This is a genomic window from Gordonia jinghuaiqii, assembly GCF_014041935.1.
GTDB lineage: Bacteria > Actinomycetota > Actinomycetes > Mycobacteriales > Mycobacteriaceae > Gordonia > Gordonia jinghuaiqii.
This window is the reverse complement of sequence record NZ_CP059491.1, coordinates 2,246,979-2,304,258: the sequence shown is the minus strand read 5'-3', so window position 1 is coordinate 2,304,258 and position 57,280 is coordinate 2,246,979. Positions and strand designations below refer to the sequence as shown.

The following is a 57,280-nucleotide window of genomic DNA, read 5'->3' as shown; positions in this document are numbered from 1 at the left end:
TCGCGGGTCACCGTGCTGGATTTCGGCATCGCGCGGCTCATCGACGGCGCCAAGCTCACCGCCACCAACCTCTTCGTCGGCACCCTGGCCTATGCCGCACCCGAACTCCTCACCGGTGAGGCCGCGGTCCCCGCGTCCGACCAGTACGCACTCGCGTGCACCACGTTCCAATTGCTCACCGGACGGCAGCCGTTCCCGGGTTCGACGCCGATGGCGCTGATCTCCGGCCACATCAACTCTCCGGTGCCACGCATCTCCGACCACGTCCCCGGCCTCGCCGCGCTGGACCCCGTCTTCGTGCGCGCCATGGCGAAGAACCCGGCCGACCGGTTCGCGTCCTGCTCGGCGTTCGCGGCCGCACTGACCCGCGCCGCCGTGCACACTCCCGCCGTCCGCACTCCCGCGGTCACCCCCGCCCCCGCCCTGGCGCCGACCTACCAGAACCACACCCCGCCACCACCGTTCCGCGGGCACCAGGCGCCACCGGTCCCCTCGACCGTCCACCGGGCCGGCCCCTTCGTCCCGCCCGGGCATCAACTGCCCGGATATCAACCACCCGGACCGCCATATCCCGTGCACCCGATGGGTCCGGGCGGACGGCCTCCGGGCTCGGGTTCGGGCAGACGCACGGCGTGGATCGTCGCGTCGGTGCTGGGAGTGGTCCTCCTCGTCGCCGGGATCGTCGGCACCGCGGTGGCTCTCAGCGGCTCCGATTCCGGCCCCGCGACGCCACCGGTGGCAGGCTCGACGCCCCCGGGCACCGGCGGTTCGACGCCCGCACCGGGCGCCGACGGCGGCTTCGCGTCGATCGCCTCCAGCGGGGAGACCACCTGCGCGGTGCGCGGCGGTGAGCTGTTCTGCTGGGGCGGCAACGAGCGCGGCACCATCGGTGACGGCACCACCACCGATCAGACCCGACCCGTCCGGATCAACGGCATCGACGACGTCTCGGCGGTCAGCATGGGCGGACTCGGGACGACGTGCGCGATCGGTTCCGGCGACCTCTACTGCTGGGGATACGGGATCGGCGAGCCCGGCAGAGAAGTGACCACGCCGACCAGGGTTCCCGGCCTCTCCGACGTCACCGCCGTCTCGGTGGGTCTGTCGATCTGTGCGATCAGCGACGGCGACGCCTACTGCTGGCGGAACAACACGCGCGGCCAGGTCGGCAACGGCAGCACCGGCTCGGTCGACGTACCGACTCGTGTCGCCGGCCTCTCGAACGTCACCGCGGTCTCCACGTCGCACACGACGTCGTGCGCCATCGCCTCCGGCTCCGCCTACTGCTGGGGAAACAACGCCGACGGGCAGATCGGCGACGGCACCACCACCGATCGGCTGACGCCGACCAGGGTCAGCGGCGTCGGGACCCCGACCTCGATCAGCACCAGCCTCTACTCCACATGCGCAGTGGGCGACGGCGCCGTCTACTGCTGGGGCCAGAACGACGCCGGCCAGCTCGGCGACGGCACCGAACAGAGCCGGACCACCCCACGGCGGATCGATGTGCGTGGGGCGACCGAGGTCTCCACCGCCCCCTACGGCGGTTGCGCGGCCGCCGGCGGCTCGGCCTACTGCTGGGGATCGCGCAGCACCCTGCCGGACCGGAGTCCCGACCGCGTGAACGGGCTGTCCGGTGTCAGCACGGTGACGACCGGATCGGCCAACGTGTGCGCGGTCGCCGCATCGAAGATGTACTGCTGGGGCCTCAACGGCGACGGGCAGCTCGGCAACGGGACCACGACGACCAGCAGCGAACCCCAGCCCGTCCGGTTTCCCGCCTGATCACTCGTCTGGAACTGTGAGGACCTCGGCGCCGTCGTCGGTGACGACCAGGGTGTGCTCGAACTGGGCGGTCCAGCGACGGTCGGCGGTGACCACCGTCCAGCCGTCGTCCCACAGCTCCCAGGGCAGGCCACCGAGATTGATCATCGGCTCGATGGTGAACACCATGCCCGGTTCGAGGACGGTGTCGACGTTCGGCTCGTCGTAGTGCAGCACGACGAGTCCGTTGTGGAAGGTCTCGCCGATGCCGTGCCCGGTGAAGTCGCGGACGACGGTGTATCCGAACCGGTTGGCGTAGGACTCGATGACCCGCCCGACGACGTTGAGCTCGCGGCCCGGCTTGACGGCCTTGATGGCCCGCTCGGTCGCGATGCGGGTGCGCTCCACGAGGTCGACGACCTCCTGCTCGACATCGCCGGCGAGGAAGGTCGCATTGGTGTCGCCGTGCACGCCGTGGATGTAGGCGGTCACGTCGATGTTCACGATGTCGCCGTCGGCGATCACCGTCGAATCCGGGATGCCGTGGCAGATCACCTCGTTGAGCGAGGTGCAGCACGACTTCGGGAAGTCCTTGTAGCCCAGCGTCGACGGGTACGCGCCGTGATCGATCATGTACTCGTGGGCGATCGCGTCGAGCTCATCGGTGGTGACGCCCGGGGCGACGGCCTTGCCCGCCTCGGCGAGCGCGTTGGCCGCGATCTTCCCTGCGATCCGCATCTTCTCGATGGTCTCGGGGGTCTGCACCCACGGCTCGTGTCCCTCGTTGACCGTCGGCTTCCACACGTACTCGGGACGTTCGATGGAGTCGGGTACGGAACGGATGGGCGAGACGATCCCGGGAGTGAGGGCACTACGAACTGGCATGCGACCACAATATCGCTGCCCGCGGGCGACGGGCCGGTGGGCGGATCACGCGATCGGCACAACTAAGCTCGCCGGTGGGCGGCGCGGACCGATCGAAGGAGGTGGCAGGTGGGCAGCAGACCGTTACGCGCGTTGTCGGTGGTGCTGCTGACCGTGCTGACCGTCTCAGGGTGCTTCGTCACCCCCATCGAGCAGGACCGCCACTCCCCCGGCGCGCACCTACGATCCGGCCCGCAGACCGCGACCCTGTCGCAGACGGACGTCATCCCGGTCGCCGACAACCCGCAACCCCGCCTGCCCGCGACCGTCGAGTCGGTGCGTTACGGCCGGGTCACCGTCACCGACGCCAGCCGCATCGTCGCCGTCGACATCAACGGCACCCTGGGCAACACGGTCTTCGCGCTCGGACTCGGGTCGCGCGTCGTCGGGCGCGACACGTCGACCGCGTTCCCCTCGGCGGTCTCACGTCCGGTGGTGACCAACCGCGGGCACAGCCTCGATGCGGAGGCGGTACTCGCCCTCGCACCGACTGTCGTGCTGGTCAGCGAGTCGACGGTGCCGACGACGGCGGTCGACCAGATCCGGGCCTCCGGGATCGCGGTCGTGGTGTTCCCGGCCATCCGCGATCTCGCCTCCAACGATGCCCTGATGCGTCGGGTCGCCGCGGCGCTCGGGGTCCGCGACGAGGGGGAGAAACTCATCGCCCGCACCGACTCCCAGGTCGAGGCCGCACGTGAGCTGGTCCCCGACCTCTCCGGCGATCCGACGATGGCGTTCCTCTACATCCGGGGCCGCAACCTCCTGCTGCTCGCCGGCCCCGGATCGGGCGCCGACGACCTCATCGAGTCACTCGGCGGCGACGACGCCGGTGCGGCCGCGGACCTCACCGGGGCGTTCACCGCGATCAGTGCGGAGGCCATGATCACCGCCGACCCCGATGTGATCATCGTCATGACACAGGGCGCGGACACCGTCGGGGGCCCCGAAGGTGTGATGACGCTCCCGGGGGTCGAGGACACCGAGGCCGGCCGTCACGGGCGGATCGTGCAGATGGACGAGAGCAAGATCCTGGCCTTCGGCCCAGACGTCGGGCTCGTCCTCGCCGCACTCGCGAAGTCGATCTACACGTGAGGACCCCCGCCCCGTCGACCACGTCCGGGATCGCCCCGACATCTGGTCCCGCCCCCGGTGCAAGTGAAGACACGCATCGCGTGCGCAACACCGCGGTGGTCGTCAGCATGCTCGTCGCCACCGTCGTCCTGGTGATCATCTCGGCGGGCACCGGCAAGGTCGGGGTGCCGCCGCTGGAGGTCCTCGGGAGCCTCGCCCACCACTTCCACCTCGACGTCGGCCCGTTGCCCTCGCATCCGAACGGCGAAGGCGCACTCTGGAATGTGCGGTTCCCGCGTATCGTGCTCGGCCTGTTCGTCGGCGCGGCACTCGGCGCGGCGGGCTGCCTGCTGCAGGGCGTGCTGGCCAATCCCCTGGCCGAGCCGGGCATCATCGGGGTCTCCTCGGGCGCCGCGGTCGGCGCCTGCCTGATGATCGTGCTCGCCGGCGGAACCGCGGCCGGCGGCGGTGCGGCGGGCAACTGGGCGCTGGCCGGGGCGGCCTTCCTCTTCGGCCTGATCACCGCGGCCGCGGTCTACGTGCTGTCGCTGCGGGACGGCTCGTCGTCGGCGATCATGCTGGTGCTCACCGGGATCGCGGTCAACGCCTTCGCCGCGGGCATCATCGCCTACCTCACGTTCGTCGCGACCACGGCCGCCCGTGAGCAGATCATCTTCTGGCAACTCGGGTCGCTCGCCGGACGCACCTGGGGTGAGATCTGGGTGGTGGCGCCCCTCGTGGTCGCCGGCGTCGGCGCCTGCCTGTTCCTGGTGCACAAACTCGACCTACTGGCCCTGGGTGACATCCAGGCGGCGTCGCTGGGTGTCAACGTCGAATCCGTTCGCCGACAGGCGATCGTGCTGGTCGCGATCCTCACCGCGGCCGCGGTCGCCTTCGCCGGGATCATTGCGTTCGTCGGGCTGGTGGTACCGCACGTGATGCGCCTCATCGTCGGTCCGCGGCACGCCATCCTGTTGCCCACGAGCGTGATCGGTGGCGCACTGGTCATCACCGCCGCCGACCTCGCCGCCCGTACGATGCTCGGCGACGCCGACCTCCCGCTGGGCATGTTCACCTCCCTGATCGGCGGGCCGGTCTTCTTCATCCTGCTGCGGCGCAGCCGACATGCCGGAGCCGGCTGGTGAGCGCCACGGCCGATACACCCGGAATCCGTCCGGCCGGAATCCGGGCCGAGGACATCCACGTCGTCCTCGGCGGTCGCGAGGTGGTGCGCGGGGTGTCCCTCGAGGTCCATCCGGGCGAGCTGGTCGCCTTGGTCGGCCCCAACGGTTGCGGCAAATCGACACTGCTGTCGGTGTTGTCAGGGACCCGCGCCCCGCGCAGCGGGCGCGTCCACATCGACGGCCGCGACGCCGCCACGACGCCGATGCGCGAGCTCGCCAGGCATCGGTCGCTGGTCACCCAGCAGAATCGCGTGGACACGCCGTTCACCGTGGCCGAGGTGGTTGCGATGGGCCGCTACCCGTGGCTGCGTACGCCGCGTGCCGTCGACTCCCCCGCCGCGATCGCCGACGCGATGAAGATCTGCGAACTGCGCGACATCGCCGACCGCCCGTTCGCCCAGCTCTCCGGTGGTCAACAGGCCCGGGTGTCGCTGGCTCGTGCGCTCGCCCAGGACACCCCGGTGATGATGCTTGACGAGCCGACCGCCGCCCTCGACATCCATCACCAGGAGCAGGTCCTCGACGTCCTGCGGCTGCATCGCGATGCGGGCAACGCGGTACTCCTCGTCGTGCACGACCTGACACTGGCCGCGGCCTACGCCGACCGCGTCGCGGTGATGAAGGACGGCGAGCTGCTCGCGATCGGACCCACGTCCGAGGTGATGACCGTCGACCTGCTGACCCGGACCTACGATCACCCCGTCGAGGTCATCGACCACAGCGGCCGCAAGGTGATCCTGCCCGTCCGGGTGTCCTAGCCGCCCTGTTCTAGCGCACCGCGTATCCCGGTCCCAGTCCGCCGAAGAAGTCGCGGGTGACGGCCACCGCGTTGTTGGAGTCGCCGCCTCTCACCACCAGGGTGGCGAACGCGAGGTCGCCGCGATAGCCGGCGAACCACGCGTGCGAACCGCCCGCGAACTCGGCCTCACCGGTCTTGCCGAACACCGCGCCCTGACCGTCGATCACCGAGGCGGTACCGCTGGTGATCACGGCGCGCATCATCGGCCGCAGCTGCTCGTACACCTCCGGCGCCATCGTGGGCGTCGGCCCCTCGACCTTCGTCGGTTTTCCCAGGATGAGCTGCGGCACCGGGGCTTTGGAGCCGTTCGCGACCGTCGCCGCGACCAGCGCGAGCCCCAGCGGCGACACCAGCACCTTGCCCTGCCCGAAGCCGTCCTCACTGCGGGCGACCAGCTCGTTCTCGATCGGCACCGAGCCGGACACGGCGTCGAGGCCGGCGATCTCGTACTGCTGGCCCACACCCATCGCCGCGGCGGCATGTGCCAGGTCCGACGGGCCCATCTCGCTGGCGAGTTTGGCGAAGGTGGTGTTGCAGGACTGCGCGAAGGCCCGCAGCATCGACACGGTGCCCAGCGCGAAGCCGTCGTAGTTGGGGATCAGGCGCGGCCCGATCTGGATCTCGCCGGGGCAGCCCACGGCTGTGTCCGGGGTGGCCATCTTGCGGTTGATCGCCGCGGCCGCGGTGACCATCTTGAAGGTCGATCCGGGCGGATACAGGCCGGTGGTCGCGATCGGACCCTGCCGATCGGCGGTGGGGTTCTGGGCCACCGCGAGGATGCGCCCGGTGGACGGTTGCACGACGACCATCGCGACCTGGAAGCGGTTGGCGCCGTTGACCGCTCGCTGGGCGGCGTTCTGGACCGTGCGCGACAGGCTCAGGGAGACCGCGGGCGAGGGATCGGCATCGTGGTCGGCGAGCACGTCGGCGGCGAGACCGTTCGGGTTGATCGTCGCCACGCGCCACCCGGCGCGCCCCGCGACCTCGGTGTCGACGACCTTCTTGACCTCGGTCAGCAGCGCCGGCGCGAAATCCGGATCCTTGGAGACCAGCTCCGCCTGCTCGTTGTTCACGACCCCGGGGATCGCCAATCGGTCGCGGAGACGATCGAACTGCGCATGCGTCAGACGCGCCAGCGGATACTGCTGCCCGCTGGCGGTGACCTCCTCGGTGATCGCCTGTTCGTCCAGCGACGGGTTGAACCGACGTAGCACCGCCACCGCACCGGTGACCGATTCGGCGATCGACGCGCCCTGCTCGGCGGCCGCCGTCGGATCGAAGTTGACTCCGACGACAGTGCCGTTGACCATCACCTCCGAGCCGTCGGACTCGTTGACCGTGGCGCGCGGCGCCTCCACGATCTGCAATGAGAGTCGTTGATCCGCACCGAGTTTCGGATGGATGTTGGTCGACGCCCAACGCACGGCCCAGCCCTCGTCCGAGCGACCCATGCGCAGGGTGGCGTCGTAGTCCCAGTGCCTGCCCCGCGGCAGCGCCCAGGTGTAGGCGACCTCGACCTCGGCGGTGTCCCCGGTCACGCGGACACGGCCCGCGCGCGTGTCGAGTGCCTCGGCGGCCAGACCCGACCAGGCGGCGTCCATGGACGTCTCGGCGACGGTGGGATCGTCGGTCTGCGCGGCCGCCTCACCGACCTCACGTTCGGCATAGGCGGCCAGGAAGCGCTCGGCGGCACTGCGCGGACCGTCGTCCTCACCGCTCGAGCAGCCGACGCCTGCCACGGTCACGACAGCACACATCGCGACGATCACCGCCGGGGTCCATCGAGTTCGCATGCGCCACATCGCGGCCGAGTCTATGGCCGATGCGGTGCGTTCCCGGGGAGGCACGCGGAAGCCGGACGGTGTGGGTGATCTCAATCCACGAGGACGGTGGCGAAGACGCCCACCTCGGTGAATCCGATGCGCTCGTACACCGCCCGGGCGGTCACATTGAAGCTGTTGACGTACAGGCTGGGGATCCGGCCGTGCGCGGAGACCGCCTCGGCGACCGCGGCGGTGCCGCCGAGCCCGAGACCCTCACCTCGCCGCTCGGGCGAGACCCACACACCCTGGATCTGACCGACGCGTCGCGACAGCGACCCGATCTCGGCCTTGAACACGACGTCGGGCCCGTCGAAGCGGGCGAACACCCGCTGTGCGGAGATCAGCGACGCCAGACGCCGCCGGTAGGAGCGGCCGCCGTCGCCGGTGGTCGGATCGACACCCACCTCGCCGATGAACATGTCGATAGCGGCGGGCATGTAGGCGTCGAGGTCGTCGAGGGTGACCAGGCGCACCAGCGGATCTGTCGGGACGGCCGAGCACGTCATGAGCGCGAGCAGCGGCTGCGCGGGCCGCACCTCCCGGGCCGGGCCCCAGACGGGTTCGATCTGCTCCCACATCGGCAGCACCAGGTCGGCGCGGCCGACGATCGACGAGCAGGCCCGGGGGCCCGCCACGGCGCGGTCGGAGAAGTAGTCGAGGTCCTCGGGTGCGCCGGTGAGCGGGATCAGGTTGGCGCCGGAGAAACACAGCGACGACAACGGATTGTGCGCGGTCCACAGCTCGCCGCCGAGGAGGCGCGGATTGATCCCGTGGGTCTCGAAGCGGGCCGCGACCATGCACATGGCGACCGGGTCAGAGGTGAGGACACGTTCGACGGCGGGCGCGTCTCGCGCGCCGAGCGGCTTGTCGCCCAGCAACTTCAGCAACGCCGCTCCTCCCTCGACAGGTTCCTGCGGGACCTACGAGACGGTCACCACGGGCGGGCCCACGTGTGTGTCGCCTTCAGTTTCTCCCGACTCCTCGGCAATTCGCAGCGCTTCTTCGATCAATGTCTCCACGATCTGCGCCTCGGGAACGGTCTTGATGACCTCGCCCTTGACGAAGATCTGCCCCTTGCCGTTGCCGGAGGCAACGCCCAGGTCGGCCTCGCGGGCCTCGCCCGGACCGTTCACGACACACCCCATGACCGCCACACGCAGCGGGACCTCCATGCCCTCGAGGCCTGCGGTCACCTCGTCGGCGAGCTTGTAGACGTCGACCTGCGCGCGACCGCACGACGGGCACGAGACGATCTCGAGCTTGCGCGGACGCAGGTTGAGCGACTGCAGGATCCGGTCGCCGACCTTGATCTCCTCGGCGGGCGGCGCCGACAGGGACACGCGGATGGTGTCGCCGATGCCCTCCGACAGCAGCGCGCCGAAGGCCACGGCCGACTTGATGGTGCCCTGGAACGCCGGCCCGGCCTCGGTGACGCCGAGGTGCAACGGGTAGTCGCACTGGGCCGCGAGCTGCCGGTAGGCCTCGACCATGATGACCGGGTCGTTGTGCTTGACCGAGATCTTGATGTCGCCGAAGCCGTGCTCCTCGAACAGCCCCGCCTCCCACAGCGCCGATTCGACCAGCGCCTCGGGGGTGGCCTTGCCGTACTTCTGCAGGATGCGCTTGTCGAGCGATCCGGCGTTGACGCCGATCCGGATGGGGATGCCCGCGTCGCCCGCCGCCTTCGCGACCTCTTTGACGCGGCCGTCGAACTCCTTGATGTTGCCCGGGTTCACGCGCACCGCGGCGCATCCCGCGTCGATCGCGGCGAAGATGTACTTGGGCTGGAAGTGGATGTCGGCGATCACCGGGATCTTCGACTTGCGGGCGATGATCGGCAGGGCCTCGGCGTCCTCGGGACGCGGGCAGGCCACGCGCACGATGTCGCAACCGGACGCGGTCAGTTCCGCGATCTGCTGGAGGGTGGCGTTGATGTCGTGGGTCTTGGTGGTGGTCATCGACTGCACCGAGATCGGATGATCGCTGCCGATGCCGACCGAGCCTACGAATAACTGCCGGGTCTTGCGACGCGGGGCGAGCACCGGCGGCGGTCCGGCGGGCATGCCGAGTCCGATCGGCACGGCGTTCGCGGAAGTCGGGGCGTTCATCTCTTCACCTCTGTGGGTAGCGGTTGGCGTAGCTGGTATTCGGCACCGGGTGCCTGTCCGGACCGGGTCACCACGGGTTGATCGGGTTGACGATGTCGGCGGTCAGTGTGAGCACCATGAAGCCGGCCATCACGACCACCGCGGCGTAGGTGATCGGCAGCAGCTTGTAGTAGTCGACCGCTGCTCCGGGCGCCCGGCCGAACCAGCGGCGGACGGTGTCGCGACCCTTCTCGTAGCCGACGATGGCCATGTGACCGCCGTCGAGCGGGAGCAGCGGGACCAGGTTGAACAGGCCGAGGAAGAAGTTGATGCTGATCAGCAGCATCCAGAACATGTCCCACAGGCCGCGTTCGACGGCCTGGCCGCCGAGCACCGAGGCGCCGTACACGCTGACCGGGGTGTCGAGGGCGCGCTCACCACCGGTGACCGCGGTCCACAGCGCACCGATCTTCGAGGGCAGCGACAGCAGCGCGTTCCACGTCTCGACGAACAGGTCGCCGGTGAAGCCGATCGCCCCCGGGATGATGTCGAGGCCGCTGTAGGAGACGATCCCCGGCGGAACGTCGTAGGCGATGCCGACCATGTTGTAGGTCTGGCTCTCGGTGGTGCCGTCGGCCTTCTTCGCGGTGACGGTGACCGGCTCCGGTGTCATCGTCAGTTCGAGGCGCTGCCCGTCGCGGTCGACGGTGAGTGCGACCGGACCGGTCGATTCACGGATCACCGGGGTCAGGTCGGCGGCCTTGCCGACGGGCGTGCCGTTGATGGCGACGATCTCGTCGCCCGGCCGCAGTCCGGCGGCCCCGGCGGGTCCGGCGCCGGTGCAGGGCGAGTTGGTCTGCTTACCGTCGGCGATGGTGATGGTCGACGACACACACTGCGTCTCGGCGACTTTCGCGGGCACCGGCGGCGGATTGAGGTTCGGCAGGCCGAAGGTCAGTCCGACGATGATGATCAGGACGAATCCGAGGATGAAGTTCTGCGCGGGACCTGCCAGCAGCACGACGAGCCGCTTCCAGGCCTTCTGCTTGTACATCGCGCGGTCGACCTCGTCGGCGGCGAGCTCCTCGTGCGGGGTCATCCCCGCGATGTCGCAGAAGCCGCCGAGCGGCAGTGCCTTGATCCCGTATTCGGTCTCGCCGCGGCGCGTCGACCAGATGGTCGGACCGAAGCCGACGAAGTAGCGCCGGACCTTCATGCCGGTGGCCTGCGCGGCCCACATGTGACCACACTCATGCCAGGCGATCGACAGCAACAGCGCCACCGCAAACAGCGTGACACCGATCGCGAAACTCACGTACTCACTCCATCCAGATCACGACGACGACCCGATCGCCGGAGATCCCAGCTCACGAGGATGCGGCCACCAGCACTGCGGCACGATCCCGGGCCCACCGATCGGCGGCGAAGACCTCCTCCACAGTACCTGGCGTCGCACGCCACTGATCGGCCTCGCCGAGCACGTCGGCGATGATCTCGACGATGCGCGGGAACCGGATCGTACCTGCGAAGAACCCGGCGGCGGCGGCCTCGTTCGCGGCGTTGTAGACCGCGGTGAGACTGCCGCCCGCGCGGCCCGCGGAGCGCGCGAGTTCGATCGCCGGGAACACCTCGTCGTCGACGGGCTCGAAGGTCCACGACGACGCGGTCGAGAAGTCACACGCCGACGACGACCCGGGAACCCGGTCCGGCCACCCCAGCGCGAGCGCGATCGGGAGTTTCATCGACGGCGGCGACGCCTTGGCGAGGGTCGCACCGTCGACGAAGGTCACCATCGAGTGCACGATCGACTGCGGGTGCACGGTCACGTCGATGTGGTCGTAGTCGACGCCGAACAGCAGATGGGCCTCGATGACCTCGAGTGCCTTGTTGACCAGGGTCGCCGAGTTGAGCGTGATCATCGGCCCCATCGACCAGGTGGGATGGTGGCCTGCCTGCTCGGGGGTGACGTCCTCGAGTTGCTCGCGCGTCCAGCCGCGGAAGGGCCCGCCCGAGGCGGTGAGCACCAGTCGGTCGACCTCGTCGGCCGTACCCCCACGCAGGCACTGGGCGATCGCGGAGTGTTCGGAGTCGACCGGGACGATCTGCCCGGGAGCGGCGGCGTCGAGCACCAGCGACCCGCCCGCGACCAGGGACTCCTTGTTCGCGAGTGCCAGCCGGGCGCCGGACCGCAGCGCCGCGAGGCTCGGTGCCAGTCCTATCGAACCGACGACGGCGTTGAGGACCACGTCGACTCCCCCGTCGTCGGTGTCGCCGGTGCTCGCGTCGATCAGATCGCACATGGCGTCGGGCCCGCCGAGGACCGCTCCCCCGACCCGTCGCGCCATCTCACCCGCCCGGTCCGGGTCGGCGACGGCCAGGCGCGAGGCTCCGACGCCGAAGGTCGCAGCCTGCTCGGCGAGCAGATCGAGGTTGCCGCCACCGGCACCGAGTCCGGCGACCTCGAAGCGCTCGGGATGCTCGGCGATCACCTCCAGCGCCTGGACGCCGATCGAACCGGTGGAGCCGAGAATCAACACACGTGTGGGCACTCGTCCATTCTGGACCATGCCCGGATCGGGCCGTCTCAGCCGACGGGGTGGACCTTGCGCCAGTGATCGGCGATGTCGATGCGCCGGGTGATCCACACGTCGTCGTGGGACTGCACGTGATCGAGGAAGCGTTCCAGTGCGGCCAGCCGGGCGGGACGGCCGACGATGCGGCAGTGCAACCCCACCGACAGCATCTTCGGCGAACCCTCGGTTCCCTCGCGGTAGAGCACGTCGAAGGCATCCCGCAGATGCGCGAAGAACTGCTCGCCGGACGGGAACCCGCCGGGCGAGGCGAACCGCATGTCGTTGGTGTCGAGGGTGTACGGCACGACGAGATGGTCGACGAGGTCGGCGCCGCGCGGCACCTTCACCCAGTAGGGCAGGTCGTCGGCGTAACTGTCCGCGTCATAGGTGAACCCGCCCTGCTCGACGACGAGCTCCCGGGTGTTGGGCGAGTCGCGCCCGGTGTACCACCCGCGCGGGCGTTCACCGGTGATCTCGGTGAGAAGTTCGATGCCGACACGCATGTGCTCGCGTTCCACCGCCGGGTTCAGCAGCTGGTAGTTCAGCCATCGGTATCCGTGACAGGCGATCTCGTCGCCGCGTTCGACGAAGGCCGCCGCGACTTCGGGGTTGCGCGCCATCGCCTGCGCCACCGCGAACACGGTCAGCGGCAACCCGCGTCGCTCGAAGGTCCGCAGCACACGCCACACGCCGGCCCGGGACCCGTATTCGTACATGCTCTCCATGCTCATGTGACGGTTCGGGAAAGACTGCGCACCAACGATTTCCGACAAGAACGTCTCGCTGCCGCGATCGTTCTCGAGGACGTTGTTCTCCCCGCCCTCCTCGTAGTTGAGCACCAGCTGCACCGCGATCTTCGCACCGCCGGGCCACTGCGGATCGGGCGGGTTCTGGCCGTACCCGACCATGTCGCGCGGGTAGGACTCCGCTCGGTAGTCGGCAAGCGTGCGGCGTTCGGACATCGGCATGGCGGCATTCTGTCACCGACGGGCGTGTCCGGCTCGCCGCGGCGAGGTGCGTCTCTCCGGTGGCGGGTCGACGCGACCCGCGCCGGAGGTGTGAGGCTATGCTGATCGGGAACTACTACCGATCGTCAGAGATCTGACGTCCGCGCTGTGAGGAGTGGCTGTGGCAAGCACCGATGTGGAGCACACTGGGGGACACGCCGAGGTCGTGGACACCGGCTGGCGCCGTGAGCCCGCCGATGCCCCGTCGGCCCGATTCGGGTGGCACGGGCAGGCGACCAAGACCTTCTACGGGGCGGGCGTGTTCTTCGCGATCTTCCTGCTGCTGATGATGATCGGTAACCACACCGGTCACGTCGAGGACATCTGGCTCATCGCTTTTGCGGTCGGAGTGCTGTTCTTCTGCGTGCGCGGCTGGTGGATGAGCCGCGGGAAGTGGTCCTGACCGACCCCCACACCTTCGAATGAGAAGAACGCCGAGCAGACACGCTCGGCGTTCTTCTTTTTCTGCCCGGTGGGTTGTCGGTGTGAGTTCGGATCAGCGCTCTTCGGCGGCGAGCTGTCCGCACGCCGCGGCGATCTCCTGCCCGCGGGTGTCGCGCACGGTGCACGACACACCCTGTTCGCGTACCCGGCGGACGAATTCCCGCTCGACCGGCTTGGGACTGGCGTCCCACTCCGACCCCGGCGTCGGGTTCAGCGGGATCAGGTTCACGTGAACCCGCGAGCCCAGCGCCCGGTGCAGCTTCTTCCCAAGCAGATCCGCGCGCCACGGTTGATCGTTGACGTCGCGGATCAGGGCGTACTCGATCGACACACGTCGTCCGGTGGTGTCGGCGTAGTACCGCGCCGCCTCGAGCACCTCGGCCACCGACCACCGGTTGTTCACCGGGACCAGGGTGTCGCGCAGCTCGTCGTCGGGCGTGTGCAGCGACACGGCGAGGGTCACCGCGAGTCCCTCGTCGGCGAGACGACGGATCGACGGAGCGAGACCGACGGTCGACACGGTGACCGACCGGGCGGAGATCCCGAGACCATCCGGGGCGGGTGAGGTGATCTGCCGGACCGCGCTGACGACCCGCTTGTAGTTGGCGAGCGGCTCCCCCATCCCCATGAACACCACGTTGGAGAGCCGGCCCGGTTCGCCGAGCTCGCCGTCACGGAGAGCTCGGGCCGCGGCCCGGACCTGGTCCACGATCTCGGCGGTGGACAGATTGCGGTCGAGCCCGCCCTGTCCGGTCGCACAGAACGGGCACGCCATGCCGCACCCGGCCTGGCTGGATATGCACAGTGTGTTGCGCTCGGTGTAGCGCATGAGCACGCTCTCGAGCAGGGTGCCGTCGTGCAACCGCCACAGCGTCTTGCGGGTGGAGCCGTCGTCGCAGGAGATGTGCCGGACCGGGTTCAGCAGCTGTGGGAAGAGCTTGTCCCGAACCGCCTCACGGGCACCCGCAGGCAGATCGGTCATCTCGTCGACGTCTCCGTTGAGACGTGCGTAGTACTGGCGGGCCAACTGGTCGGCGCGGAACTTCGGCAGCCCCAGCTCGGCCAGAGCCGCGACGCGTCCTGCGGCATCGAGGTCGGCGAAGTGTGTCGGCGGCAGCCCGCGTCTGGGCGCGTCGAACACAAGTGGCAATGAGGTCATCCCGCCATTGTCGCATGTCATGATGGACCCATGACGACACCCGATAACCGGCGACATGGGGGTCCGGTCCCCGAGTGGGGTGCCCAGCGGCCCGGCGGGGAGAACGCGCCCGAGCCTGTGCCGACCGCGCAGGCATCCCAGATGCAGCCCGACCCGGACACCGGCGACGCGGCGATGCAGGCCGAACGTGACCGGCTCCGGCAGACGGTCGCCGATGTCGAACACACCCGCACCCGGGCGACCTGGTTCGGTGTGGTCATCGGCGCGGCGATCCTCATCCTGCTGCTGGTGTTCATCCTGCAGAACCTCGACAGTCAGCGGATCATGGTGATCTTCTGGGAGGTCAATCTCCCACTGGGAGTGAGCCTGTTGATCGCGGCGATCGCCGGTGCCCTGATCGTCGCACTGGTCGGCGGACTGCGCATGTTCCAGCTGCGCCGCGCCCTGAACAAGACGACGAAATAGCAGCAGCAAGCTCTACAACAGGGCGGTCAGCACGGCCCACACCACGAAGGCCGAGGGCAGCAGGCTGTCGAGGCGGTCCATGATGCCACCGTGACCGGGCAGTAGCGTGCCCATGTCCTTGATGCCGAGGTCGCGTTTGACCTGCGATTCCACCAGGTCGCCCAGTGTCGCGCACACGACCAGCACGGGACCCAGGATCAGACCGATCCACCAGTGGCTGCCGATCAGGAACGTGATGCAGCACACGGCGCCGATGGTCCCGATCAGCAGCGAGCCGACCAGGCCCTCCCAGGACTTCTTCGGGCTGATCGCCGGCGCCATGGGGTGCTTGCCGAACAGCACGCCGGCCGCGTAGCCGCCCACGTCGGAGCAGACGACCACCACCATGAGGGTCCCGACGCGCGCGGCGCCGTCCTCCTGGACCACCAGGTGCACACCGAACGACGCCAGCAACGGCAACCAGGCAAGCACGAACACGGTGACGGCGAGGTCGCGGAGATAGTTGACCGGGGCGTTGTTGATTCCCTGTGCCAGCAGCTTCCACACCATCGACACCAGGACCGTCGCCACAAAAGCGACGAGCACACCGGTCGGGCCCCACGGCCAGCTGACCCAGATGATCGCCTGACCGCCGATCAGCAGCGGCCACAGCGCGATGTCGTAGCCGGCGGAGCGGAGCCGTTTGGCGACCTCCCAGGTGGCGATGGCGAAGGCGACGGAGACGACGCCGTACCAGATCATCGGCGCGAACAGCAGGATCAGGATGATGCTGACGCCGAGGGTGGCGCCGACCGCGATCGCGGCGGGGAGGTCACGTCCGGCGCGCGACTTCTTCTCGGGTGCCGGCGCAGCGCCGTCGGGAGGGGTCATCGTGTCGTTCCTCGCGTCACCGCCTCGTTGCGGGGCAGTGCTCACACCTCGAGCAATTCATCTTCTTTGTGCTTCACGAGTTCGTCGATCTGGTGCACATAGGTTGTCGTGGTCTTGTCGAGTTCCTTCTCGGCCCGGGTGACCTCGTCCTCCCCGGCCTCACCGTCCTTCTGGATGCGCTTGAGCTCTTCGGCGGCCTTGCGCCGGACGTTGCGGATCGAGACCTTGGCGTCCTCACCCTTGCCCTTGGCCTGCTTGACCAGCTCGCGACGCCGTTCCTCGGTGAGCTGCGGGATCGCCACGCGGATGATCGTGCCGTCGTTGGTGGGGTTCACCCCGAGATCGGAGTTGCGGATGGCCTTCTCGATGGCGGGCAGGGTCGACGCCTCGTACGGCTTGATCACGACGAGCCGCGGCTCGGGGGTGTTGATGCTCGCGACCTGCGTCACCGGTGTCATCGAGCCGTAGTACTCGATGGTGACCCTGTTGAACATGGCGGGGTTGGCGCGGCCGGTGCGGATGGATCCCATGTCATCCTTGGCGACGTTGACCGCCTTCTCCATCTTCTCCTCGGCGTCGAGCAACGCGTCGTCGATCATGTTCGTCCTTGTTCCGTTCGGTCGGTGTTCGTCAGTGGCCGGTGTCAGCGGCCGGTGTCAGTGGCCTGGGCTCGGCCCGTCGGTCAGGTGCGTACCAGCGTGCCGATGCGCTCGCCCGCGACGGCGCGCGCGATATTTCCCTGTTGGAGCAAATTGAACACCAACATCGGCATCTTGTTGTCCATACACAGACTGAAGGCGGTCGCGTCGGCGACCTTCAGCTCCTTGTCGAGCACCTCACGGTGGGTGATCTCGGTGTAGAGCTTGGCGTCGGGGTTGGTGCGCGGATCGGCGTCGTACACGCCGTCGACGGCCTTGGCCATCAACACCACCTCCGCCTTGATCTCGAGGGCGCGCTGCGCCGCGGTGGTGTCGGTGGAGAAGTACGGCATGCCCATGCCGGCGCCGAAGATCACCACGCGGCCCTTCTCGAGGTGTCGCTGCGCACGCAACGGCAGGTACGGCTCGGCGACCTGGCCCATGGAGATGGCGGTCTGTACCCGGGTGGAGATGCCACGCTTTTCCAGGAAGTCCTGCAGCGCAAGGCAGTTCATCACAGTGCCGAGCATGCCCATGTAGTCCGAGCGGCTGCGGTCGAGGCCGCGCTGCTGGAGTTCGGCGCCGCGGAAGAAGTTCCCGCCGCCGATCACGACGGCAACCTGGACACCGGAATTGACCACATCGGCGATCTGATCGGCCACGGTGCCGACGACGTCGGGATCCAGCCCGACCTCGCCTCCGCCGAACATCTCGCCACCCAACTTCAGCAGAACCCGCTGAAATCCGTCGCGCCGGAAATCGGAACTCCCACTCGGGGTGGGATCGGACGCTTCGCTCATCGGCTTCCTCACTCGTCGGTTCGGTGAACCATGGTACTTCGCCCCGAATGCGACTCGCGACACGCGTCGGTCAGCGCCTCATCCCGCCCGCGAGCAACTCGCCCATGATCGTCGACAAGGGTGGGCGGTCGTCGGTGACCGGGTATGTCCGGGTCAGCGTGGGACCGTCGTCGTCGAGCAGAAATCCCGTCGACGGCGCCCCCGAATCCTCGATGCCGAGTCTGCCGAGCAGGGTGGCGACCACCTGCCGGGCGGCCGAGCCGACCTCGGCCGCCGCTGCATCGGGCGACGCCGCATCGGCCCAGCCGTGCGGCCCGAGGTCGACCTGGCCGATCGCGTCGATCCCGAATCTGGCCGCGGCATCGACCAGCATGCCGATCCCCACCCCGTGGCCGGGCGCGAACGGGATGGTCCTGAGGAGTTCGCGTGTTCCGGCGAACTCGCCTCCCAGCGGCTGGATCACCCCGGCGAGTGCTGGACACAGCGCGGCGATCAGCGGCCGCACCAGCAGTTCGGTGAGGCGGGTGCCCACGGCGGAGCCGTCGGGCTCGGGGTCGTCCCCTGCCGACGGGTGATAGCCGAGGACGAGATGGAGGTCGGGCACCAGGAGCATGGGCTCGACGAGCCGCGCGAGCACCCCGGCGACCCGGTCGGCGAGTGCGGCGTCGACGACGGCCACGACGTCGCCGTCGGTCGCCGCGAGCGACCGCCACAACACCTCTCCGCGCCCCGGCCGCAGCGGCACACCCGGCAACGCCGACTCCGGCGTCTCGACCCTGACCCCGGAGTGCGCCGCGTCATGAACCGCCGCGCCGTACGACCCGGGTTCGACGACGACGACGATCTCGTCGAGGAGCGAGCCCGCCAGCGTCACCGCCGAGCCGACGGCCTGCGCCACGGGCCAGTCCTCGTCGAGCGCGAGGACCAACGCCGAGATCGTCCGGCCCGCCTTTCGGTCGAGGAGTTCCTCGGTGGTGGCGCGGGGTCGATCCCAGGTGTTGCACTCGAGCCACGTCGCCGAGCCCGCATGCGCCGAGACCGTGACGCCCTGTGCGTTCACTCCCCGAGCACCGCCCTGAACTGCGGCCATGCGCGATGCAACTCGTCCTGCCAGTAGGGCCAGGCGTGGGTCCCGCCCGGATAGAAGTGGAAGGTCGCGGGCACACCGATCTGACGCATACGCCGTTCCAGGTTGCGCGAACACTGCGCGGTGGCCGTCTCGATCACCGCCCCGACGGCGATCTGGTCGAACAGCTTGGAACCGTTCCCGTCGATCCCCGGGCCGTCGATCGTGTCGTACCGGCCGGGCATCCCGGAGCCGTTGGACACATAGATGGCCTTGCCGCGGAACGACTCCGCGTGCACGAAGGGATCGTTCGCACGCCACGCCGGGTCTGTGGGCGGCCCCCACATGTTCATCGTGTTCCCGCCTCCGCGACCTTCGACGACCAACCGGACCATTGCCTGCCCCAGTGGGTCGCTTGTCTGAGCGCAACCGCTGAAGGAGCCCAGCGCCCGGTAGAGCCGAGGTGCGTGCAGTGCCAACTGGAACACCGAGGTGCCCGCCATCGAGATCCCGGCGATCGCGTTGCGACCGGTGGCGCGAAAGCGCCGGTCGATGGTCGCCGGCAGCTCCTCGGTCAGGAAGGTCGACCATTTCTGAACGCCGAGTACCGGATCCGGCCGGAGCCAGTCGGTGAAGTAGCTGGCCGCGCCACCCATGGGGACGACGACGTTCACGTGCTCGCCGGCGAAGAAACTCCTGATGTCGGTCCGGTCGAACCAGCTGCTGCCGCCCTCGCCACCGGCGGCCCCGTTGAGCAGGTAGAGCGTCGGCGCGGGTCCACCGCCCTTCGCGGGCAGGACCTTCACCGACACGGCCCGGTCCATCGCCGCCGACCGGACGGTGAGTTCGAGCTCGCCGCCGGCGTGCACCGTCTCGCCGATGATCGGGGCACCGCCCGGGACCGCCGCGGCCGGGGCCGCCAGACCCAGGATCGCGGCGAACACGGCGATCGCGACAACCGTCGCCTTTCGTGCCCGGGGACACCCGTTGCTGCGCTCCTGACCGTTCATGCCCTCCGCTTCCCCCGATGCTGCGACCCATGTCCATCGGAATCCCGGCAGTCTGCCGGACGACACGAGTCGGTGTCCAGGTGGGTCACACGTCCCACTACGGTCGGCCCCGAGGTTGGCACAGATCTGTTGCAGCGCAGCGGTTCCGCGCGTTCGTCATTCCCGTTCCACCGTGGTGCGCCGACCCCCTCGGGTAGCGTGCGTGCCGACCGCCGTTCGGGTCACCCCGCCGGCGATGACGGATCGAGAACACGTGTCCGCAGACGAATCGAGGAACCAGCAGATGATGAAGTTCGGCCTGATCGATGATTGGAATCCCCGACCAGGACATCTGACCAGCTGGGTGGCCTCGCTCGCCTCGGTGACGACTGCCGATCAGGCGCCGGTGCATCCTGCTCCGCCCTCCCACCAGCAGGAGGAGTATCTCCGGGTGGCGTGGCGCAACGAGTCCGCGGGATTCCGCTTCGCCCGACTCTGCCTGATGGCCTTCGACGTCGCGGCCCCCCTCGACGTGGCCGCGATGACTACTGCGGTCAACGAATTCGTGCGTAGGCACGACAGCTTCCGATCGTGGTTCTCCATGGAGGACGACGGCACTGTCCGACGCCACCTCGTCGCGCCCGAGGTCGTCGAACTCATTCCCGTGCAGCACGGTGAGCACGACGCGCATGCGCTTCGAAAGCACGTGCAGGACGAGACCTCGGGCCCGTTCCACTGGGACTGCTTCACCTTCGGGGCCATCGAGTGGGAGGGCGGGTTCACCCTCTACGCCGCCGCCGACCACCTCAACACCGATGGGATCTCCCAGGCCATCACGTGCGTGGATCTGCTGACGCTGTACATGAATGCGGCGTTCGGCACCACTGCCGAACTTGCGCCGGTCGGCAGCTATCTCGACTACTGCACACGGGAACGAACGATCTCACGGCAACTGACCCGCGAGTCGCCGCACGTGAAGCGGTGGATCGACCTGGTCCAGGCCAACGGTGGACGGTTACCGAGTTTCCCGCTCCCCCTCGACACAGGTGCCGAAACCTACACCCGCAGTGCGATCGTCAACGCGACGGTCTTCGACGAGGCCGCCGCGCTCCGGTTCGAGAACGTCTGTCGCGAGCTGGGCGCCAACGTGATCTCCGGGATCATGGCGGTCGCAGGACTCCTGTTCGCCGAATTCACCGGGGAGACCGAGTATTTCGGCATGACCCCGAAGAGCACACGGTCGGGTGCCGCGGAGATGAACTCGGTCGGCTGGTTCACCAGCCTGATCCCGGTCCCCCTGACCATCGACGGCGGGACCACGTTCCGCTCCCTCGCGCCGCATGCCGCGCGGAGCTATGAAGCCGGTAAAGAGCTCACCGACATCTCTTTTCACCGCGTTCTCGAACTCGTCGGCACCTCCGACGCCGTCAGGGTCTCCCCCGGGTGGGCGGTGCCGATGGTCTCCTACGTCGACGTCCGCAAGCTGCCCGGAGTGGAGATCTTCGAGGCCGGCAACGGTTGCCTCTTCGGTAATCGCGGCAGCAGCGAAGAGGTCTACATGTGGGTCAACCGGTTCCCGGACAACACCTCGATCACGTTGCTGCACCCCGACACCGACGTGGCGCACGACTCGGTACGGCGATACGTCGATCGGTTCGTCGAGGTGATCAGCGCGGTGGCCAACCAGGGCGACTACCGACCGTCGCTGCCCGCACTCACGTCGTGACCGCGCACCCGGCCGCCGGCCGGGACCCGTCCGACGGGGCGCACCGCGATTCCCCGGGTGCAGATTCCCCGGGCGCATGGCCGGCGCTGGCGGGGTGCCTCCTCGGGGTGTTCATGCAGATGTTCCGACACCACGATCGTCAACATCGCGCTGCCGGATCTGACCGTGGACCTCGGCGCGTCGACCTCCCGGCAACTGCTGGTCCTCACCGTCTACACGCTGGCCTTCGCGTGCACCCTGCCGGCGGCCGCCACCCTGGACGCCCGCCTGGGTCGCCGCCTGCTGTTCGTGACCGGCATGATCGCGTTCACGGTCACCAGCGTCCTCTGCGGCCTGGCCCAAGGACCGTGGGAGGCTCATCGCGGCGCGTGGCGCGCAGGGCGTCAGCGCCGCCCTCATGTCGGCGCAGATACTGGCCCTGATCGCCGCGCTGTTCGACAAACGGCGACACGGCCTGGCGTTCGGGATCTACGGCGCGGTCGCCGGACTCGCGGCGACGCTGCTGCGCGAAGTCGTCGCCGATCGGTTCGCCTGGTGTGCGCAGGCGCAGCTGCGTTCTCCGCATCCCGACCGCACGCACGATGCTCCCCCTCGGCCCCGGTGGCCGCGTGGACGCAGGACGCGGCGCGCGCGGTGACGGCGCGGACCTTCTTGAGCGCCCTGCAGACCACACTCGGCGCACTCGCCGCGGTCACGGCCACGATCGCCGTCACCGCCCTGCTGCTGGGCAGGGACCGACAGAGAACAAATCGCCCCGCCTCCCTGAGGAGACGGGGCGATTCGGCGTTCAGATCAGATCAGGCCTGACCGACCTCGAAGCGGGTAAAGCCGTTGACGGTCACACCGGCATCGTCGAGCAGAGCCTTCACGCTCTTCTTGGAGTCCTGTACGGACGCCTGGTCGAGCAGCACGACATCCTTGTAGAAGCCGTTGACGCGACCCTCCACGATCTTGGGCAGAGCCTGCTCGGGCTTGCCCTCCTCCTTGGCGGTCTGCTCGGCGATACGACGCTCGTTCTCGACGACGTCCGCGGGGACCTCGTCACGAGTGGCGTAACGCGCCTTGAGCGCGGCCACCTGCATGGCGGCGCCGCGAGCGGCCTCCTCGGCAGCCGCGCCCTCGCCGGTGTAGGACACCAGCACGCCGACAGCCGGCGGCAGGTCCGATGCACGCTTGTGCAGGTACACGGCGACCGGGCCGTCGTAGTAGGCGACGCGACGGAGTTCGAGCTTCTCGCCGATTTTGGCCGAGAGCGCCGCGACTGCCTCGTCGACGGTGCCGTCGCCCAGAGGAGCCTTCTTCAGCTCGTCGACATCGTTGGTCTTGGCCGCGGCGGCCGCGGTCACGACATCTTCGGCGAGCTGCTGGAACTCGGCGTTCTTGGCGACGAAGTCCGTCTCGGAGTTGATCTCGATCATGGCGCCGCCCTTGGCGGCGACCAGGCCCTCGGCGGTGGAGCGCTCAGCACGCTTGCCCACATCCTTGGCGCCCTTGATACGCAGTTCCTCGACGGCCTTGTCGAAATCGCCGTCGTTGTTGGCGAGCGCGTTCTTGCAGTCGAGCATCCCTGAGCCGGTGAGCTCACGGAGACGCTTCACATCAGCTGCGGTGTAGTTCGCCATCGTCGGCGAGCCTCCTTCGGAAAGTGTGTGGTGGGACCGGATGACCGAGCAGCCGGAGCTACTGGGCAGCCGGTGCGTCGCTGGCGACCGGTGCGTCGGCGGCGGCCGGCGCCTCGGCGGCGGCCGGCGCCTCGGTGGCGGCCGGTGCCTCGGTGACTGCTGCGCCACCGGTCGGTGCTGCAGCCTGGGTCAGCAGCTCCTGCTCCCACTCGGCGAGCGGCTCGCTGCCGGCTTCCGGCTTGGCGTCGCCACTGGCGGCGCCGGCGCGCGCCTGGAGTCCCTCGGCCACGGCCGAGGCCACGACGCGGGTGAGCAGGGCAGCACTGCGGATGGCGTCGTCGTTACCCGGGATCGGGTAGTCGACGAGGTCCGGGTCGCAGTTGGTGTCGAGGATCGCGATGACCGGGATGTTCAGCTTGCGCGCCTCGCCGACGGCGATGTGCTCCTTGTTGGTGTCGACGATCCAGACCGCCGAGGGCACCTTGGCCATGTCGCGGATACCGCCGAGCGTGCGCTCGAGCTTGTTCTTCTCGCGGGTCAGCATCAAGATTTCTTTCTTGGTGCGACCTTCGAAGCCACCGGTCTGCTCCATGGTCTCCAGCTCCTTCATGCGCTGGAGACGCTTGTGCACGGTGTTGAAGTTGGTGAGCATGCCGCCGAGCCAGCGCTGGTTGACGTACGGCATGCCGACACGGGTCGCCTCGCCGGCGATCGATTCCTGCGCCTGCTTCTTGGTGCCGACGAAGAGGATGGTGCCGCCGTGGGCGACCGTCTCCTTGACGAACTCGTACGCCTTGTCGATGTAGGTCAGCGTCTGCTGCAAGTCGATGATGTAGATGCCGTTGCGGTCGGTGAAGATGAAACGCTTCATCTTCGGGTTCCAACGGCGGGTCTGATGCCCGAAGTGTGCGCCGCTGTCGAGCAGCTGCTTCATGGTTACGACGGCCATGATTTTCCTTTTGTCGCAGTTGTCGTCGACGTCCGGTTGACGTCGACCCTGGCGCCGCGCACCGAGTGCCACCGGAGGCGGTACGGAACCGTCCCGGGACTGCTCACTCGGCGTATGTATCGGAACCGCGCTGGTCAGAGATGTGAACCCTGGTCGCAGCACGGGCCTGAGGGCAGGCGCGCGAAGTCACCCCATCAACAACAGATGAGGTGCGTGGAGAAGTTTACGCCCGCGCACCAGCTAAAACCAAAACCGTCTCGTCCCCGACGCCTCGCGGATCCGAACCGGCATCCGCTGCGTCCAACCAGCATGCCGCTGTTCCGCTCCCCACCGCCGTACACCACGCCCATCGTCGCAGGTCTGATCGTCGCCGCACTCACCGCTTCACCCGGCGTCACGGCGGGCACCGCCTGGGCCCGGCCTCCGGACTATTCCGCTCCACTGTCGCCGCGCCCGGTGGTGGTGACCGCGTTCGACGCCCCGGCGCAGCGCTGGCAACCCGGCCACCGCGGAGTGGACCTGGCCTCGGCCCCGGGGATGCCCGTACTCGCCGCGGGTGCGGGACGGGTGCGGTTCGAGGGGAACGTCGCTGGCAGGCCCGTCGTGTCGGTCCAGCACCCGGACGGCGTGATCACCACCTACGAGCCGGTCGAGGCCGGCGTCGAGGCGGGCGATCACGTGTCCCGCGGCGAGGTCATCGGCACCGTCTCCGCCGGGCATCCCGGCTGTCCGGTGCTCGTGTGCCTGCACTGGGGCGCGCGTCGCGGTAGCGGCCGCGCCGCGGAGTACCTCGATCCCCTGGGCCTGCTCGGCGCGGTGCGGGTCCGTCTCAAACCGGTCGGACTCGAACCGGTCGGGCCCGACCCGTGATCACGCGCGCGGGTGCGCCTGACGGTGCACCGCCCGCAGGCGTTCGACGCTGACGTGCGTGTAGATCTGGGTCGTCGCGAGCGAGGAATGTCCGAGCAGCTCCTGCACGACGCGCAGGTCCGCGCCACCCTCGAGCAGGTGGGTGGCGGCGCTGTGGCGCAACCCGTGGGGCCCCATCGCGGGACCTCCCGCGGACTCCACCGCGCGGGACACCACGGTCCGCGCCATCCGCTGGTCGAGTCGCCCACCGCGCGCCCCGAGCAGGAGCGCCGGAGGAGACTTCTCGGTCACGAGCGCCGGGCGCCCCTGTCGCATCCAGGCGTCGACGGCACGAGCGGCGGGCTCCCCGTAGGGAACCGAGCGTTCCTTGTCGCCCTTGCCGATCACCCGCACCACGCGTCTGCCGGTGTCCACGTCGTCGACGTCGAGACCGCACAGCTCTCCGACTCGAATCCCACTGGCGTACAACAACTCCAGGATGACCTTGTCGCGCAATGCGATCGGGTCGCCGGGTTCGCGGTCGGCCGCCGTGGCCTCGATGGCCGCCTCGGCCTGCGCCGGAGCGAGAACCGCGGGCAAGGTGCGGTGCGCCTTCGGTGCCTTCAACCGCTGCGACGGGTCGGTGGCCATGATCCCCTCGCGGACGGCCCACCCGCAGAACGTCTTCGCCGCCGAGACCTGCCGTGCGATCGTGGTCCGCGCCGCGCCGCGTCTGCTCAGTTCGGCCAGCCATGCACGCAGCAGTGCGAGGTCGATGTCGGCGGCGGCGACACCCCGCGCCCCCGCGAAGGTCACCAGGGCGCGGGCACCGCCGACGTAGGCGCGGATCGTGTGCTCGCTGCAGCCCTTTTCCAGGCGCAGGTGGTCGGCGAAGTCCTCGAGCATGCCCACGAGCACACCCCGCGGCGGCTCACACCGCAACCGCACACGCGGTGTCGTGGCCCGATCGATGCCGACTCACCCCCGTTGTCGACTCACCCCTTCGCGCCCACACCTTCCTCGGCGGCCCGCAGATCGGCTTTCCACTTGCGGAAGCCCTCTTCGGTGCGGCCGCGCCGCCAGTATCCGGAGATCGATGCGTTCGCAGCGCTCACGCCGCGTTCCTTGCGGATGTATGCGCGCAGGTTGTGCATCACAGCCTGGGCCTCCCCGTGGATGAACACCTGCGGCTCGCCCTCGAGCCATTCGGCGTCACGCACGGCCGCGATCAGCGGCGCGTTGTCGCCGGCCACGGACTCATCGACCTCGCCTGCGGGGCCGCCGCGGTGAACCCAGACGATGTCGGCGCCCGCGGGTGCGGCGAGTGGGAGTTCGTCCTCGGGTCCGGCGACCTCGATGAACACCTTCGCCACCGCGTCGGCGGGCAATGCTTCGAGAGCTACCGCGACGGCCGGGAGTCCGGCTTCGTCGGAGGCGAGGAGATGCCACGGGGCGTCGGCGCGGGGTCGGTATCCGCTGCCCGGACCGATGAACCGGACGGTCTCGCCCGGCTGGACCGACTCCGCCCAGGGCCCGGCGATGCCCTCGGTGCCGTGGACGACGAAGTCGACGGCGATCTCGCGGGCCTGCTCATCGACGCGTCGGACGGTGTAGGTCCGGAGCACGGGTTGGCGATCGGGCGGCTCGGCGGCCCTGATCTCCTGCAGGTCGAACGGTTCGGCGTAGGTGACACCGTCCGGGGCGAAGACGAACTTCACGTACATGTCGGTGTCGGGTTCTCCGCTCTTGCCGACCGCGGGCCGGAAGTCGTCGAATCCCTCACCCCCCAGGTAGAGACGTACGAAGTGCGGGGTGAGCCGCTCCCTCCGGAGCACCGTCATCGTGTTCAACCGCTTGGCCATCGAACCTCCTTGTCGCGACGATCCTACGCCTCAGGTGAGGGTCACCTTAGGTTTAGCAAAGCGAACTACCTCTTCAGGCTTGTAAGGTTTTCTCATGATCAAGCGATGTGATCTGAGAGTTTGCAAATGTTGAAATCAGACCTCGCGAGATACCGACCCCAGAGGTGCATCCATGCCGGATCAGCCAGTGGATCAATCCGCCCCCCAGCGGGGGTCCCGCCTCAGCGCGGACGACTGGATGGACGCGGCCGTGGAGATCCTGGTCGCCGACGGTATCGAGGGCCTCAAGATCTCGCGGCTCAGCGCGAGGCTCGGAGTCACCAAGGGCAGCTTCTACTGGCATTTCACCGACATCGGGGCCATGAAGGCAGCGCTGTCGGATCACGTCCGTGAAGTGCAGTCCGCCGCCGCCGCCCGGATCGAGGCGTTCGAGAACCTTCCCCCGGCCGAGCGCATCGAAGCCATGGTCGCTCTCGTCTCCGATCCCCGGCGCTGGGGCATGGAGGCAGCGATGCGGCGCTGGGCCGAGACCGACGCCTCGATCGCCGATTCGGTGTCCGAACTCGACGACCGGACCCTGCACATCGCCAACCAGGCCCTGCATGAACTCGGCTTCTCCGACACCGAGGCGCACGCCCGCGCGACGACCCTGCTCTACGCCGGTATCGGGTTCGTCCACGCGCACGGCCGCCTCCGCCAGGCGACGTCCGAGGACCTCCGCATCTTCATCAACATCCTCACGCGACGCTGATCCGCGGGTGGGCTCACCTCGCGGCCAGTCGCCACTGCCCTCCCACGTTCTCGACGTGCCCGCCGACGTCGAGTCGCGCGAGAGCCGAACGCACCACGGCGACGTCCAGGCCCGCGGCGAACGCGATCTCTTCGATTCCCACCCCTCCCCGTCCCGGGATGGCGTCGTGCACGCGGAGTTGGTCCGGGGTCAGTCCGTCGGTCGCCTTCGCCCGCCCCCGGCCGACGTCGCCGCCACCTTCGGGCCGGACGAGGTTGACCACCGACGCCACATCGGACACCAGTACCGCGAGATCGTCGGCGATCATCCGGTGGCACCCGACCGACGTCGCCGAGGTCACCGGACCAGGGACCGCACCGAGCGGCCGCCCCAGCTTGCGCGCCCAGGCCGCGGTGTTCGCCGCACCGGAACGTCGACCCGCCTCCACCACCACTGTGCCCAGGCTCATCGCGGCCACCAGGCGATTACGGGTGAGGAATCGATGCTTGGCCGCCGTCGTCCCCGGCGGGTACTCACTGATCACCGCGCCGGTCCGCGCGATCTCGGCCAGCAGCGCGGCGTGCGACGCGGGATAGTCGCGGTCGATCCCGCACGCCATCACCGCGGCCGTGACGCCGCCGGTCGTGACCGCCGCCCGGTGCGCAGCGCCGTCGATACCGAAGGCGCCGCCGGACATCACCGTGAAGCCCTCCCCCGCCAGCCCCGAGGCGAGCATCTGCGTGACGTGCTCGCCGTAGGACGACGCCGCGCGGGAACCGATCAGCGCCACCGACGCCGCAGCGAGATCGTCGAGCCGGGCCGGCCCCCGAACCCACAGTGCCAGGGGTTCCCCGCCGCGTGCCGCGGTGTCCGCCTGGGAGAGCGCGAGCAGCGACCACGCCGGCCACTCCGGATCGGCCCGCGTCACCAGCCGCGCACCGATACGCAACGCGATATCCAGATCCTCTGCCGTGCAGTCTGTTTCATATCGAGCAGCAGTCGCGGCCAGGACGGCACGGTGATCGTCGGGCACCTTGCGCCGGCGGATCGCCGAGGCGGCCTCGACCGGTCCGACCTCGTCGACGAGCGCGATCACCTCGGCACAGGGCGGCTCGGCCACGCGCGCGAGATAGGCCCACGCCGTCAACTCCGCCGGATGGTCCGCGGTCACCAGGTCGCCCCTCGGTCTCGGTACATCAGGGCCTGCGCCACATCGTCTTCGGTGGGTCGGTCGGTGCCGCGGAGGTCGTTGAGCGTCCATGCCAGTCTCAGTGCCCGGTCGGCTCCCCGGGCCGTCACCCGGCCGTCGCGCAGGAACAGTTCGATCGGCCGGAGTGCGTCCGGCGGCAGCCGGAACTTCTGCCGGAGCGCCGAACCCGGGACCTCGCCGTTGGTGCGCCAGCCGAATTCCGACCATCTCTCCACCGCTGTGGCGCGGGCGGCGGTGACACGTTCCCGCACCTGTGCACTCGCCTCACCCGCTCCGCTCATCAGTGCCGCATTGCCCGGTGGGTCCATCCGGACACGGATGTCGACGCGGTCGAGCAACGGCCCGGACAGCTTGCCGAGGTAGCGTCGCCGTACGACCGCCGAGCACACGCAGTCGACGTCGTGGGCAGGTGCGCACGGACACGGGTTCGCGGCAAGGATCAACTGGAACCTGGCCGGGTACACGGCCACCCCGTCCCGGCGGGGGACCCGAACCTCGCCGTCTTCCAGGGGTTCTCGCAGGGATTCCAGGGCCTTCACACTCATCTCCGCGCACTCATCGAGAAAGAGCACGCCACGATGCGCCTTGGACACCGCGCCGGGACGGGCGAACCCGGTGCCGCCGCCGAGGAGCGCCGTGGTCGACGAACTGTGATGGGGTGCGATGAACGGTGGTTCGGTGACCAACGGATGCCCCGGCGACAACTCCCCCACCAGGGAGTGGATGGCCGTCACCTCGAGCGAGTCCTCGAGTCCCAGGGGCGGCAGGATGCCCGGAAGTCGCCGCGCGAGCATGGTTTTCCCGATCCCCGGCGAACCGGTCATCAGCACGTGATGGGCTCCGGCCGCCGCGATCTCCAGAGCGTGACGCGCTTCGTGTTGACCGACCACGTCGGCCATGTCCGGCACCGGCGGCGGAGGTTTGGCGGGCACGTCGTGAACGGTGTCGAGCACGTGATCACCCATCAGCCACCGTGTCACCTCTTTCAGGTTGGTCGCCCCGCCGACGTCCATCCCCTCCACCAGCGCGGCCTCGGCCACCACCTCGATCGGCACCACCGCACGCCGGTATCCCTTCTGCCGCGCGGCGATCACCGCGGGCAACACCCCGCGGATCGGTCGCAACTTCCCGTCGAGACCGAGCTCTCCCAGGAAGATCGTCGTCGTGAGCTTGTCGGAGGGCACCTGCCCCGTAGCCGCCAGGATCGCCAAGGCCATGGAAAGGTCGAATCCGGAACCGATCTTCGGCATGTCCGCGGGTGACAGCGCGACCGTCACCTTGAGCTCGGGAAACTTGAACTCCGAGTTCTTGATAGCCGCGCGTACCCGGTCGCGCGCCTCGCGCACCGACGCGTCCGGGTTGCCGGTCACGGCGAACCCGGGCAGGCCCGAACTCACACTCGCCTCCACGTCGACCACCTCCGCGGCGAACGCATTCAGGCCCACCGCCTGCGTTTGTCCCAACATGGCGCACAGCATCGCCGAGGAACACACCCAGGAGTCAACGGTCGGCCTGCAACGGCGGCGATCTGTGGACAACGTGGCAGTTGTCCACTGCCACAGACCACCAGCGAAGACCGGAGATTCCCTTCCGGCCGAGGACCGCGTTGCCGGCCGCGATCCTTCTGCCGGCCGAGTAGGGACGAGGCGCCAGCCGAGGACCGCGATCGAGGCCCCTGGTGACCGGCACCCTCGATCCGTTGGTCAATTCCAAGTCCGGGCGGGCAAAGATGGTGTCGCACACACCTACTCGCTGTGGATGGCCGATCAGAGTTGTCGGTGGTCGGGTCTACATTGGGTGAATACCCAGTCGGGACCGCCAACCAAGCGGTGCCACAGCACTTTCGGAGTCACCGTGACGGCATGGACCGATCTACCCGGCGAGTTCATCGCCGGGATCGATCGTGCCCAGGCGGCCCAGTCCGACACCACAACCCACATGGCCGCCCTGGGTGCGATCCGGGCCGGGGAATCCTATCTCGCCTGGTGCCGCTACGACACGATCCTCATCTTGTGTGACCGTCTGTTCACCCCCGCCGCAAACAGCTACATCACAGATGGTTTCGCCGACGTGGTGGCCCGTGTCGGCCGGGAAGCCGCGATCACCCGCTACCAGGCAGAGCTACTCGTCAACGAAGCACTGTGCCTGCGCGACCGGCTACCGCACGTGTTGGCCACGCTGCGCGAGGGCATCACCTCCCGCAAGCAGGTGCAGGACATCATCGCCCGCACCAACCTGGTGGCTGATGGCGACCGGCTGGACCCCGACGATCCCGACAGCCGGCCGATCATCGAGGTCCTCGACGAATCGATCGCCGGCCTGCTCCGCAACCGGGCCGGGTCGTGGTCGACCACCGGTCTGCGCGACATGGTCGACCGCCTGGTGCTCGGCTGCGATGCCGACGCGGTACGCGAACGCCGCCGCGAAGCACTGGACAAACGTGGCGTGTGGACTCGCACCCTGGCCGACGGCACCGGTGAGATCACCGGGGTGATGGCCGCGGAGAACATCCGCATCGCCGCCACAGCCGTCCGCGCGCTGGCCGATGCAGCATGTGCCGACGACCGACGCACCCGCAGCCAACGTAACTCCGACGCCATGTTCGCCCTGCTGACCGGCACCGAATTCAACTGCCTGTGCGGCCAGGACGACTGCACCGCCACCATCCCCGACCCGAGTTCGGTGGTCACATCTTCGGTGGTCACATCAGTGAGTACCGAGGTCGTCATCCACGTCGTCACCGACACCGCCACCCTGGCCGGGGCCTCCGGACCCGGCTGGGTCGATGGTCACGGCGTCATCTGCGACGACCACGTCCGTGACCTCGCCGCCCGCAAGGACGCGGTCATCAGATCGGTCACCCCGGTCCGGACACCACCGACAAGCATCGTCGCCGCCGACCGCACGACCGACGCCGACGACACCGGCGGCATCTCGAGAACCAGCCATCTCGCCGGGCCGCAGCCGAAGTCGTATGCACCGGAACCGGATCGGGGCACCGAGCGTGATGGTGTTGTGGTGGTGTATCCGGGTTCTCACCCCGGCGATCCGTATCGGCCGACCGCGTCGTGTGTCGATTTTGTGCGTGTGCGGGACGGCTACTGCACCGAACCGGGTTGCACGCGGTCAGCATTCAGTGCCGATGTCGATCATGTCGTCGAATACGACCGTGTCTTTCCCCGCCAGGGCGGGAAGACCTCGAGTGAGAACCTCAACGCCAAATGCCGGGCCGGGCACCTACTCAAAACTCATGGCGACTGGGTGGACGTGCAGTACCGCGACACCGACGGCCGCCTGGTCACCGAATACGTCACCCCTGAAGGGTTCATCATCCCCGGCGAGGCCGAAACCCTCGAAGATCTGTTCCCCAACCTGCGACAAATCCGCTTCGAACAAGCATCCCAAGCCCCACCCACACCACGCGTCATCGGCCCGGACCGCACACCCCGTCCCACCACCGACCGCACCGCCGCCAAACACGCACGGCGGAGAGCCGAGCGTGCCCGCAACAAGGAACGCCGCGAAACCGCCCAACAGGCAGCCGAGAAGAAAGCCCGCGCCGACGCCCCGACACCTCAGGCCGGCGAGCCACCACCGTTCTGACGTCCGCACGCTACCTTTGGATGCCGAGATCGGCCTCAGACACCGAAGTCTGGGAAGGGAGGCACCAGTGGACGTTGACCGGACAACAGTTGACCCAACGACAGTTGACCCAACAACAGTTGCCCCAAGCGACGAAAACTTCGACGCGGCCTTCGTTGATGACCTCGACCGGCTTTTTCGTTGGCGGCGCGACGTGAGGCGTTTCAGTCGACTTCCGCTCGAGACTCATCTTCTCCCGGAAATCATCGCCGCCGCCGAACTTTCTCCATCGGTCGGTAACAGCCAACCGTGGCGGTGGGTGGAGGTGCAGTCGACTGCTTCACGGGAGGCCGTGCGGGACAACTTCATCCGCTGCAATTCCGAAGCCCTCGGCGGCTACGACGGCGAACGCGCACAACTGTATTCGTCATTGAAACTCGCCGGCCTCGACGACGCTCCGGTCCACCTGGCGGTCTTCTGTGACGATTCCCCTGCTCAGGGACACGGCCTCGGCCGGCGCACGGTGCCCGCAACGCTCGAGTACTCGGTCGTCACGGCCGTCTCCACACTGTGGCTCGCCGCGCGCGCCCGCGGCGTCGGCGTCGGATGGGTGTCGATCCTCGAACCCGCCGAGGTCGCGGCCGAACTCGCTGTCCCGTCCTCATGGTCGTTGGTCGCCTACCTCTGCATCGGTTACCCCGAGCAGGCCGGCGACGTCCCCGAACTCGAACGCGTGGGATGGCAGTCCCGGACATCAACCGCCGATCGGTACATCATTCGCTAGACGCGGTGCTGACCCCTCTGGACACAGCCGACACCAGATCGTGACCGCCTCACCTCGCAATCGCATGCGCGGGCCGGTAACAATAGTCACGTCATTCACATCTGTCACAGCAGTCACATCGGAGGCCGAAAGTGTCGAGCCGTCTCACCATGAGTGTCCGGCTGGCGCTCGCCGGGGCCATCGCGTTCAGTGGAACCGCGGTCGCCCTCACCGCCGGGGCCGGCGTCGCGCACGCCGCGCCGTGCGGCAACACCGGTTCCGGCTCGAGCTTCCTCGGGTTCGGTTCCAGCGGTTCCTCCGGATCGTCCGGCAGCACCAATGTCCCAAACCTGGGGCCGCAAGCTCCCCTGGTGCCGTACATCGGGTCCATCTCCCGCACCGTCGGCTGGGTCACCGGGCCGCTGAGCGCCAACCGCACCTACAGCCGCTTCGGGATCAGCGGCACCGACCTCGGCGTCGCCTGGGACAACGGCCGCGGCCAGACCCTGATGGCCTTCGGCGACACCTTCGGCAACTGCAACGCGCCCGGCCAGCAGTGGCGCCACAACGTGCTGCTACGCACCGACGACGACAATCTCGCCAATGGCCTCACCGTGCCCGACGGCGTCGCCGGGGACGTGACGTCCGGTTCCGTCATCGCATCCGGACAGCCCGACTACGCGCAGGAACTCATTCCGTCACTGGGGATCTCGAACGTCGAGGTCACCACCATCCCCACTGCTGCGATCTCACTCCCGTACGGAGACGGCTTCCGCCAGTACATCAACTACATGTCGGTGCGTTCGTGGGGCACGGCGGGGAACTGGGTCACCAACTACTCCGCGGTCGCCCACTCCGACGACAACGGCCAGACCTGGATAACGGATCAGGACACGATCCTCGTCAACGCCCCGATCTCACTGTCACTGCCGGGCAACCTGCGCCCCGTCGAGTACAACAACGGGAAGTTCCAGCAGAACGCCTACGTCCGCGGACGCCCCGGCACCCCCGAGGCCGACTATGTCTACCAATACGGCACGCCCAACGGGCGTTTCGGCGCAGCGTTCCTCGCCCGGTTCAAGCCCGAGGACATCCTGAAACTCGACAACTACGAGTACTGGGCAGGCAAGGGGCCGGGCTGGGTGGACGACATCAAGGCCATCCCCGACGACGGCTCGGCGATCGTCGCGCGCAACCCGGTCAGCGAACTGTCGGTGGCCTGGAGCCCCTACCTCGAGAAATACATCATGCTCGACGGAGACAACGGCATCCGACTCCGCACCGCAGAGCACCCAGAAGGCCCGTGGAGCGCACCGAAGATGATCGTGCCCAACCGGGCACTCGTCCTGTACGGGCCGATGATTCTCCCCAACTCCCCTGCCCTGCAGGGCGACTCCAAAGAGCTCTACTTCAACGCCTCGCGCTGGAGCGACTACAACGTCATGCTGATCCGCAGCGACCTCAGCAAGATCTGACCGGTCACACGTAGACGCCCGGGTGATGCCTCACCCGGGCGAGTGCCAGATCGTCGGGAGAGAACTGGTCGAGCCGCACACTCACGACGTCGAACCGGATCTGTGACCAGCGGCGGTCCTGCGCCGCGAGCCACATCCGCGCTAACCGTCGCATCTGCGCGAGCTTGGCCGGCGTCACCGCCATGACCGGATCGTCGAAGGTCCGACTCGCGCGTGTCTTGACCTCGACGATCACCAGGATCGAGCCGTCGGCGGCCACGAGGTCGAGCTCGCCGTATCGGTTGCGCCAATTACGTTCGAGGACAACCCAACCGAGCGACGTCGCATACTGGGCCGCCACGTCCTCCCCCAGCCGGCCGACATGGCCACGACGGTTGGCGGGACGACCGGGGAGAGAATCGGGATCGCTCATTCCCCGAGCTTCGCCGAACACAGTTCGGCCGCGGCGGGACTACTCCCGCCGCGGCCGAATCTGTGGACAGCTACCGCATCATCAACATCGGCACACCGTCATCCCGGGAGAGCTCACGGCTCGTCGGGCAACCGGAGTTCCGGCTTCTCGAGCTCCTCGATGTTGACGTCCTTGAACGTGATGACGCGGACCTGCTTGACGAAGCGGGCGGGGCGATACATGTCCCACACCCACGCATCGCTCATCCGGAGTTCGAAGTACACCTCGCCATCGGTGTTGCGGGGAACCATCTCGACCGCATTGGCAAGGTAGAAGCGCCGCTCTGTCTCCACCACGTAGGTGAACTGCCCGACAATGTCCTTGTACTCGCGGTACAGAGAGAGTTCCATCTCGGTTTCGTACTTCTCGAGATCCTCTGCACTCATCCTGTCAGCCTATCCCTGTTCTCGTTTGCGCTGGTGACCATACGTGCCGCGACGTTACGGTACGACATGCGGTGTTGTGGCGAGGGCCCCGCCGAATCGATGCGGGACATGTGGAGTGCGGTGCTGTACCCCTTGTGGATCGCGAAGTCGTAGCCGGGCAGATCGTCGTCCATCGCCACCATGATGCGATCCCGCGTCACCTTGGCGATGATGCTGGCCGCCGCGATGCACGCGGCCGCCCCGTCCCCGCCGATCACCGGCAACGACGGTGCGGTCAGACCGGGTACGACGAAACCGTCGGACAACACGTAACCGGGCTGCACGTCGAGAGCGGCGACGGCCCGGCGCATGCCTTCGATGTTCGCCACGTGGACGCCGATCCGGTCGATCTCCGCGGCCTCGATGATCACCGCGCTCCAGCTGTGGGCATATCGCGTGACCGACCGGTACAGCGCTTCACGCGTACGTTCGGTGAGCTTCTTGGAGTCGTCGAGGTCCGCGAGCGAGGCCAACTGGGTCGGCTTGAGCACGCACGCCGCCACGACGAGGGGGCCGGCACATGCGCCGCGCCCGGCCTCGTCGACACCGGCGACCGGACCGAGTCCCTGCCGGTACAGAGCGAACTCGAGGGTCCGGAGTCCCGCGGCACGCCGGACGGGTGAGCGTGGTGGCCACCGGCTCATGGGTCAGTCCATCCCGCTCGTGATCATCGCCTGCCCGATCACTGCTGGGGATTGTCCGAACCCACACCACCGATCCGGGAGAAGGGATAGATGATGGATCGGACCTTGCCGCGGATGTCGCTGACCGGAACAGTGCCCTGGAACTCGTCCTCGACGTGATAACGCGAGTCCTGCGAGTTGAGGCGGTTGTCGCCCATGACCCACACGTTGCCCTCGGGCACCGTGATCGGGCCGAAATCCGGCCCCAGGCAGGACGGCACCGAGCCGCCGGGACCGGCGACACCGGGCCCGAACGCCGCGGCCGTCTCCTCCTGGAGCTTCATGTCGATGTAGGGCTCACGCAACGGACGACCGTCGACCTTGACGCCGACACCCTCGTCGTTACGGCACTCGACGGTCTGGCCGCCGGTGGCGATCACCCGTTTGACCAGATTGTTCTCATCGGGCGGGGCGAAACCGAACCAGGACAGCGCATCCTGCACCTTGTGCATGACCGGGTTGGTCGAACGCGGCGACACCCACGAACCGTTCCACGATTCCGACGGCCCCTTGAACACGACGACATCGCCGGGTTCGGGCTCGCCGAATCGATAGGCCAGCTTGTCGATGACGATCCGGTCGTTGGTACACCCGTTGCAGCCGATCAGCGTCGACTCCATCGACTCCGACGGGATCACATACTGCCGACCGATGAACGTCTGCAACACCCATGTCAGGAGCAGCACACAGCCCACGATGATCACGACCTCGCGCAACAGCGAGCTCGACCCCGATGTGCGCTTCTTGCCGTCGCGCTTGCCGTCGCCGCGACCCTTGGCGTCGCCGTCGGACTTCAACCGCCAGGGACGCTCCGTGTCTGCGGCCGCCCCGGCTTCGGGGTCGGCGTCGTGATCGTCGTGGGGTCGCTGTGAGTCTGCCACCTCGTCAGGGTAGACGCGTCAGCGCTTTTCCTTGATCTTGGCGGCCTTGCCGCGCAGATCACGCAGGTAGTACAGCTTGGCGCGACGGACGTCACCGCGGGTGAGGACGTCGATCTTGGCGATGGTCGGGCTGTGCACCGGGAAGGTGCGCTCGACGCCGACACCGAAGGACACCTTGCGGACGGTGAAGGTCTCACGGATGCCGCCGCCCTGACGGCGGATGACGACGCCCTTGAACACCTGAACGCGTTCCTTGCTGCCCTCGATGACCTTGACGTGGACGTCAAGGGTGTCGCCGGGACCGAAGTCCGGGACATCGTCGCGGAGGGACTGCTTGTCGAGGAAGTCGAGCGTGTTCATAGTGTCGTCCTTTGTCTGGCGTGAACGTTGAGCAGAGGAACCTGGCGGCCCTGGGGCTCGACCGGTTCGTGCTCCGAGTCGTTGGTGTGACTGTCGTCGGTGGCCCTGTCGGCGGCGTCTCTCGAAGAGCGCTTGGCGAACGTGGGGCATCGTCGGCAGGCAACCCGACTATTGTGCCAGAGCGACCCCGGTACGACGAAATCGCCGGTGCGTGCGACGCGGGGCGCAGTCCAGGTACCCGGCCCAGGTACCCGGCCTAGTTGCCCGGCCCCATCGCGACGACGTCCGCGGCCTGCAGCGCGGAGATGGTCGCCGCGTCCATGGGCGTGGCCGTGGCGATCGCTTTCGGCGTGACACCTGAGTTCGTCATGTGTTCGACGATGGCGAGTTCGGGCGCCCGCCCGTTCGCGGTGAGTGCCTCGTCGTCACCGAGTTCGAGTCCGGCGCGCTGGTAGGGCTGCGGATCGTTGGTGCCGACGACCACGACGCGGGTGCCGCGAATGCCGACGCCCACCCCGACCGCGGTGCGCAGCCATCCCGACACAGGCGTCGGCACCGTCGACTGGAGGCGCTCGGCGCGCTGCCGCAGCCAGGTCAGATCTGCCTCGGCATCACCGTGGCTCCGGACACCCGCTCCGGCCAGCGCGCCGACGCCGGCCGCCATCATGCCCGCCCCGCCCATGGCCATCGGGGCGATCGGCATCATCCCGCTGGTCGCGGCGGGTGCACTCGCGCCGCCCGCGTGCTGCCCCGCCTCCCCCGACCGTTCGGTGTAGTCGTCACCGGCGGCGGTGAGCGCCATCCGGCCCGTGCTCGCCGCGCTCACCCGCCACGAATCGTCGCCGATCTCGGCCAGGACGTCGGCGCGGCGCAGGTCGCGGTCGGCGATGAGGGCGATGGTGGTCATCTGTTGTTCGGTCTCGGTGACCACCTCGGCGTATCGGTCCAGGGTGTCGGCCATCGTACGGAGGCGATCCGCGACGTGCGGCAAGGCGTGCGGGCCGGGGCCGGTGATGCGCCCCAGACCCTCGACGACCGCCTCGCCGAACTCCCCCGCGACACCTTCCGCCGAGGACGTGCCGGCGGCATACACATCGGCGGCGGAGGCGACCACGTCGGTGACGCGGTCCACGGATTCGGCGAGGGCGCGCGCACGACGTGCGGACTCCCGTAGTGCCGCGGCGTCGGCGGACGGCCACACGCCGGGTACGAGGTCAGCGGCGATATGCATGGGTCCGGTGTCCCGGCCGGTGTCCGACATGCGGCGAACGGCGTCCATCACGTGTCGCGCCGGTCGAGACGCGCGGCCGCGTCGGCATCGGCGTCGGCCAGTGCGCGGACCCCGGCGACGAGCGCGCGACGCTGATCACCGAGTCGGTCGCCGGCTGCGTGCAGGGCGTCGGTCACCTCCACGCCGACGGGGCAGAAGCCGCGGCGGAACGCACGGGCCGGATCGCCGACGCCGAGCGCGCTGTCGATGTCGGCGAGGAGTTCGACGAGTTCGGAGCGCACGGTCCCGATCCGGGCCTCCGCATTGGCCAGGCGTGCCGACAGGTCGGTGACACTGCCGACATCGGCCGTGACACGGCGCCTGCGGCCACCGCCGGTGGGGTTAGGGTCGGGAGCCGTCATTGCGGTCGCGGTTCGGCCGGGATGCGGGCGTCTGCGTAGTCGATGTCGGAATCCATTGCGGCATCGAGCAATTCGTCTCGCCTGGTCCGCAGCGCCGCATCGGCCTCGGCGATGAGGGTGGTGAGCAGACCGGAGAGTTGATCGGCCCGGTAGCGCCGCAGCGCGGCGGGTTCGATGGTGATGTCGACGGCGAGGCCGCGCGCATTGACCGTCACCGCGACGAGCCGATCACGGCTCGTCGCCCGAGAGGTCAGTTCCGACAGGGCCTTCCGCACCCGCGCGAGATCGGCGCGTTGACGGTCGAGTTCATCGACCATGGACGAGTATCCCTGCATTGCACCTCCCCCGGTGGAACGAGTTCCCGGGAATCCTAGCCGGGATCGGCGGTGTGGTCACCGGCCTCGTGCACAGATTCATCCACCAGATCGGACTCATCCAGAAGATCTGGCCTGCGGGCCCGGGTGCGTTCGAGGGACTGCTCGTGGCGCCAGCGTGCCACCTTCGCGTGATCACCGCTGAGGAGAACCGCGGGCACGTCGAGGCCGCGCCAGGTCACAGGCCGGGTGTAACTCGGGCCCTCGAGGAGCCCGTCGGAGAACGAGTCCTCCTGGTGTGACCGCGGATTGCCCAGCACGCCGTCGAGCAGACGGACGGTCGCCTCGACCATCGCGAGCACTGCGACCTCGCCGCCGATCAGGACGAAATCGCCGAGGGACACCTCTTCGACGTCCACCCGGCGGGCCGCGTCGTCGACGACGCGCTGATCGATGCCCTCATAGCGTCCGCATGCGAACACGAGGTGCTTGCGGACGCTCCAGCGCCGCGCGGTCTCCTGGGTGAACGGGACGCCGGCAGGCGTGGGCACCACCAGCAGCGCGTCGTCCGGGCACACCTCGTCGAGGCACGGCCCCCACACCTCGGGCTTCATCACCATGCCGGGCCCGCCGCCGTACGGCGAATCGTCGACGCTGCGGTGGACATCATGTGCCCAATTCCGCAGGTCGTGCACGTCGACGCTGACGCGTCCGGCGTCGATCGCCTTGCCCAGCAATGCAACTCGCAGCGGATCGAAGTACTCGGGGAAGATCGAGACGATGTCGAGGCGCATCATCGGTCGTCGACGTCGTCGTTGTTGCCGGCGTCGCTGTTGTCGGCGTCGCTGTCGTCGCTGTCGCTGTCGTCGAGCGAGTCCGGGTCCAACAGACCTTCGGGCGGGTCCAGGACGATGAGTTCACGACTCACGGTCGGCACGATCTCCCGCACGAAGGGCACGAGCACCTCACGCCCGTCGGTGGTCCGCACCGACAGCAACTCGCCACCGGGCAGGTGCAGGACCGACTCGACGACGCCCACCTCGGAGCCGTCGAGAAGCTCGACGGCCACCCCTTCGAGCTCATGGTCGTAGAACTCGTCCGGGTCGTCGGAGGGCTCGACCTGCGAGGAGTCGACCAGGAACAGCGTGCCGCGCAGCGCATCGGCGGAACCGCGATCCCGCACATCCGCCAGGGACACCAACAGCCGCCCGGAATGCTCCCGGGCGGCTGTGATGACAAAATCGCGTTCCCCGCCACCGCGCGGCAGGCGGCCGCGCAGCACCGAGTTCGGTGCGAAACGGATCTCGGGTTCGTCGGTGCGGACGTCTACGACGACCTCACCACGAATGCCGTGCGACTTGACGACACGTCCGACGACGAGATCCACGATGCGCTCGTTGTGCGTGTTCGGGCTCAGCGGTCGGTGTCGACGATGTCGACCCGCATGCCGCGCCCACCGATGCCGGCGACCAGGGTGCGCAGGGCGGTCGCGGTGCGACCGTTGCGTCCGATGACCTTGCCGAGATCGTCGGGGTTCACGTGGACCTCGACGAGACGGCCGCGACGACCGGTGACGAGGTCGACCTGGACGTCATCCGGATTCGAGACGATTCCGCGGACCAGGTGCTCGACCGCGTCGGCGACGACTGCGCTCACGCGTCACCCTCGGCGGCGGGAGCCTCTGCTGCCTCGTCCTTCTTGGCGGCCTTCTTCTTCGGGGTGGTGGCAGCGGCGACCGGCTCGTTGTCGGCGGCGGCGAGCGCAGCGTTGAACAGGTCCAGCTTCGAGGTCTTGGGCGCGGCGGTCCGCAGGGTGCCCTCGGCGCCCGGCAGACCCTTGTGCTTCTGCCAGTCACCGGTGACCTTGAGGATCGCGGCGACGGGCTCGGTCGGCTGTGCGCCGACGCTCAGCCAGTACTGGGCGCGCTCGGAGTCGACCTCGATCAGCGAGGGCTCTTCCTTCGGGTGGTACTTGCCGATGGTCTCGATCACCCGGCCGTTGCGGCGGGTCCGAGCGTCGGCGACGACGATGCGGTACTGGGGGTTGCGGATCTTGCCGAGCCGCGTGAGCTTGATCTTGACAGCCATGTCTACTTCTCTTCTCTCGAGTGGTCACTGCGCAATTCGGCGATCCATCCGGAATGATGAACCCGGTTTTGCGTCTCCAGTGGTGTGACCGTCGGGCGGCCGTGACCGGATCCGACGAACCAGCGAGTCATTGTGCCAGACGCGGCGGCCGACTCTGAAATCCCCCGATCGGAGTACCACGATCGGAAATCCCACGAGCTCGGCGGAGGCCCGGTGTTCCGGCATGTGGTCATCCACCCCGCGCGGACAACCACATGCCGTGCGTCGCATCCGTCACCATCGGTGTCGGCTCATCAGTGCCCGGGCGCGCAACGCGGGTCGGAGCCTCCCTTACCCCCGCTCCGACAGGGTCTGCGCATCACCGATCTCGGGCTGATCTGGGTTCGTGTACGCCGAACCGTTGCAACGCCGGTGCCACGTTACCCGCCGGTAAGTGGCCCAACCAGGTGCCTGATTATGGCGTTCGTCACACGATGTGGTGGCCCGACGACACCACTGCGGCGGGGTGCCGTAGCACCGCGAGGTCCTCGACCGGATTCGCCGGATAGATCACGAAATCGGCGCGGTGCCCGTCGTCGAGGACATCGGCGCCGAGCCAGCGACGCGCGTTCGTCGACGCCGCGGCGATCGCCCCGGCCGGGCCGAGGCCCACCTTCGACAGCGCCTCGATCTCGTCGACGATGCGTCCGTGCTCGACGAAGCCGCCGGCATCGGTTCCGGCGAAGATCGCCACACCGGCCTCTCGCGCGGACGCGAACACCTTTCCCGCGCCCGCATGCAGTGACCGCATGTGCGCGGCGTATGTCGGGAAACGTTCGGCGCCGTCGGCGATACCCGGAAAGTTCTCGACCTGGATCATGGTGGGCACCAACGCGATCGACCGGTCGACGAGCTGATCGATCAGATCGTCGGTCAGTCCGGTGCCGTGTTCGATGCAGTCGACGCCGGCGCCGATGAGATCGACGAGGGCGTCGGTCCCGAAGACGTGCGCGGTGATCCGCGCACCGTGCTCGTGGGCCACCGCGACCGCGGACTCGATCTGGCCGCGGGTCCACAGCGGCGCGAGGTCACCGGCCTCCCGGTCGATCCAGTCGCCGACGATCTTGACCCAGCCGTCTCCGGCGGCGGCCTGGCGGGCCACCTCGGCGGCCAACTCGTCCGGGTCGTCGAGGTCGACGCCGTAGTCGCGCAGGTAGCGCTTCGGGCGGGCGATGTGCTTGCCCGAGCGGATGAACCGCGGACACGCGGGATCGTCGTCGAGCGGATGGGTGTCGAGCGGCGACCCCACCTCGCGGATCAGCAGCGTGCCTGCCTGCGCGTCGGCGTAGGCATAGCCGCGTGCCTGCTCGATGTCGACGCCGAGGCCGGGGGCGATGCCGACGTGATTGTGCGCATCCACGAGGCCCGGCAGTATCCAGCCGCCATCGACCGCCGTCTCGGCACCGGGAACCGGTGTGGCACTGATGGTCTCACCGGTCACCCAGAACTCGACAGGCGATCCGGTGAGCGGATCGGTCCCCCGGTAGTGGCGGGTCACTTCTTCTTTTTGGGCTGCTGGAACTGTGAGATGTCGATGCCCTCGAGTCCCGGCGGCAGCTCGTCGAGCCCGGCCGGCATGTTGGACAGGTCGGGGAAGCCCGCGGGCATCCCGCCCGGCATGCCGGGGAATCCACCGCGAACCTTCGGCGGGGTGGGCCCGCGGCCCTTACCCTTCTTGCCCTTGCCCTTTTTGCGATTCGTCTTGCGGTTGACCGCGCCCATCCCCATCCGGCCCGACATCTGCGCCATCATCTTTCGCGCGTCGTAGAAGCGGTCGACGAGTTGATTGACCTCGCTGACCGTCACACCGGAACCGTTCGCGATACGCAGACGACGCGAGGCGTTGATGATCTTCGGGTTGTCCCGCTCGGCGGGGGTCATGCCGCGGATGATCGCCTGCACGCGATCGAGTTGCTTGTCGTCGACCTGCGAGAGCACGTCCTTCATCTGGCCTGCGCCCGGCAACATCCCCAGGATGTTGCCGATCGGACCCATCTTCCGGATCATCAGCATCTGCTCGAGGAAGTCCTCGAGGGTCAGCTCGCCCTGGGTGATCTTCGCGGCGGCGGCCTCGGCCTGCTGCGCGTCCCAGTGCTGTTCGGCCTGCTCGATGAGGGACAACACGTCGCCCATGCCGAGGATCCGGCTGGCCATCCGGTCGGGGTGGAAGACGTCGAAGTCCTCGAGCTTCTCACCCGACGACGCGAACATGATCGGCTGGCCCGTCACCTCGCGCACCGAGAGCGCCGCACCGCCGCGGGCGTCGCCGTCGAGCTTGGTCAGGACCACGCCGGTGAAACCGACGCCGTCGGAGAAGGCCTGCGCGGTGGTCACCGCGTCCTGACCGATCATCGCGTCGACGACGAACAGCACCTCGTCGGGTGACGTCGCGTCGCGGATGTCGGAGGCCTGCTTCATCAGCTCGGCATCGATACCGAGGCGGCCCGCGGTGTCGATGACGACGACGTCGTAGTGCTTGGCGCGCGCCTCGTCGACACCGGCCTTCGCGACCGAGACCGGATCGCCGGCGGTGACACCGAGGGTTCCCTCGCCGCCGACGCCGGTCCCGGGATGCGGTGCGTACACCGGGACGCCCGCCCGCTCTCCGACGATCTGCAGCTGCGACACCGCGCCGGGACGCTGCAGGTCACAGGCCACCAGCAGCGGCGTGTGCCCCTGCTGGGACAGCCAGTGCCCGAGCTTGCCGGCGAGGGTCGTCTTACCGGCACCCTGCAGACCGGCCAGCATGATCACCGTCGGCGGACTCTTGGCGAACCGCACCCGCCGGGTCTCGCCGCCGAGGATGCCGACGAGTTCCTCGTTGACGATCTTGACGACCATCTGGGCGGGGTTGAGCGCCGCGGAGACCTCGGCGCCCTTGGCCCGCTCCTTGATCCGCGCGATGAACGCGCGCACCACCGGCAGCGAGACGTCGGCCTCGAGCAGGGCCAGCCGGATCTCCCGGCAGGTGCGGTCGATGTCGGCGTCGGAGAGTCGCCCCTTGCCGCGCAGGTCCTTCAGGGCACCGGTCAACCGGTCGGAGAGGGAATCGAACATGATCCCATCCTTCCATGCGGGTCCCGGGACACCGCATCTAGGAGATCGGCACGCCCGACCGACCGGTCCCGTTGGTCTGCGGACCGTCGCCCTCGTCGTCGCGAGTGGGCTGCGGCGGCGGACACACCTCGATGATGGCGTCGGACAGTTCGGCCCGCGCAGCGTCGGTGTCGACGGCCAGCCGGAGGCTGAAGATGTCGACGACCGTCGCGCCGAGCGTCGTGACCTTGGCCCACCGGATGTCGGCACCGTGCCTCTCCAGCACCGCACTCACCCGACTCAGCAAACCGATGCGGTCATCGGACCGGACCTCCAGCAGTGCCTCACCCTCCGGCGCGTCGAGCCACGACACCCGCGGCGGTGCGACCGCGAACAGGGCCGGTACCGCGTTCTTGGGGTGTCCGGCACCGTCGACCTCGGGATCGGTGCTGCCCGCACTGGCCCCCACCACCACGAATGTGCCCGGGATCGTCGTGACCGTGCCGATCGTCGGGATCGGCGAATCCCGCTCGCGGGCGTCGAGGCGCGCGAGCACGTCGATCTTGCCGTCCACCGACGCGATCAGCTGCTGGCGGAGCAGACCTGCGTCGGGTGGGCTGCCGAACATCGGAACCACGGTGAAGGAGTTGATCGCCTTGCCCTCGTGGCTCTGGGCGCACGCCCGGTGCGACCGCAACCCGCCGAGGGCCAGGACACCGGCCATCTTCGACAGCAGGCCCGGCTGATCGGGTGCGACCATGGTGACGTCGTAGGTGTGCTGCCCCTCGGCGCGGACCAGCCGGACCGCATAGTCGCCCTCGGACGCGGTGGCGAGACGTTCGGGCGTGAGCGGTTCGGGGACATCCGGTTCGACGCCGTCGATGTGGCGCATGGCGCGTCGGACGAGTTCACCGATCAGCGAGGCCTTCCACTCCCCCCACACGCCGGGACCGGTGGCCAGTGAATCCGCCTCGGCAAGTGCCGCAAGCAGTTCCAGCAGGACCCGGTTGTGGCCGAGGGTCGTGGCGACCTGCTCGGCGGTGGCCGGGTCGTCGAGGTCGCGACGCGTGGCGACCTGCGGCAGCAGCAGGTGATGCCGCACCATGTCGGACAGGATCGTCACGTCCTGCGGCCAGAGACCGAACCGATTGCCGACCTGGACGGCGAGTTCGGCCCCGACGATGCTGTGGTCGGCACCGCGCCCCTTACCCAGGTCGTGGATGAGTGCGCCCAGTACCAGCAGGTCCGGCCGGGACACGCGGGTCGTCATCGAACTGGCATACGCCGCGGTCTCCACGAGGTGCCGGTCGACGGTCCAGGTGTGGATCGCGTCGCGCGGCGGAAGGTCGCGGACCGCACCCCATTCCGGCAACAACCTGCCCCACAGGCCGGTACGGTCGAGAGCCTCGATCGGGTCGACCATGTGATGTCCCGAACTGAGGAGCACCAGTAGATCACTCAACGCCTCGGCAGGCCACGGCTCCCGCAACTCCGGCGCGTAGTCGGCGAGCCTGCTCAGGGTCGACGCGCCTATCGGCAGGCCGGTACGTGCCGACGAGGCGGCGACCCGCAGGATCAAACCCGGGTCCTTGCTCGGGATCGCGTTGCGCGCCAACACGATCTCGCCGCCGTGTTCCACCACTCCCTCGTCGAGAGGACGACGCAGCGGTGAACGCCGGAGCTTCGCGAGCCCGCGGCGGGGCAGTGCGTTGCCCGCGGTGCGCAGGCCGACGTCGATGGAGTAGCTGATGGTGCGCGCCGAGTCGCTGATGACGCGGGCCAGATCGAACCGGTCGCCGATCCGCAGAGCGGCACCGATCTCGTCGGCGTCCTGGGCCCGCACCTGCTCGCGCGGGCGCCCGGCGATGCGGTGCAGCTCGGTCCGGATGTCGAGCAGCCGGGTGTAGGCCATCTGCGGTCCGGCGCCGGGCGAGTCGGGTCGCAGGCTGGCCATCCCGTCGGTGAGCTGCGCGATGGCCAGGGCCCCGAGGAGCTGCACATCGCGCAGCCCGCCCCGGCCGTTCTTCAGGTCGGGTTCGGCGCGGTGGGCGATGTCGCCGGCTCGTCGCCAGCGGTCCTGCGCATGCGAGACCACGTCGGTGAAGCGGCTGCGGATGTCGTTGCGCCACTGCTGACGCACGCCGCTGATGAGCAGCGCCGAGAGTTCCTCGTCGCCGGCGATGTGCCTGGCCTCGAGGAGCCCGAGGGCCGCGGTGACGTCATCGCCGGCGACCTGCAGTGCCTGCGGCACGGTCCGGACACTGTGGTCGAGCGGAATGTTGGCGTCCCACAACGGATACCAGAGTCCGTCGGCGACGTCGGAAACCCGCTCGGCGGACATGTTGTCGTGCAGCAGGATGAGATCGAGATCGGAGTACGGCAGCAGCTCACCGCGGCCGAGTCCACCGACCGCGACGATCGCGAACCCGCTGTGCGGTTTGACGCCTAGCTCGGCGCCCTTGCTGGTCAGCCAGAATTCGTGCAGGTCGACGAGCACCTGGCGCAACGCCGGTGCATCGAGCTTCCCGGCTCGGCTGGACTCGGTGAGTTGCCGGCGGGTCTTGGCCAGGTCTGTCGCAGCTACGGGAGCCTCCAAGGTCGGGGGTCAGCGATCGTGGCGTCCGCACTCGCGGTGCCGTCGGAGCTGACGAACGGTGCGGCCCCGCGCCCGACTCTTCGTCGGACGCGGGGCCGTTCGGGGTGTTCGCGAAAGGGCACGAGCTCACTTACAGAGCGTCGCCGCCGCGCTCGCCGGTACGGACGCGGATGACCGACTCCACAGGCGAGACCCACACCTTGCCGTCGCCGATCTTGCCGGTCCGTGCCGCCTCGACGATGACGTCGACGACCTTGTCCACGGCTGCGTCGTCGACGACGACCTCGACGCGGACCTTGGGCACGAAGTCGACCGAGTACTCGGCGCCGCGGTAGACCTCGGTGTGGCCCTTCTGACGGCCGTACCCCTGGACCTCACTGACGGTCATTCCAAGGATTCCGGCCTGCTCGAGACCTGCTTTGACATCTTCGAGCGTGAACGGCTTGACGATTGCAGTGATCAGCTTCATTTGTTATCCCTCTCCACAGGAGTCAGCGTAGTAGCGAAAGTCCCGAGCGTCATGCCAGCTCATAGGCCGTCTCCGCATGCTCGGCCTCATCGATGCCGACCTTCTCGTCCTCATCGCTGACGCGCCAACCCAGAGGCTTGAGGGCGAAGGCGATGATCGCGGTCAGTACACCGGTGAACACGAGAGCGAACAGCGCGATGACGATCTGGACCACCAGCTGCTTGTAATCGCCGCCCCAGAGGATGCCGACATCCTCGCCGATCAGTCCGATGGCCACCGTGCCCCAGAGACCGGCGACGAGGTGGACGCCGACGACGTCGAGCGAATCGTCGTAGCCGAACTTGTTCTTCAGTCCGGTCGCGACAGCGGCGAGAGCACCCGCGATGACACCGAGGATCAGCGAGCCGACCGGGGTCAGCGAACCACAGGCAGGGGTGATGGCGACGAGACCGGCGACGACGCCCGACGCGGCACCGACGCTGGTGGCGTGCTTGTCACGGATGAGCTCGACCGCGAGCCAGCCGATGATGGCCGCGGCGGTCGCAGCGGTGGTGTTGACCCACACCTGGCCGGCGAGAAGGTCGGCGCCCAGTTCGGAGCCGACGTTGAAGCCGAACCATCCGAACCAGAGGAGTGCGGCGCCGAGCATCACGAACGGGATGTTGTGCGGACGGTATGCGGTGCGCCCGAATCCGACACGCTTGCCGACGATGAGAACCAGGACCAGTGCCGCCATACCGGCGTTGATGTGCACGACGGTGCCGCCCGCGAAGTCGATCGGTGCCACGTTGGCCTCGCCGTCGGTGGTGCCGAACAGCGCGGCCGCGATGCTGTCCTCGCCGGCGCCGAGGAGACCTCCGCCGCCGACGAGGCCACCCCACACCATGTGCGAGAGCGGGAAGTACACGATCGTCGACCAGACGACGGTGAACACCATCCAGGTGGAGAACTTCACGCGCTCGGCGAGCGCACCCGAGATCAGGGCCACGGTGATGACCGCGAAGGTCAGCTGGAAGCCCATGAAGACGATCGCGGGGATCGTCAGTCCGGCGGTGACGTACTGCTCGGTGTCGCCCTCGCCGATCGTGCTCATGAGCTGGTCGGAGCCGAACAGCGCGAACGGATTCGCGAAGATACCGAGAATGTCGCTCTCACCGGTGACGCCATCGCTGAACGACATCGAGAAGCCCCACAGCACGTAGACGACACTGACCGCCGCCAACGAACCGAAGGACATCATCATCATGTTCAGGACGGACTTTCCCCGCGCCAACCCCCCGTAGAAGAAGGCCAGGCCTGGAGTCATCAGCAACACGAGGGCGGCCGACACGAGCATGAATGCCGTGTTACCCGTGTCGATCGGGCCAAACGATTCGTTTGGCAACAGAGCCAAATCCACTACAGAACCTCCTCAGGTGCGCCGACGGCTCGGCGCCTCCAAAGAGATTGTCGGCACTCGGTTTCAGCTGTGGTGCCCCCACGTTTCAGGCGCGTAACCCGATGGGCGTTTTATATTTCGCGCATGTAACGTCCCAGTTCGACTCCCAGGAACGTCTCAGTTTTGTCCGGCGACTTCTATTGCGGAACTTCCGATCACAGATCGATGGGCTCAGAGCAGCGCGTCGACAAAGGCCTCCGGTTCGAACGGCGCGAGGTCATCGGCACCCTCCCCCAGACCCACGAGCTTGACGGGCACACCGAGCTCCTTCTGTACGTGGAACACGATGCCGCCCTTCGCGGTCCCGTCGAGCTTGGTCAGCACCACACCGGTGATGTTGACGACCTCGGCGAACACCCGGGCCTGCATCAGCCCGTTCTGGCCCACCGTGGCGTCGAGCACCAGCAGGACCTCGTCGACCGGGGCCTTCTTCTCGATGACGCGCTTGACCTTGCCGAGCTCGTCCATGAGTCCGGTCTTGGTGTGCAGGCGACCGGCGGTGTCGATCATGACCACGTCAACACCCGCCTCGATGCCGCGGTCGACCGCGTCGAATGCCACGGCCGCGGGATCTGCCTGTTCCTTCCCGCGGACGATCTCCGCACCGACGCGCTCACCCCACGTCTGCAGCTGATCGGCGGCTGCGGCGCGGAATGTGTCGGCGGCGCCGAGCAGCACCCGACGGCCGTCGGCCACGAGTACGCGCGCCAGCTTGCCCGTCGTCGTGGTCTTACCGGTGCCGTTGACACCGACCACGAGCACCACCGCGGGACGACCGGCGTGCGGCAGGGCACGGATCGAACGGTCCAGCGAGGGATCGAGCTGATCGACGAGGACCCGCTTGAGCAACGCCCTCGCCTCCCCCGCCGACCGGACCGGGTTCGCGGCCAGCTCGGTGCGGAGTGTCTCGACGACGATCGCCGTCGTCGCCGATCCGAGGTCGGCCATGACCAGGGTGTCCTCGATCTCTTCCCAGCTGTCCTCGTCGAGATCGCCCGCGCCGAGCAGTCCGAGCACACCCTTGCCGATGGCGCCCTGGGAACGCGACAGGCGTCCGCGCAGACGTCCGAGCCGACCAGCGGTCGGAGCGATCTCGTCCAGCGGCGGCGCGGTCGCCGCCTCCGCGGCATCGACAGGGGCAGCGGTCTCGGGGGCTGCGGTCTCAGGGACAGCGGTCTCAGGGACAGCGGTCTCAGGGACAGCGGTCTCAGGGACAGCGGTCTCGGGAGCTACCGTCTCGGCGGTCTCCGGCTTTGCAGTCTCGGGTTCTACAGTCTTCGGTTCGACGGTCTTCGGTTCGACGGTCTTCGGTTCGACAGTCTTCGGTTCGACCACGTCGGGCAGCGAGACGTCGGTGACGCCGCGCCGGACCGAATCGCGGGGCACTGCGGCGTCGTCGCCGACACCCGGCTGACCGTCGACGTCGGTACGTTCGACCGGCGGCTGGACCGGCGGTTCCACCGGTGTGACCACCGGCTCGGGCTTACGCGCCGGCGGTTCGGCCAGCGCCGTTCCGGCGCCCTCACCCCGGCTGAAGTTGAATCCCGACCCCGCCTGGTAGCCCCCGGACCGGTCGACCTGCCGGGTCGTGCCGTCGACGATCCCCGGCTGCTTCTGTCCTGCGCTGGTGTCATCGGACAGCGAGATCCGCCGGCGGCGCAAGAGCACCAGACCGAGAACGATCAGCGCCGCCACGACGAGCACGGCGACGACGATGCCGATGATGATTTCGGTGTTCACTGGCTGGTGTCCTCCTGTTGACCCACGGGCATGTTCACGCCACGCATCCGCTGCGAGATGACGGTGGTGATGCCGTCGCCGCGCATGCTGACGCCGTAGAGCGCGTCCGCGACCTCCATCGTGGGCTTCTGATGGGTGATGACGATGAGCTGCGATTTCTCCCGCAGCTGTGCGAACAGAGTGATGAGACGCCGCAGGTTGGTGTCGTCGAGTGCGGCCTCGACCTCGTCCATGACGTAGAAGGGCGACGGCCGGGCACGGAAGATCGCGACCAGCATCGCCACCGCGGTCAGCGATTTCTCGCCACCCGACAGCAGCGACAACCGCTTGACCTTCTTACCCGGCGGGCGGGCCTCGACCTCGATGCCGGTCGTGAGCATGTCGTCGGGATCGGTCAGCACCAGTCGACCCTCCCCGCCGGGGAACAGGGTCTGGAACACCTGCCCGAACTCGCGCTCGACGTCGGCGTAGGCCTCGGTGAACACCTGCAGGATGCGGGCATCGACCTCGTCCACCACGTCGAGCAGGTCCTTGCGGGCCGCCTTGACGTCCTCGAGCTGCGACGAGAGGAAGTTGTAGCGTTCCTCGAGCGCCGCGAACTCCTCGAGTGCGAGTGGGTTGACCTTGCCGAGCGTGTTGAGGTCCTTCTGCGCCTTCTTCGCCCGCGCCTCCTGGGTGGCCCGGTTGTACGGCATCGGCGCCGGTGCGACCACCTGCTCCCCCCGCTCCTTCGCCTGCTCGTACTCCGCCATCTCGAGCGCCGACGGGGGCATCGGCACGTCGGGTCCGTACTCGGCGATCAGGTCGTCGGGGGCCATCGCGAAGGTCTCGAGGACCTGTTCCTCGAGTTGTTCGATGCGTAATGCGACCTGGGCGCGGGCCACCTCGTCGCGATGAACGGTGTCGCGCAGGGAGTTCAGCGTGGTGGTCAGTTCGCCGGCACGCACCTTCAGCTCATCGAGCGTGGCGGTGCGCGCGATCCGGATCTCCTCGAGTTCATCGCGTCCGGCCTGCGCCGAGGCCACCGCGGCGGCGAGACGTTCGGCCACCTGGGCGCCCGCACGTTCGACGGCCTCGGCGACGCCTGCGGCCTGCTTGCGGATCTCGTCCTGGCGTCGCGCGCGCTCCCGCGCCTCGCGCTCGCGCTGGGCGGCTCGCCGCAACGACTCCGCCTTGCCCCGGACCGAGGCGAGGCGCTCCTCGGCGGTACGCAGGGTGAGCCGGGCCTCCATCTCCGCGCCGCGGGCCACTGCCACGGCGGCTGCGGCAGTGGCGCGCTCGGAGTCGTCGGCCGACACCTCGGAGCCGCCCTCGGAATCGTCGCGGGCCAGGCGCAGTCGTTCCTCGAGCTCACGCAGGGACTCCACCGCCTCCTCGCGCCCCTTCTCGAGGAAGTTGCGCTGGCGCGTCAGCCGATCGGCTTCCGCACGAGCGGTCCGGATCTCGTGCCCCAGTCTGGCCATCTGCTCGTATGCGGCGCCGACGCCCGCGTCGGACTCGTGCAGCGCGGCCAGCGCCTCCTCGGCGGCCTCGCGACGATCGCGCTGTTCGGTGAGGGCGCCGTCGAGGGCCGCCTCGAGTTCTTCGACGCGGCGGCGCGCCGTGGTGAGTTGTTCGGAGGCGGCATCGATGGCCGACTGCACCTCGAGTGTCGAGGGCCGCCGCGACGATCCGCCCTCGATCGAGGCCGGACCGATCCGGTCGCCCGCGTGGGTGACCGCGCGGACGCCGAGGCGGCGCGCGAGCTCCAGACCCTGGGACGGGTCCTCGACGATGACGGTGTCGGCCAGGACGGTGTCGATGGCGCCGCGGATGTCGGCCGGGCAGCTGACGACCGACGCCGCCCACCGGGCACCGTCGGGCAGGCTCACCTGCCGCGCCGGGACGGGGACGGTCAGGCCGCCGCAGAGCAGGGCGGCCCGTCCACCATCACCGGCCTTGAGTGCCTCCAGGGCGCGGATCGCCGCGACCCCGTCGATGGTGACTATGCCGTCGACCACCGGTCCGAGCGCTCCGGCGATCGCGGTCTCGAAACCGGGTTCCACCGTGACCAGCTCCGACATCGGACCCATGAGTCCGTCCGGTGCGTTCTCCAGGAGCCAGGCGCCGCCGTCACCGCGTTCCAGGCCCATCGCGAGCGCATCCACCCGGGCCGACAGCGAGGCGATCGAATGCTCGGCTTCGCGATGTGAGGCCTGCAGCGTGGCGAGCCGCTCGTTCGACAGGTTGAGCGCGGCCACGCAACGTTCGTGGTGCTCGTCGAGGGCACGTTCGGAGGACTCCAGCTGCGCGAGCTCAGCGGCTGCCGAATCCTGTTGCGCGGTAGCACTTTCCGCGCGTTCGGTAGCGGCCGCGATCGCGGCGGTGAGCCGGTCTGCCTCGGAGTCGACCGATTCCGATCGGGTGCGCAGGTTGTCGATCTGCCCCTCCAGCCTGGCCAACCCCTCGCGCCGGTCGGCGATGGCGCGCACCGCCGCCAGGTGCGCCGTCTCGGCGGCCTCGGCGATCGATTCCCGCTCGCCGAGCTCCTCACGTGCGGTCTCGAGCTGTTCGGCGGCGATTTCGACGCCCTCGGCCAGCTCGGCCTCGAGTTCGGCGGCCTCGAGCGCCTGCTCGTCGAGTTCGTCCGGATCGGCGCCGGTGGTCTCGGTGGTCGCCTCGCTGAGGAAACGGCTGCGCTCGGCGGCCACGCGGCGGGTGGCGTCGACGCGCTCAGCCAGCGCCGAGAGCCGGAACCATGCGCGACCGGCGGCCGCGGCCGCGGGCGTGATCTCGGCGAGGTGCTGCTCGTGTTCGGCCAGTTCGGCGTTCGCCTTGTCGAGTTCGGCGGCCACCTCGTCCTGCCTGCGCCGCACCTCGTCCTCGGCGGCGTTGTGCTCGGCCATCTCGGTCCGGCGGGTCACCAGGTCGTCGGCGGCGAGCCGGAGGCGGGCGTCGCGCAGGTCGGCCTGCACGGTCTGCGCGCGCCGTGCCACCTCGGCCTGGCGTCCGAGCGGTTTGAGCTGACGCCGCAGTTCGGAGGTGAGGTCGGTGAGCCTGGCGAGGTTGGCCTGCATCGAGTCGAGCTTGCGGACCGCCTTTTCCTTGCGTTTGCGGTGCTTGAGGACGCCCGCGGCCTCCTCGATGAATGCCCGGCGATCCTCCGGCCGGGACTCCAGGATCGCCGAGAGCCGTCCCTGGCCGACGATGACGTGCATCTCCCGGCCGATTCCCGAATCGGACAGCAGTTCCTGCACATCCATCAGGCGACACGAATTGCCGTTGATCTCGTATTCGCCCGCACCGTCGCGGAACATCCGCCGCGTGATGGACACCTCGGAGTACTCGATCGGGAGCGCACCGTCGGCGTTGTCGATGGTGAGGGTCACCTCGGCACGGCCCAGCGGCGGGCGACCGGAAGTGCCCGCGAAGATGACGTCCTGCATCTTCCCGCCGCGCAACGCCTTGGCGCCCTGCTCGCCCATCACCCAGGTCAGGGCGTCGACGACGTTGGATTTACCCGAGCCGTTGGGACCTACGACGCACGTGATACCCGGCTCGAAGCGCAGAGTCGTCGCCGAGGCGAACGACTTGAAGCCCTTCAGGGTCAGGCTTTTGAGGTGCACGACGGTACAGACTACTCACCATCGCGATCCGTTTCGGGCGCCGCTCACCGTTCGACGAACCCCGTCAGGTCTCCGCGCGCCGGGTCCAGGCTGTCGACGACCAGATCCACCCGGCCGGGGGTCTCCCCCGACCGAAGCGCATCGAGCAGCGCCAGCACCTTGTCGCGGGGCCCTTCGGCCACGACGTGCACCCGTCCGTCGGCCTGGTTGGACGCGTAACCGACCAGACCGAGCTCCAGGGCCCGCGACCGCGTCCACCACCGGAAGCCCACACCCTGGACCTGTCCGTGGACGAACGCGGACAGCCGGACGGGGTCGGTGTTCATGCTGTCAGTCCGTCGCGATCTTCAGGTCGACCTCGGCGCCGGCCTTGATGGTGCGTCCGACCGTGCACACAGCGTCGATGGCGCGCTCGACGACGACCAGCAGGCGCTGCGCGGCGTCGGGGTCGAGTTCGGAGAGGTCGACCTCGAGGATCTCGGAGATCCGCGGGTACACCTCGTTCTCCCGGTCGGCGTCGCCGCTCACCCGGACGGTGGCGTCGTAGTCGTCACCGAGACGACGTGACAGCGGACGGTCCGACGACATCCCGGTGCAAGCGGCCAGCGCGATCTTCAGCAGCTCCCCGGGCGTGAAGACACCCTCGACGTCCTGCGAACCGATGAGCACCTCCGCACCGCGCGAGCTGCGCCCGGTGTAGCGCCGGGTGCCGGTGCGTTCGACCCAGAGGTCGGTGTGCGGCGGCTCCGCGGCCTCGGCCGGTGCGGCGGTGTTCTGTTCGATCGTCATGCTGCGATGAGTCCTCTCAGGCGGCGGTGCGGCGCTGGCACCGTGGACCATAGTAAGAGCCGCGGTCATGAACATTCCCGGCGCAGCGCTGCTGCGTGGGTCAGCGCGGGATCGATCCGCTCGGGGGGCGTTGACACCGCGGACAATAGTAAGAGCTGCGGTTCATGAAAGATTCCCGGCGCATCACCGCTCCGCAGCGCCGGCACGGCTGTCCGACGCGCCCGTAGGCGTTCAGCGACCGCTCGAAGTACCCCGACTGCCCGTTGACGTTCACATACAGGGCGTCGAAGGAGGTGCCACCGGCCTGCAGCGCCTCCGACATGACTTCGGTGACGGCGTCGACGAGCTCGCCGAGCTTCTTGCGGCTGATGGTCTCGGCGATCCGCGCGCCGTGCAGACGTGCACGCCAGAGCGCCTCGTCGGCGTAGATGTTGCCGACGCCGGAGATGACGGTCTGGTCGAGGAGGACGCGTTTGATCTCGGAGTGCTTGGACCGCATGCGGTTCACGACGCGCGTGGCGTCGAAGGCGGGGTCGAACGGGTCGGTGGCGATGTGCGCGACCGACATCGGGATGTCGGCGGCTCGGGCGGGATCGCCGTCAATCGCGTACACGTCGGCGGTGTAGTCGTCGAGGTGCCAGCCCCCGAAGGTGCGTTGGTCGACGAAACGCAGTTCGTTGTCGTCGTCGAGGGTTGCGCGGATGCGGAGGTGGGTGTGATCGGGTGCTCCGCCGCGGGCGATCAGCATCTGCCCGCTCATGCCGAGATGCACGACGAGTGCGGCGCGGTCGGTGTCGTCGGCGACGTCGATCCACATGTACTTGCCGCGACGGCGCACCCCGGTGACGTGTTTGCCCGCCAGGCGACCGATCAGATCGGGTTCTCCGCCGGCGTGGCGCCGAGCGGCACGGGGATGGAGCACCTCGACCGCGGTCACCGTCCGCCCGGTCAGGTGCTTCTCGAGCCCCATGCGGACGGTCTCGACCTCGGGTAGTTCAGGCATGGATCGGTGTCAGGACGCGTGATGTCACGACGCTTGAGCTCACGACGAGGCGGAGGCGCGCTCGGTGAGCACTTTCCACGCGTGGGCAGCGGCCTGCTGCTCGGCTTCCTTCTTGGTCCGGCCGACCCCCTCACCGAGATTCTCCCCGGCCACCAGGGCGATCGCGGTGAACTCCTTGTTGTGGTCGGGACCGGTCGCGCTGATCTGGTACTGCGGGGGGCCGTAGCCGCGCTCGGAGCTCAGTTCCTGCAGCGACGTCTTCCAGTCCAGCCCGGCACCGAGTTGGCCCGCGACGGCGATGCGCTCGTCGAAGAGCCGCAGGATGACGCGCTGCGAGGTTTCGAGGCCGTGGCTCAGGAACACCGCGCCGAACAGCGACTCGAGCCCGTCGGCGAGGATCGAGTCCTTGTCGCGGCCGCCGGTCATCTCCTCGCCGCGTCCGAGGTACAGGTACGTGCCGAGGCCGCCCTCGTCGCCCAGACCGCGGGCGACGTCGGCCAGCGCGTGCATGTTGACCACGCTCGCACGGATTTTCGCCAGTTCACCCTCGGGACGATCGGGGTATCGGAGGTAGAGGCGTTCGGTGATCACCACGCCGAGGACGGAGTCGCCGAGGAACTCGAGTCGTTCGTTGGTCGGCAGGCCGCCGTTCTCGTACGCGTAGGAGCGATGCGTCAGCGCCAGCGTGAGGAGGTCGTCACGGATGTCGGTGTCGAGAGCGGCGAGTAGCGCCGCATGGGGACCTGCCTCGCGCGCAACGTCAGTCACGACGTCCCTGCGCGTCGGAATCCGGTGTCTGCGAGCTGCTGTCCTCGCGGTCGGCGAACTTGTCCACCAACCCTGCCCAGCGCGGGTCGATCACCTCATGCGCGTGCCCCGGCTCGGCGATGGCGAGCCGGATGCCGCACACCGGGCACAGACCGGGGCAGTCCTCCGAACACAGCGGCGACATCGGCAGTTCCAGCGCGACGGCGTCGATGATCGACTGTTCGAGGTCGATGCGGTCGTTGACGATGCGATGGATGTCGTCGGCCTCGCTGGTCTGCTCGGTCTGACTGTCGGGGTAGGCGAACAGCTCCGTGAGGAACACCGTCACCGTCCCGTCGACGGGTTCCAGGCACCGAGCGCACTGGCCGACGGTCTCGCCACAGGCGGTGCCGGTCACCAGGACTCCCTCGCTCACCGCCTCGAGGCGGAGGTCGAGGTCGACCTCGGAGTCGGCGGGGATACCCACCATCTCCACACCGAGCTTCTCCGGTGTCGTCACAGTGCGATGAACCTCGGACATGGTGCCCGGTCGG

General features: G+C 68.5%; 54 protein-coding genes and 2 pseudogenes (2 of these 56 only partly in view). 13 read left to right on the top strand and 43 right to left on the bottom strand.

All coding sequences use genetic code 11. The features are described from left to right. Positions 1 to 1,785, top strand: the 3' portion of a protein-coding gene (locus H1R19_RS10235) for a protein kinase domain-containing protein (RefSeq protein ID WP_219851335.1). It extends 441 nt beyond the left edge of the window; the window shows 1,785 of its 2,226 coding nt (coding positions 442–2,226); its start codon lies beyond the left edge, outside the window; the stop codon is at positions 1,783 to 1,785. Here the strand turns inward: H1R19_RS10235 and map are convergent, their stop codons facing one another. Continuing rightward, positions 1,786 to 2,649: a type I methionyl aminopeptidase gene (gene map / locus H1R19_RS10230; protein WP_188329038.1), complete on the bottom strand. Its 864-nt coding sequence runs from the start codon at positions 2,647 to 2,649 to the stop codon at positions 1,786 to 1,788. It abuts the gene before it with no gap. 108 nt (positions 2,650 to 2,757) lie between these two features. On the opposite strand from map, the gene H1R19_RS10225 reads away from it, so the two are divergent. Genes H1R19_RS10225 through H1R19_RS10215 form a run of 3 tightly spaced genes read left to right on the top strand, consistent with a single transcriptional unit; the run spans position 2,758 to position 5,701 of the window. Continuing rightward, complete coding sequence (locus H1R19_RS10225) at positions 2,758 to 3,780, top strand: heme/hemin ABC transporter substrate-binding protein (protein ID WP_188329037.1); 1,023 nt, start codon at positions 2,758 to 2,760, stop codon at positions 3,778 to 3,780. Between the two features lie 29 nt (positions 3,781 to 3,809). Beyond that, positions 3,810 to 4,904, top strand: a complete 1,095-nt coding sequence (locus H1R19_RS10220) for a FecCD family ABC transporter permease (RefSeq protein WP_219851581.1) — start codon at positions 3,810 to 3,812, stop codon at positions 4,902 to 4,904. Beyond that, the gene (locus tag H1R19_RS10215; protein WP_244970936.1) at positions 4,901 to 5,701 is read left to right on the top strand and encodes a heme ABC transporter ATP-binding protein; all 801 of its coding nucleotides are present in this window, start codon (positions 4,901 to 4,903) and stop codon (positions 5,699 to 5,701) included. The genes H1R19_RS10220 and H1R19_RS10215 overlap by 4 nt, the downstream gene beginning before the upstream one ends. A gap of 10 nt (positions 5,702 to 5,711) precedes the next feature. On the opposite strand, the gene H1R19_RS10210 is transcribed toward H1R19_RS10215, so the two are convergent. The 6 genes from H1R19_RS10210 to puuE form a co-directional block, all read right to left on the bottom strand. Then, complete coding sequence (locus H1R19_RS10210) at positions 5,712 to 7,544, bottom strand: penicillin-binding transpeptidase domain-containing protein (protein ID WP_188329036.1); 1,833 nt, start codon at positions 7,542 to 7,544, stop codon at positions 5,712 to 5,714. A gap of 71 nt (positions 7,545 to 7,615) precedes the next feature. Next, positions 7,616 to 8,452, bottom strand: a complete 837-nt coding sequence (locus tag H1R19_RS10205; protein WP_219851334.1) for a GNAT family N-acetyltransferase — start codon at positions 8,450 to 8,452, stop codon at positions 7,616 to 7,618. A gap of 33 nt (positions 8,453 to 8,485) precedes the next feature. Beyond that, complete coding sequence (gene ispG, locus H1R19_RS10200) at positions 8,486 to 9,673, bottom strand: flavodoxin-dependent (E)-4-hydroxy-3-methylbut-2-enyl-diphosphate synthase (RefSeq protein ID WP_188329034.1); 1,188 nt, start codon at positions 9,671 to 9,673, stop codon at positions 8,486 to 8,488. Positions 9,674 to 9,740: 67 nt separating this feature from the next. Further along, positions 9,741 to 10,967, bottom strand: a complete 1,227-nt coding sequence (locus H1R19_RS10195; RefSeq protein ID WP_188329033.1) for a M50 family metallopeptidase — start codon at positions 10,965 to 10,967, stop codon at positions 9,741 to 9,743. Positions 10,968 to 11,019: 52 nt separating this feature from the next. Then, positions 11,020 to 12,219, bottom strand: a complete 1,200-nt coding sequence (dxr, locus tag H1R19_RS10190; protein WP_188329032.1) for a 1-deoxy-D-xylulose-5-phosphate reductoisomerase — start codon at positions 12,217 to 12,219, stop codon at positions 11,020 to 11,022. Between the two features lie 17 nt (positions 12,220 to 12,236). Then, complete coding sequence (gene puuE, locus H1R19_RS10185; protein WP_372631143.1) at positions 12,237 to 13,193, bottom strand: allantoinase PuuE; 957 nt, start codon at positions 13,191 to 13,193, stop codon at positions 12,237 to 12,239. Between the two features lie 160 nt (positions 13,194 to 13,353). On the opposite strand from puuE, the gene H1R19_RS10180 reads away from it, so the two are divergent. Further along, entirely contained in the window at positions 13,354 to 13,635 is a 282-nt protein-coding gene (locus tag H1R19_RS10180) for a DUF2631 domain-containing protein (protein WP_188329031.1), read from the top strand. A 93-nt stretch (positions 13,636 to 13,728) separates the two neighbouring features. Here the strand turns inward: H1R19_RS10180 and rlmN are convergent, their stop codons facing one another. Further along, a complete protein-coding gene (gene rlmN, locus H1R19_RS10175; RefSeq protein ID WP_188329030.1) occupies positions 13,729 to 14,835 on the bottom strand; it encodes a dual-specificity RNA methyltransferase RlmN in 1,107 nt (368 codons plus the stop codon). A gap of 30 nt (positions 14,836 to 14,865) precedes the next feature. Between rlmN and H1R19_RS10170 the strand changes: the two genes are divergently transcribed. Beyond that, positions 14,866 to 15,300, top strand: a complete 435-nt coding sequence (locus tag H1R19_RS10170; RefSeq protein ID WP_219851333.1) for a LapA family protein — start codon at positions 14,866 to 14,868, stop codon at positions 15,298 to 15,300. A gap of 12 nt (positions 15,301 to 15,312) precedes the next feature. Here the strand turns inward: H1R19_RS10170 and H1R19_RS10165 are convergent, their stop codons facing one another. The 5 genes from H1R19_RS10165 to H1R19_RS10145 form a co-directional block, all read right to left on the bottom strand. After that, on the bottom strand, positions 15,313 to 16,170 hold the full coding sequence (locus H1R19_RS10165; RefSeq protein ID WP_219851332.1) for a phosphatidate cytidylyltransferase: 858 nt from the start codon (positions 16,168 to 16,170) through the stop codon (positions 15,313 to 15,315). A gap of 41 nt (positions 16,171 to 16,211) precedes the next feature. Continuing rightward, positions 16,212 to 16,769, bottom strand: a complete 558-nt coding sequence (frr, locus tag H1R19_RS10160; protein ID WP_188329027.1) for a ribosome recycling factor — start codon at positions 16,767 to 16,769, stop codon at positions 16,212 to 16,214. 83 nt (positions 16,770 to 16,852) lie between these two features. Beyond that, entirely contained in the window at positions 16,853 to 17,608 is a 756-nt protein-coding gene (gene pyrH, locus H1R19_RS10155; protein ID WP_188329026.1) for a UMP kinase, read from the bottom strand. Positions 17,609 to 17,678: 70 nt separating this feature from the next. Continuing rightward, positions 17,679 to 18,698 (bottom strand): glycosyltransferase family protein, encoded by a 1,020-nt coding sequence (locus H1R19_RS10150; RefSeq protein WP_219851331.1) that lies wholly within the window; start codon positions 18,696 to 18,698, stop codon positions 17,679 to 17,681. After that, positions 18,665 to 19,684, bottom strand: a complete 1,020-nt coding sequence (locus tag H1R19_RS10145; RefSeq protein WP_188329024.1) for an alpha/beta hydrolase — start codon at positions 19,682 to 19,684, stop codon at positions 18,665 to 18,667. Before H1R19_RS10145 ends, H1R19_RS10150 begins: the two co-directional genes overlap by 34 nt. A 283-nt stretch (positions 19,685 to 19,967) precedes the next feature. Here H1R19_RS10145 and H1R19_RS10140 point away from each other — a divergent pair, with 283 nt between their 5' ends. Both H1R19_RS10140 and H1R19_RS10135 read left to right on the top strand, forming a co-directional pair. After that, the gene (locus H1R19_RS10140) at positions 19,968 to 21,389 is read left to right on the top strand and encodes a condensation domain-containing protein (protein WP_219851578.1); all 1,422 of its coding nucleotides are present in this window, start codon (positions 19,968 to 19,970) and stop codon (positions 21,387 to 21,389) included. A 113-nt stretch (positions 21,390 to 21,502) separates the two neighbouring features. Then, a pseudogene (locus H1R19_RS10135) lies at positions 21,503 to 21,891 on the top strand (MFS transporter); the annotation flags it as partial. A 295-nt stretch (positions 21,892 to 22,186) separates the two neighbouring features. Here the strand turns inward: H1R19_RS10135 and tsf are convergent. Both tsf and rpsB read right to left on the bottom strand, forming a co-directional pair. Next, entirely contained in the window at positions 22,187 to 23,011 is an 825-nt protein-coding gene (gene tsf, locus H1R19_RS10130; protein WP_188329022.1) for a translation elongation factor Ts, read from the bottom strand. Between the two features lie 58 nt (positions 23,012 to 23,069). Further along, positions 23,070 to 23,960, bottom strand: coding sequence for a 30S ribosomal protein S2 (rpsB, locus tag H1R19_RS10125; RefSeq protein WP_188329021.1), 891 nt, complete (start codon positions 23,958 to 23,960; stop codon positions 23,070 to 23,072). A gap of 309 nt (positions 23,961 to 24,269) precedes the next feature. Between rpsB and H1R19_RS10120 the strand changes: the two genes are divergently transcribed. Beyond that, on the top strand, positions 24,270 to 24,830 hold the full coding sequence (locus H1R19_RS10120) for a M23 family metallopeptidase (protein WP_219851330.1): 561 nt from the start codon (positions 24,270 to 24,272) through the stop codon (positions 24,828 to 24,830). On the opposite strand, the gene H1R19_RS10115 is transcribed toward H1R19_RS10120, so the two are convergent. Both H1R19_RS10115 and H1R19_RS10110 read right to left on the bottom strand, forming a co-directional pair. After that, on the bottom strand, positions 24,831 to 25,715 hold the full coding sequence (locus tag H1R19_RS10115) for a tyrosine recombinase XerC (protein ID WP_188329312.1): 885 nt from the start codon (positions 25,713 to 25,715) through the stop codon (positions 24,831 to 24,833). Between the two features lie 89 nt (positions 25,716 to 25,804). Continuing rightward, a complete protein-coding gene (locus H1R19_RS10110) occupies positions 25,805 to 26,671 on the bottom strand; it encodes a siderophore-interacting protein (RefSeq protein WP_219851329.1) in 867 nt (288 codons plus the stop codon). A gap of 172 nt (positions 26,672 to 26,843) precedes the next feature. On the opposite strand from H1R19_RS10110, the gene H1R19_RS10105 reads away from it, so the two are divergent. After that, positions 26,844 to 27,422, top strand: a complete 579-nt coding sequence (locus H1R19_RS10105) for a TetR/AcrR family transcriptional regulator (protein WP_219851328.1) — start codon at positions 26,844 to 26,846, stop codon at positions 27,420 to 27,422. 13 nt (positions 27,423 to 27,435) lie between these two features. Here H1R19_RS10105 and dprA read toward each other — a convergent pair whose 3' ends face one another. Together dprA and H1R19_RS10095 are read right to left on the bottom strand one after the other, a co-directional pair. Then, entirely contained in the window at positions 27,436 to 28,572 is a 1,137-nt protein-coding gene (gene dprA, locus H1R19_RS10100; RefSeq protein ID WP_219851327.1) for a DNA-processing protein DprA, read from the bottom strand. Beyond that, positions 28,569 to 30,077: a YifB family Mg chelatase-like AAA ATPase gene (locus tag H1R19_RS10095; RefSeq protein WP_219851326.1), complete on the bottom strand. Its 1,509-nt coding sequence runs from the start codon at positions 30,075 to 30,077 to the stop codon at positions 28,569 to 28,571. Before H1R19_RS10095 ends, dprA begins: the two co-directional genes overlap by 4 nt. 388 nt (positions 30,078 to 30,465) lie before the next feature. Between H1R19_RS10095 and H1R19_RS10090 the strand changes: the two genes are divergently transcribed. From H1R19_RS10090 to H1R19_RS10080, 3 genes are all read left to right on the top strand, one after another. Continuing rightward, entirely contained in the window at positions 30,466 to 32,214 is a 1,749-nt protein-coding gene (locus H1R19_RS10090) for an HNH endonuclease signature motif containing protein (RefSeq protein ID WP_244970935.1), read from the top strand. A 67-nt stretch (positions 32,215 to 32,281) separates the two neighbouring features. Further along, complete coding sequence (gene bluB / locus H1R19_RS10085; RefSeq protein ID WP_219851325.1) at positions 32,282 to 32,977, top strand: 5,6-dimethylbenzimidazole synthase; 696 nt, start codon at positions 32,282 to 32,284, stop codon at positions 32,975 to 32,977. Between the two features lie 131 nt (positions 32,978 to 33,108). Next, positions 33,109 to 34,431: a glycoside hydrolase family 183 protein gene (locus H1R19_RS10080; protein ID WP_188329014.1), complete on the top strand. Its 1,323-nt coding sequence runs from the start codon at positions 33,109 to 33,111 to the stop codon at positions 34,429 to 34,431. A 4-nt stretch (positions 34,432 to 34,435) separates the two neighbouring features. On the opposite strand, the gene H1R19_RS10075 is transcribed toward H1R19_RS10080, so the two are convergent. The 24 genes and pseudogenes from H1R19_RS10075 to H1R19_RS09960 all read right to left on the bottom strand — a co-directional run. Next, complete coding sequence (locus H1R19_RS10075; protein ID WP_188329013.1) at positions 34,436 to 34,843, bottom strand: YraN family protein; 408 nt, start codon at positions 34,841 to 34,843, stop codon at positions 34,436 to 34,438. Between the two features lie 113 nt (positions 34,844 to 34,956). Continuing rightward, entirely contained in the window at positions 34,957 to 35,268 is a 312-nt protein-coding gene (locus H1R19_RS10070) for a DUF2469 domain-containing protein (RefSeq protein WP_005176689.1), read from the bottom strand. Continuing rightward, a complete protein-coding gene (locus tag H1R19_RS10065; RefSeq protein WP_188329012.1) occupies positions 35,265 to 35,951 on the bottom strand; it encodes a ribonuclease HII in 687 nt (228 codons plus the stop codon). Before H1R19_RS10065 ends, H1R19_RS10070 begins: the two co-directional genes overlap by 4 nt. 38 nt (positions 35,952 to 35,989) lie before the next feature. Continuing rightward, the gene (lepB, locus tag H1R19_RS10060; protein WP_219851324.1) at positions 35,990 to 36,871 is read right to left on the bottom strand and encodes a signal peptidase I; all 882 of its coding nucleotides are present in this window, start codon (positions 36,869 to 36,871) and stop codon (positions 35,990 to 35,992) included. Positions 36,872 to 36,889: 18 nt separating this feature from the next. Then, a complete protein-coding gene (gene rplS / locus H1R19_RS10055; RefSeq protein WP_188329010.1) occupies positions 36,890 to 37,231 on the bottom strand; it encodes a 50S ribosomal protein L19 in 342 nt (113 codons plus the stop codon). A 256-nt stretch (positions 37,232 to 37,487) separates the two neighbouring features. Continuing rightward, positions 37,488 to 38,462 carry a hypothetical protein gene (locus H1R19_RS10050; protein ID WP_223204992.1) on the bottom strand — a complete coding sequence of 325 codons (975 nt, stop codon included), beginning with the start codon at positions 38,460 to 38,462 and terminating at the stop codon, positions 37,488 to 37,490. A 47-nt stretch (positions 38,463 to 38,509) separates the two neighbouring features. Then, complete coding sequence (locus H1R19_RS10045) at positions 38,510 to 38,863, bottom strand: hypothetical protein (RefSeq protein ID WP_188329008.1); 354 nt, start codon at positions 38,861 to 38,863, stop codon at positions 38,510 to 38,512. Next, the gene (locus H1R19_RS10040; RefSeq protein ID WP_188329007.1) at positions 38,860 to 39,198 is read right to left on the bottom strand and encodes a YbaB/EbfC family nucleoid-associated protein; all 339 of its coding nucleotides are present in this window, start codon (positions 39,196 to 39,198) and stop codon (positions 38,860 to 38,862) included. The genes H1R19_RS10045 and H1R19_RS10040 overlap by 4 nt, the downstream gene beginning before the upstream one ends. A gap of 35 nt (positions 39,199 to 39,233) precedes the next feature. Beyond that, the gene (gene trmD, locus H1R19_RS10035) at positions 39,234 to 39,971 is read right to left on the bottom strand and encodes a tRNA (guanosine(37)-N1)-methyltransferase TrmD (protein WP_188329006.1); all 738 of its coding nucleotides are present in this window, start codon (positions 39,969 to 39,971) and stop codon (positions 39,234 to 39,236) included. Then, complete coding sequence (gene rimM / locus H1R19_RS10030) at positions 39,971 to 40,564, bottom strand: ribosome maturation factor RimM (RefSeq protein ID WP_188329005.1); 594 nt, start codon at positions 40,562 to 40,564, stop codon at positions 39,971 to 39,973. The genes trmD and rimM overlap by 1 nt, the downstream gene beginning before the upstream one ends. A gap of 26 nt (positions 40,565 to 40,590) precedes the next feature. Beyond that, positions 40,591 to 40,833 (bottom strand): RNA-binding protein, encoded by a 243-nt coding sequence (locus tag H1R19_RS10025; RefSeq protein WP_188329004.1) that lies wholly within the window; start codon positions 40,831 to 40,833, stop codon positions 40,591 to 40,593. Beyond that, positions 40,830 to 41,264 (bottom strand): 30S ribosomal protein S16, encoded by a 435-nt coding sequence (gene rpsP / locus H1R19_RS10020; RefSeq protein WP_188329003.1) that lies wholly within the window; start codon positions 41,262 to 41,264, stop codon positions 40,830 to 40,832. Before rpsP ends, H1R19_RS10025 begins: the two co-directional genes overlap by 4 nt. Before the next feature lie 466 nt (positions 41,265 to 41,730). Further along, entirely contained in the window at positions 41,731 to 42,801 is a 1,071-nt protein-coding gene (locus tag H1R19_RS10015; protein WP_188329002.1) for an amidohydrolase family protein, read from the bottom strand. Next, positions 42,798 to 44,360 (bottom strand): signal recognition particle protein, encoded by a 1,563-nt coding sequence (gene ffh / locus H1R19_RS10010; protein ID WP_188329001.1) that lies wholly within the window; start codon positions 44,358 to 44,360, stop codon positions 42,798 to 42,800. Before ffh ends, H1R19_RS10015 begins: the two co-directional genes overlap by 4 nt. Before the next feature lie 37 nt (positions 44,361 to 44,397). Further along, positions 44,398 to 47,065, bottom strand: a pseudogene (locus H1R19_RS10005) ([protein-PII] uridylyltransferase). Then, the gene (locus tag H1R19_RS10000) at positions 47,066 to 47,404 is read right to left on the bottom strand and encodes a P-II family nitrogen regulator (RefSeq protein ID WP_188328999.1); all 339 of its coding nucleotides are present in this window, start codon (positions 47,402 to 47,404) and stop codon (positions 47,066 to 47,068) included. It lies immediately after the preceding pseudogene. Between the two features lie 49 nt (positions 47,405 to 47,453). Further along, the gene (locus H1R19_RS09995; RefSeq protein WP_188328998.1) at positions 47,454 to 48,803 is read right to left on the bottom strand and encodes an ammonium transporter; all 1,350 of its coding nucleotides are present in this window, start codon (positions 48,801 to 48,803) and stop codon (positions 47,454 to 47,456) included. 210 nt (positions 48,804 to 49,013) lie between these two features. Then, on the bottom strand, positions 49,014 to 50,582 hold the full coding sequence (gene ftsY / locus H1R19_RS09990) for a signal recognition particle-docking protein FtsY (RefSeq protein WP_219851323.1): 1,569 nt from the start codon (positions 50,580 to 50,582) through the stop codon (positions 49,014 to 49,016). Further along, complete coding sequence (gene smc / locus H1R19_RS09985) at positions 50,579 to 54,187, bottom strand: chromosome segregation protein SMC (RefSeq protein ID WP_219851322.1); 3,609 nt, start codon at positions 54,185 to 54,187, stop codon at positions 50,579 to 50,581. The genes ftsY and smc overlap by 4 nt, the downstream gene beginning before the upstream one ends. A gap of 44 nt (positions 54,188 to 54,231) precedes the next feature. After that, complete coding sequence (locus H1R19_RS09980; RefSeq protein ID WP_188328995.1) at positions 54,232 to 54,513, bottom strand: acylphosphatase; 282 nt, start codon at positions 54,511 to 54,513, stop codon at positions 54,232 to 54,234. 4 nt (positions 54,514 to 54,517) lie between these two features. Next, a complete protein-coding gene (locus H1R19_RS09975; protein ID WP_188328994.1) occupies positions 54,518 to 54,976 on the bottom strand; it encodes an OsmC family protein in 459 nt (152 codons plus the stop codon). A 100-nt stretch (positions 54,977 to 55,076) separates the two neighbouring features. Continuing rightward, entirely contained in the window at positions 55,077 to 55,979 is a 903-nt protein-coding gene (gene mutM, locus H1R19_RS09970; RefSeq protein ID WP_219851321.1) for a bifunctional DNA-formamidopyrimidine glycosylase/DNA-(apurinic or apyrimidinic site) lyase, read from the bottom strand. 39 nt (positions 55,980 to 56,018) lie between these two features. Continuing rightward, a complete protein-coding gene (gene rnc / locus H1R19_RS09965; RefSeq protein WP_219851320.1) occupies positions 56,019 to 56,747 on the bottom strand; it encodes a ribonuclease III in 729 nt (242 codons plus the stop codon). Beyond that, positions 56,740 to 57,280: the 3' portion of a YceD family protein gene (locus H1R19_RS09960; protein ID WP_219851319.1), read on the bottom strand. 80 nt of this gene lie beyond the right edge of the window; the window shows 541 of its 621 coding nt (coding positions 81–621); its start codon lies beyond the right edge, outside the window — the gene reads right to left on this strand; its stop codon occupies positions 56,740 to 56,742. Before H1R19_RS09960 ends, rnc begins: the two co-directional genes overlap by 8 nt.

Excerpts from the sequence above, each read along its gene's own strand:
- map (WP_188329038.1), bottom strand. The coding sequence starts at position 2,649 with ATGCCAGTTCGTAGTGCCCTCACTCCCGGGATCGTCTCGCCCATCCGT.
- H1R19_RS10210 (WP_188329036.1), bottom strand. The coding sequence starts at position 7,544 with ATGTGGCGCATGCGAACTCGATGGACCCCGGCGGTGATCGTCGCGATG.
- ispG (WP_188329034.1), bottom strand. The coding sequence starts at position 9,673 with ATGAACGCCCCGACTTCCGCGAACGCCGTGCCGATCGGACTCGGCATG.
- dxr (WP_188329032.1), bottom strand. The coding sequence starts at position 12,219 with ATGGTCCAGAATGGACGAGTGCCCACACGTGTGTTGATTCTCGGCTCC.
- puuE (WP_372631143.1), bottom strand. The coding sequence starts at position 13,193 with ATGCCGATGTCCGAACGCCGCACGCTTGCCGACTACCGAGCGGAGTCC.
- rlmN (WP_188329030.1), bottom strand. The coding sequence starts at position 14,835 with ATGACCTCATTGCCACTTGTGTTCGACGCGCCCAGACGCGGGCTGCCG.
- H1R19_RS10170 (WP_219851333.1), top strand. The coding sequence starts at position 14,866 with ATGACGACACCCGATAACCGGCGACATGGGGGTCCGGTCCCCGAGTGG.
- H1R19_RS10165 (WP_219851332.1), bottom strand. The coding sequence starts at position 16,170 with ATGACCCCTCCCGACGGCGCTGCGCCGGCACCCGAGAAGAAGTCGCGC.
- frr (WP_188329027.1), bottom strand. The coding sequence starts at position 16,769 with ATGATCGACGACGCGTTGCTCGACGCCGAGGAGAAGATGGAGAAGGCG.
- pyrH (WP_188329026.1), bottom strand. The coding sequence starts at position 17,608 with ATGAGCGAAGCGTCCGATCCCACCCCGAGTGGGAGTTCCGATTTCCGG.
- H1R19_RS10150 (WP_219851331.1), bottom strand. The coding sequence starts at position 18,698 with ATGGCCGCAGTTCAGGGCGGTGCTCGGGGAGTGAACGCACAGGGCGTC.
- H1R19_RS10145 (WP_188329024.1), bottom strand. The coding sequence starts at position 19,684 with ATGAACGGTCAGGAGCGCAGCAACGGGTGTCCCCGGGCACGAAAGGCG.
- H1R19_RS10140 (WP_219851578.1), top strand. The coding sequence starts at position 19,968 with ATGATGAAGTTCGGCCTGATCGATGATTGGAATCCCCGACCAGGACAT.
- tsf (WP_188329022.1), bottom strand. The coding sequence starts at position 23,011 with ATGGCGAACTACACCGCAGCTGATGTGAAGCGTCTCCGTGAGCTCACC.
- rpsB (WP_188329021.1), bottom strand. The coding sequence starts at position 23,960 with ATGGCCGTCGTAACCATGAAGCAGCTGCTCGACAGCGGCGCACACTTC.
- H1R19_RS10120 (WP_219851330.1), top strand. The coding sequence starts at position 24,270 with ATGCCGCTGTTCCGCTCCCCACCGCCGTACACCACGCCCATCGTCGCA.
- H1R19_RS10115 (WP_188329312.1), bottom strand. The coding sequence starts at position 25,715 with ATGCTCGAGGACTTCGCCGACCACCTGCGCCTGGAAAAGGGCTGCAGC.
- H1R19_RS10110 (WP_219851329.1), bottom strand. The coding sequence starts at position 26,671 with ATGGCCAAGCGGTTGAACACGATGACGGTGCTCCGGAGGGAGCGGCTC.
- H1R19_RS10105 (WP_219851328.1), top strand. The coding sequence starts at position 26,844 with ATGCCGGATCAGCCAGTGGATCAATCCGCCCCCCAGCGGGGGTCCCGC.
- H1R19_RS10095 (WP_219851326.1), bottom strand. The coding sequence starts at position 30,077 with ATGTTGGGACAAACGCAGGCGGTGGGCCTGAATGCGTTCGCCGCGGAG.
- H1R19_RS10075 (WP_188329013.1), bottom strand. The coding sequence starts at position 34,843 with ATGAGCGATCCCGATTCTCTCCCCGGTCGTCCCGCCAACCGTCGTGGC.
- H1R19_RS10070 (WP_005176689.1), bottom strand. The coding sequence starts at position 35,268 with ATGAGTGCAGAGGATCTCGAGAAGTACGAAACCGAGATGGAACTCTCT.
- H1R19_RS10065 (WP_188329012.1), bottom strand. The coding sequence starts at position 35,951 with ATGAGCCGGTGGCCACCACGCTCACCCGTCCGGCGTGCCGCGGGACTC.
- rplS (WP_188329010.1), bottom strand. The coding sequence starts at position 37,231 with ATGAACACGCTCGACTTCCTCGACAAGCAGTCCCTCCGCGACGATGTC.
- H1R19_RS10050 (WP_223204992.1), bottom strand. The coding sequence starts at position 38,462 with ATGCATATCGCCGCTGACCTCGTACCCGGCGTGTGGCCGTCCGCCGAC.
- H1R19_RS10045 (WP_188329008.1), bottom strand. The coding sequence starts at position 38,863 with ATGACGGCTCCCGACCCTAACCCCACCGGCGGTGGCCGCAGGCGCCGT.
- H1R19_RS10040 (WP_188329007.1), bottom strand. The coding sequence starts at position 39,198 with ATGCAGGGATACTCGTCCATGGTCGATGAACTCGACCGTCAACGCGCC.
- trmD (WP_188329006.1), bottom strand. The coding sequence starts at position 39,971 with ATGCGCCTCGACATCGTCTCGATCTTCCCCGAGTACTTCGATCCGCTG.
- rpsP (WP_188329003.1), bottom strand. The coding sequence starts at position 41,264 with ATGGCTGTCAAGATCAAGCTCACGCGGCTCGGCAAGATCCGCAACCCC.
- ffh (WP_188329001.1), bottom strand. The coding sequence starts at position 44,360 with ATGTTCGATTCCCTCTCCGACCGGTTGACCGGTGCCCTGAAGGACCTG.
- H1R19_RS10000 (WP_188328999.1), bottom strand. The coding sequence starts at position 47,404 with ATGAAGCTGATCACTGCAATCGTCAAGCCGTTCACGCTCGAAGATGTC.
- H1R19_RS09980 (WP_188328995.1), bottom strand. The coding sequence starts at position 54,513 with ATGAACACCGACCCCGTCCGGCTGTCCGCGTTCGTCCACGGACAGGTC.
- H1R19_RS09975 (WP_188328994.1), bottom strand. The coding sequence starts at position 54,976 with ATGACGATCGAACAGAACACCGCCGCACCGGCCGAGGCCGCGGAGCCG.
- mutM (WP_219851321.1), bottom strand. The coding sequence starts at position 55,979 with ATGCCTGAACTACCCGAGGTCGAGACCGTCCGCATGGGGCTCGAGAAG.